Raw genomic sequence first — 54261 nt, forward strand, 5'->3', positions numbered from 1 at the left:
AGTGCTAATGTTTTATTTAATGTGTTCATAATTAATATTCCTTCAATGTACTATCAAAAAATTTGTCTCAATACTGGTTTTCAATGCGAGTAAAGTCTTCCTTGTTATCCTTTATCATGGGTTCCCTGCCCACTTAGGTTGTCTTTGGCAACTCAGGATAAACTCAGTATTAGGTTATTAAGCTTTTGAAAACTCTTCTTTTGATAACTCACCGTTTTGGTCAGTATCAAGCTCTGCAAATGTTGTAGATGTAATACCACCCATTGATGCTTCTTGCTGGCTCAGAGCGCCATTCCCATCAACATCTAGCGTATCAAAATCGGTAGCAGCAAACGCCGCTGATGAAGATGCCAGTGCAATAAGTGCTAATGTTTTATTTAATGTGTTCATAATTAATATTCCTTCAATGTACTATCAAAAAATTTGTCTCAATACTGGTTTTCAATGCGAGTAAAGTCTTCCTTGTTATCCTTTATCATGGGTTCCTTGCCCACTTAGGTTGTCTTTGGCAACTCAGGATAAACTCAGTATTAAATTATTAAGCTTTTGAAAACTCTTCTTTTGATAACTCACCGTTTTGGTCAGTATCACGCTCTGCAAATCTATTTAAAAGCTCAGCATCTTCTGCGGCTTCAACTTGACTGATCACACCATTATCATCAACATCAAGGGTATCGAAGTCTAACGCCTCAAAAGCAAATGCTGCTGATGAAGAGGTTAATGCAATAAGTACTATCGCTTTATTTAGTATGTTCATTGGTTATCTCCTTTCACCTGAGATGATGAATAGTGTGTTACGAAGTCCTTTTCATTTTTCCCTGTCAAAAAGCGACATTAAGCTTTTGAAAACTCTGCTTTTGAAAGTTCGCCGTTACCGTCGGTATCAAGCTCTGCAAATTGGCTCATAAGCTCAGCATCAACTGAAGCTTCACTTTGGCTAATTGCGCCATTACCATCAACATCTAATGTGTCAAAGTCTGTTGCAGCAAATGCGGCTGAAGAAGATGCTAGAGCAATAAGTGCCAACGTTTTATTTAATGTGTTCATAATAAATATTCCTTCAATGTTTATGGTTTCGAACGATGTGCTAATCACATTTTCGTTCTGTACAACTAGACTATTACAACTTCGGTGCCACATTTAAAAAAACGTTTAAAATCAAATTATTAAAAATAAAATTTACTTTTGACTGGCTATTTACGGTGTTTTTTGTTGCTTTTTAGCAACACGTAAACCACCTATAAAATATAGTTTATAAAAATCAATTAATTAGGTTTAATAGAAAAGACACAGATCCGTACTTCCAGTGTTCGTATTTATATTTTTATAGGCAAGAAGAGTGACAGGCGCTGAAATTAACCAGCTGAAAATTAGCAACTGAAATAAATAAAAAATCTATGTTGCTGATAATTAATAACAATAAAAATAAATTTAGAGTTCTTTAAGGTGGGTTACGGTATATCCGCTATTTTGTCGCAAAACAGCGAATATGCACAAATTTACACCAGTGGCTCAAGCACTGAAAGGTCAATAAAGTGGTCTTTCATGAAAGTTTTCATCTCGTCTTCACTTGCCGTTAGTTGAATACCAAACTGGGCGCTAGTGGCATGGCTTTTAACACTGCATATTTGTCCGCTAAACTCAGTAACACCTTTATTGTTTTTATCGAGCATAATATGACACTGAGTATTCTTTAATTCACTGAGATCAGCTTTACTTTTTACATCAAACATTACCCCAGTTACTGAGATATCTTTAATAACTCCTTGCATCTCGCGTTCGTCATTAAACTTTATTTTTGCAGCTAATAATGTGGGAATACGAGTTTGTGATCGCAAACTAAATAATTGCACTTCAGTTGGGAAATTTAAATAAATAAGCCGTGCCGGGTGCGACGACACTGACATAACCTGCTGACGAAATGCTATAACTTGCCCGCCACCGGTTTCAAGCACCGCTCTGACGATCACCACAACACCATCTTTTAAATATTCACCCGCGTTACTTAAGCGCTTGGCTGATGGATAATTTAAAATCACAAAACGCTCATGCAATAAACCAACAAATTCAGTTTTAATTCGCTTACTGGCTGTGGGTGTTAATATTTCGACATCAACAATGCTACCAGCACTAATGTAGGCAAGGTTTTCTAAGTTTAATTGTTGTCTTGTTTTTGCCATTTCCTTTCCAACTATAAATAACCTTGTACAAGTGCTCGCTTTTATACAAACTAACCACGCCAGAAGGTCGGTGTAAACAACACTAATAAGGTGAATATCTCTAATCGCCCGAACACCATCGCAATGGTTAATAGCCATTTAGCGCCATCACTAATAGCGCCATAATGCGACGCAACATCCCCCAAACCAGGGCCGAGGTTATTTAAGCAAGCTGCGGTGGCTGAGAACGCCGTTATGTTATCCATACCGGTCCCCATTAACGCTAACATAATAATGACAAATACCAACGCATAAGCAGAGAAAAATCCCCATACGGCTTCAACTACTTTATCTGGTAATGCCTTACGACCAAGTTTAATAGAGTAAATAGCACGAGGATGCACTAACCGATTAAGCTCACGTATTCCTTGCAGATAAAGTAAAAACACTCGGACTACTTTCATACCGCCGCCAGTGGAACCTGCACAACCACCAATAAAGCTCGAAAATATCAGTAAAATAGGCAAGAATAAGGGCCATGCTGAAAAATTATCGGTGGCAAAACCCGCAGTAGTACTAATTGATACCGCTTGAAATAATGCCTGATCGAGCGTTTCGTCACCGTTTGCATATATGTTATTGGACGACAGTACCGTAAAACACACTATCACCAGCGCTAGTTGAATAAACAAAAACACTTTAAACTCAGGGTCGCGGATATACACTCTGAGATTTCGACTCGAAACAGCTGCGTAATGCAAGGTGAAATTAACGGCAGCGATGATTAGAAATATCACGCAAATAAAGTTGATTAATGGACTGTCAAAATGTCCCATAGAAGCATCGTAAGTAGAGAATCCGCCTATTGCAACAGTAGAAAATGAATGACAAATAGCATCAAACCAATTCATTCCGGCAGCCCAGTACGCTAAAGTACACGCGATAGTTAACGACACATAAATATACCAAAGATGTTTTGCGGTATCGGCAATACGTGGCGTCATTTTGGAATCTTTTACAGGCCCTGGAGTTTCAGCTCGATACAACTGCATACCACCAACGCCAAGCATGGGTAGCACTGCAACCGCTAATACGATTATCCCCATACCGCCTAACCATTGCAGTTGTTGGCGATAAAACAATACCGATTTAGGGAGATATTCAATGCCTGTTAACACTGTAGCACCGGTTGTAGTTAGCCCTGAAAACGCTTCGAATACCGCATCCGCTAATGATAAATTAGGTTCTTGTAAAAAAATCAGCGGTAAAGATGCGAATGCCCCTAGAACTAACCAAAATAGCACCACAATTAAAAAACCTTCGCGAGCTTTTAAATCTCCCTGCTCGCGTCTATTTGGATAGTATGCAAGTAAACCAATAATGACACTGAATATAAATGCGAGAACAAATGGCACGCCACCACCATCTTTATAAATGAGCGATACAATTGCCGGCGGCACCATAGTGATACTGAACAGTACAACCAGTTGGCCGAGAATTTTTATGATGGTACGAAATTGCATTGAGCTATCGCTTTTTTATTAAGTAATGATTAGTGCGTGAATGCTATTGTCTTACTCTTTAATACTTAACTCAACCGCGCCATGGCTCAAATCATAAATATCTTTTATGGCTTGTGTGGCTTGGCGGCTATCTATAGTAATAACCCATTCTATATTAGCAGTAAATTGCTTTTCTATGTTAAGTACTTGAAATTGCGTTTTTAGTAACTGCTCTATCGCTCCTTGCGCGCTGTAATCACTACAGCCCACCAGCTCAACACTAGGAACTTTTAATGTAGTTGTTAAATGTGCCAAGGCATTATTTAGCGAGCCGCCATATGCTCTGACTAACCCGCCAGTACCCAGCTTTATACCGCCAAAATAACGAGTAACTACCGCGGTGACTTCTCCAAGCCCAGATCCCATTAATACATTAAGCATAGGTTTGCCTGCAGTACCATTTGGTTCACCATCATCAGAGAAACCATAAACATGACTACCACCAGGATTACCTGCAACATGCGCCCAACAGTTATGACGAGCATCGCTATATTTACTTTCAATCTCACGGATAAACGCTTTTGCCGAGGCTAAATCTGGCGTATGAGCAATATGCACAATAAAGGTGCTTTTTTTTATTTCTTCTTGATGAAAAACGGTTGCTGCTGGGTACTTATATTCTGACATTCTTTGATAAACCCAAATAATGAAGCAAAAAATGGGGCCATATGGCCCCAACTTTTAACACCGGATGATTAATCTAATGCTAAATCACGGGTCATATTTTCTAAGCTATCTTCATGAACAATAATGTTGTCCTCGATGCGAATACCGCCAAATGGTTTAAACGCTTCAACCTTTTCCCAGTTAATAAACTGCTTGTTGTCTGTTTGCGTTAAATCACCAAGTAATGAATCGATAAAGTACAAACCAGGTTCAATCGTGAATACTTGGTTTTTCTCAATCAAGCGCGTACAACGCAAGAATGGATGACCTTCTGGTGGCGCTTGATGTGTACCCTTTTCATCAGCCATAAAACCACCCATATCGTGCACTTGTAAACCAAGATGATGGCCAAGCCCATGCGGAAAGAAAGTCGACGTAATACCGCGCTCAACGATCTCAGTGGCTGGTAACTTAACAATATTAAAATCACTAAGCACCTGAGCAATACGTTGATGGCAATCTAAGTGCAGTTCACCGTATAACAAACCTGGTTTCAGTGCTTTACCCAATGCAATTTGATGCTGTGTCATTGCGGCAATTAATTCGGCAAACTCGCCCGACTTTTTAAAATCATAAGTACGAGTTATATCTGCAGCATAGCCATTAAAATTAGCGCCAGCATCAATTAAGAACGAATGATGTGCTTTTGGGGCTTGAGGCTCAAAATGAGTGTAGTGCAAAATAGCGCAATTTTCGTTAAGCGCAACAATATTGCCATACGGCATTTCGTTTTCGCTTTGGCGAGTGGCCATTAAATACGCTTGCTGAATATCAAATTCAGAGCCACCGTTAAAAAAGGTATCACGCGCAGCTTTGTGGCCATCAACCGCAATACGATTAGCTTGGCGTAAGCATTCAAGTTCGTATTGAGTTTTATAAGCACGGTGGTAATTAAAGTAATTGAGCACCGGCTCTGGGTTCATAATGCTAAAGCCTAGCGCTTGAGCTACTTCTAGGTATTCACCGATATAAGCGTACTTCGCCTTATCGTATGGTAATAGTTTTTCAACTTGATCAGGCTGTAATAATAGCTCGATATCAAAGTAATCAGCCCAAAAATCTCGTGGCTCATCTGGTACTTTGTGCCAAAAATCGACAGGGCGATAAAAAATCAGTTTTGGTTTATCACTGCCATTCACAACAATCCAACAGTGTGGATTATCGATGACCGGTAACCAAGCTTTGAAATGCGGGTTGACTTTAAACGGATAATACATATCGTCTAAAAACTGACGTTTAGCTTGTCCTGAATGGATCACTAAACCTTCTAATCCTTCACGCTCAATAATAGTACGAGTACGCTGCTGCAGTGTTGCAATATGTTCGGCGTATAAAACGGCTAATTTATCCATAGAAAACCCATCTGTTAAATTTAACTTATTTTAAGTCTAACATAGACCCTGTTTAACCCCAATGCAGATGCGCTAAAGCACTTGTGCCTTAGCCACCCATCTTCATATCCAATATTGGTGCCAGTATGTTTCCTTCGCGCCCTAAACGCGTGTGATAAACCTGACGATAAGCAAACACATTTTTTACGTACTCCCGAGTTTCACGGTACGGGATAAGCTCAATCCATAATTCAGCAGGCATAGCTTCATTTGGTAACCACTTTTTGATTCTATGGTAACCAGCGTTATACGAGGCAGTTGCTAGTATTTCGTTGCCATGGTTTTTGTTTTTTAAATATTCTAAATACTCTGTGCCTAAACGTATATTTGTTTTCGGCTGATTTAAGCGACTTCCTGAAACAGTACTTTTATTGACATACTTCGCTGTACTTGGTAATAACTGCATTAAACCACGCGCATTGGCGTGAGAACGCGCATCAGGTGCAAAAGAGCTTTCACGGCGCGAAATAGCAATGCTCCAAGTAACATCTATATGATTACGTTTACTATAACGCTCAAATAAATCTTGAAAAGCAAATGGGAAACGTAACTCTACATAATCCCATGCCTTAATTTGCGCTAAAGTATAAATAGTACTGTCGTACCAATCTAATTCTGCTGCGAGTTTTGAAGCCGCGAGCTTTTCTCCATCGCTAGAAGTGCTTGTTAAATAATTCCATTCGCGACGAGCCGAAGTAAACCGCTCAAGTTCATACATCGCTTTAGCACGTTTAAAACCTGGGGCATTAGCGACCTCATGCATTAATTTATCGCTCACTAACAATGGTTGATTATTGAGTTCAATAGGTAACCCCAACCGCGCGGCAGCCAAAAAGCCATAATAGTCACGCTCTTTTGCGACTATTTGCCAAATAGCTTTAGCACGCTGTGTATCACCTCGTTGAGCTAAACTGTAGGCTAACCAATATTGCTGACCCAGACTGAGATTTTCTTTACCTGTAAAAAACGCAACGATGCCCGACCAATCCTGAGTTTTCAGCATATTGCCTAACTGCCATTGCATTAATTTACGATCTTGACGATCTTTGGGCACTTTACTCAACCAGAAACGTGCCTCAGGATGACCTCTTGATGCCAACGCTAAAGCAAAACTATAATACACATCAGCCTTTTGCTCGTCAGAATAGTTAAACATTTTGTCTAACTTTTCCCACGCCTTGAGCGCTAAGGTTTTATCTCGCCAAATTAAGCGTTTAATTCCATAGTGTGCAATTTCGCTTTCCTTAACTGTTTTATGCTTGTAACGATACATTCCTGCAACTGCACTGGGATCGCTGCGAACTTTTCGATAAAAGTCAGCCAAGTATTGCTCATTTTTTGGTAATAAAGTTTTTAAGTATGGCAATAAACTTTGCGAACCACCTTGTGCTGATAACGTAATACGTTGCCATATTTGCTCTTGGCTCATATAACCTTTTTTACGCCAAGTACTAAATAATAGGTCACATTCTTCAGGCTGTGATTTCCCAACAGTCCATAAATTTGTTACTTGTCTCATTATCGCTTGTTCTGGTGCCCCTAAATCAAGCTGATACTGCAGGTAAGTGCAAGTCAGTTCAGTATTTGTAGTCTCACGATAATTATTAATAAAAGCGGCTTTGCGGTTTTGCTTTTGCAAATTCTGCAGCCATGCTTTGCGCACCGGCCACTCTAAAGGCGTACTTTGGTAAATAGTTAAATAACGCTCTATTTCAGATTGGTGCTCAATATCGGGATGGCGCTGCCAATAGACTTGTTCCACATAAGGCTTTAATGGATGGTCTAGCTGTGCTGTTATTTCTTTAAACTCCTGATAACTAGCATATTTAACTTTTCTTTCAGCATCTAAAAATGCGTCATGTTCAGTATTAGCGTAGGCAGAAAATAAAGGAAATAATAATGCTGCTGCCGTTACACTTAAAAATTGTTTTTTCATGATGACCTTAAATATTCAAAGGTAAATAAAAGACAAACACTTCGCCTACACCTTAGCACCAAACAAGCTATATTTTAACCAGTAGTAAGGCACCACAGTAAATTTTTCGTTGCATTTTTAATTTAAAGCAAGCACACTGATTGAAATGCAAACTCATCGTACCAGTCTTAGTTCACTAACTAGGGAGAATAATAATGTTATATAAAAGCGATTCCTTTGAAGTTGCTTTCATCAAGGATAATATCGCCGAGTTCAAATTTTGTGTTGCAGGTTCTGTAAACACTTTGTCTCAGCAAACCTTGAAAGATTGCGCCTCTGCATTAAAAGAATTAGCCGCAAACAGTGATATCAAAGGCATGATTTTTACCAGTGATAAAGAACACTTTATTATTGGCGCCGATATTTTCGAATTTTTACCTACCTTTACTAAACCAGAAGCTGAATTAGTAACGTGGATCAAAGATGCCACTGATGTTTTTGACGCGCTAGAAGATTTACCATTCCCAACTTTAAGCGCTATCAATGGCTTAGCACTTGGTGGTGGTTGTGAGTGGGTACTTGCTACCGATTATCGTGTTGCTAGCACTGATGCTAAAATTGGCCTACCAGAAGTAAAACTTGGCATCATGCCTGGATTTGGCGGCACAGTTCGCTTACCACGCATTGTTGGTGCTGATAATGCGATGCTTTGGATCACCTCTGGTGCCGAAAACCGCGCAGCTGATGCTTTAAAAGTAGGTGCAGTTGATGCGGTAGTTAGTACTGACAAACTTATAGAGTCAGGAATTTCAACGCTTGAATTAGCAATCTCTGGAAAACTAGATTGGCAAGCTAAGCGACAAGTAAAATTACAACCACTTAAATTGAACCGTGTTGAGCAAGGTATGAGCTTTGCAATGGCAGAAGGTATGGTAATGGGTAAAACCAAAGGCCACTATCCTGCTCCTATTATGGCAGTTCGTACTATTAAAGCAGCAGCAAACTGTACTCGTGATGAAGCAATGGCGATTGAAAATGCCAACTTTGCTAAATTAGCACGCACTCCAGAAGCCGCAGCCCAAACGGGTATTTTCTTAGCAGATCAATACATCAAGGGGAAAGCGCGCAAACAAGCTAAAACCAGTGATGTAGTAATTAAACAAGCTGCAGTACTTGGTGCTGGTATTATGGGTGGCGGTATCGCTTACCAGTCAGCTTATAAAGGAACACCTATTATAATGAAAGACATCCAACAGGATGCGCTTGATTTAGGTATGGGTGAAGCATCTAAGCTATTAGGTCAAAAAGTTCAACGCGGCCATATGGCGATGGACAAAATGGTAGCAACGTTAGGTAAAATCAAACCAACTCTTAATGATAGCGATTTACAAAGCGCTGATATCATTGTTGAAGCAGTTGTTGAAAACCCTAAAGTTAAACAAGCCGTTTTAGCAGGTCTTGAAAAAGACATGCCTGCAGGCACTATCTTAACGTCTAACACATCAACTATTCGTATTGATGAATTAGCCACAGCTCTTGAAAAACCTGAAAATTTCTGTGGTATGCACTTCTTTAACCCAGTGCCAAAAATGCCACTGGTAGAAATTATTCGCGGTGAGAAAACTTCAGAGCAAACGATTAACGCCGTTGTTGATTACGCCTTAAAGTTAGGTAAATCACCTATCGTTGTTAACGATTGCCCAGGATTCTTTGTAAACCGTGTATTATTCCCATACTTTGCCGGCTTTAGTAAGTTAGTTGTTGAAGGCGCTGATTTTGCCAAAGTAGATAAAGTAATGGAAAACGTATTTGGCTGGCCTATGGGTCCTGCATACTTACTTGATGTTGTCGGTATTGATACGGCTTACCACTGTACTGGCGTGATGGCAGATGGTTTCCCTGAGCGCATGTCACGTGCCGAAAAAGATCCGGTAACAATATTCGCTAACGAAAAGCGTTTTGGTCAAAAGAACAAAGCGGGTTTCTACCAGTATGCTCCGGATCGTCGCGGTCGCTTGAAAAAAGCTCAAGATCCACAAGCAGTTGAGCTACTTAGTGCAATCACTGATGCACCGAAAGAGTTTGATAAACAAGAAATTATCGACCGTTGTATGATACCTATGATCAACGAAGTGCTACTGTGTTTACAAGAAAACATTGTTGCTTCTCCACAAGAAGCTGATATGGCACTTATTTACGGTATTGGTTTCCCTCCATTTAGAGGCGGCGCGTTCCGTTACTTAGATCAAACTGGACTAGCTAACTTTGTTGCAACAGCTGACAAATACGCTCATCTAGGTGCGATTTACCAAGTATCTGAACAAACTCGCAAATGGGCTGAAGAAGGCCGTATTTTCTATAAGGTGGAAGGATAAGACCATGAATACTCCAGTAATTGTAGATTGTATCCGCACGCCAATGGGCCGTTCAAAAAACGGTGTATTTAAACATAAGCGTGCCGAAGATTTAAGCGCCCACCTAATGAAGGGCTTACTTGATCGCAACCCAGCCGTTGATCCAGCATCGATTGACGATATCTATTGGGGTTGTGTACAACAAACTTTAGAGCAAGGTTTTAACGTTGCTCGTAATGCCGCATTACTTGCCGGCATTCCTCACACAGTGCCAGCGGTAACAGTAAACCGCTTATGTGGATCATCAATGCAAGCATTACACGATGCTGCTCGCGCAATCATGACTGGCGCTGGTGATACCTACATCATTGGTGGTGTTGAGCACATGGGTCATGTGCCAATGACCCACGGTAACGACTTTCACCCAGGCTTAGCAACTTCAATTGCACAAGCATCTGGCTCAATGGGCTTAACCGCAGAGTACCTTGCAACTATTCACGGTATTACCCGTGAGCAGCAAGACCAATTTGCATACCGCTCACATCAACGAGCTCATGCAGCAACGGTTGAAGGACGTTTCCGCCGCGAAATCCTCGCAATGGAAGGTCATGACGCAGATGGTTCACTGATTTTAGTTGAAGATGACGAAGTAATTCGTCCAGAAACAACGGTAGAAGGCTTATCACAGCTTCGCCCAGTATTTAACCCTGCATCAGGCTCAGTCACTGCCGGTACGTCTTCAGCTCTTTCTGACGGCGCATCTGCTATGTTAGTAATGAGCGAAGAAAAAGCCAAAGCTTTAGGCTTACCAATTCGTGCACGTGTTAAAGCCATGGCGGTTGCAGGTTGCGATCCATCAATCATGGGTTACGGCCCAGTACCAGCAAGTAAAAAAGCATTAGCACAAGCCGGTATCACTATTGATGATATCGATGTTGCTGAGCTTAACGAAGCATTCGCAGCACAGTCACTACCAGTATTAAAAGACCTAGGTCTTGCTGATGTAGTTGATGAAAAAGTGAATTTAAACGGCGGTGCTATTGCTCTGGGTCATCCTTTAGGTTGTTCTGGTTCACGTATCAGCACCTCACTTATTCACTTAATGGAAGATAAAAACGCAAAATATGGTTTAGCAACTATGTGCATTGGTTTAGGCCAAGGCATCGCAACTGTATTTGAACGTGTGCAAGATTAATAAAATGTATTAAGTAATACCTTGGTGATAAAAAGCCGCGTTGATTAAATCAACGCGGCTTTTTTATAATTAATTTTTTGCAGCTAAGTTATGTCGCTTTATAAGCACAAGTGAAGTGACTTTATTTATCAGGCTGAGGTCGTTAAACTAGCAGCCTTAAATTAATCGTTAAGCGCTAAATAAACAGTAAAGGTTATGCAATGAGTTTTGAGAATCCCGATCACCAATTAGATGCCATTGGCCTACGCTGTCCGGAGCCTGTAATGATGATCAGAAGCGCGGTACGTAAAATGGAAAATGGCGAAACTTTATTAATTATTGCCGACGATCCATCAACCACCCGTGATATCCCCAGCTTTTGTATGTTTATGGATCATACACTGTTAGAAAAAGAAGTAGATGCCATACCGTATCGATATTTAGTTAAAAAAGGGCTATAAATCAATAATTAACCCTAATTAAAACATTCATTAATCCCAGTAAAAGTTTAATTTCAACTGCCACTGAAACTCTGTTGCATGTTTATAACCAAATCGTATGTCGAAATCTTGATTGATAGGCACTGATAGCTCGATGTTCGTTGCAATACCGCTTAACTGTTGGTGATAAAACTTCTCAATTGATGTTCTTAGTTTTAAATTAGAAGTTACAGTCGTTAAAAATCCTAGCTCTATTGAAGTATCCAGCCATTGTTGGGTGCTTTGTAATTCACCAGCATAACCATTAATCATACCGTACACTAGCGACTGATTAGCATTTAATAACCATGACTTTCCAACTCCTGCCATGGCAAATGTACTTGAGCAACTAAAGCACTGACTGCGATTTCTTTCATAACCTACATTTATCTGCCATGCCCAACCGCCTTCATTTGGCCACTGACTATAGGCTGGGTTAAATGATTCTAGATCTAAAAGATGTAATTTTTCTAGATATAACTGCGAATCAAATAAAGCAACCTCAACATCCAACATCTCTAAATTAGAGTAAGGAACTCTGGCAATATCAGAAGCTAATGAATCAAAATAACTCAATCTGAAACCTAAATTTAGGCTTTGTTCATTTTTATACACAGTCGAAGAGATAGATATATTTGAGGGTTTCTGAGCTGAATGCGGTGCATATTTATCATAATTAATAAAAGAGGTTTCTTTACCTGGAGGTAGGACTAAACGAGCTTTAATAAGAGCTTTTTTTAACTTTTCAATGTGTTCAACATCATATTTTTTTATTTGCTGCAACTGAACAAACTCAAAAAGAGTTTCAATAATTCGTTTTTTAGTTACCACATCTAGATTTGTAAATGTCGGCTCAAAAAGTATATTTTGCGAATGATAAATAGCTAAAGCCAGCTTAGAGTCTTTTACTGAAAGATTGTTTTCATATTGATGAAAAACACTACTTCTTGAAGCAGTAAACTCAATCTGCTTTACTAGCTTTTCGTTATTATATTGAGCACTATTTAAGCGAGAAAAAATAGTCGCAGGAATAACCCAAGGCGAAAGCTCATTCGTTAACTGCTCACCTATAATTAATTCAACAACCCTTGCGATATGAAATGCACAGTTTTCATCCGCAAAATAGTAAGAATACTTAGCCCCCATAATTTCCCATAAATGATTAGTTAAAAAGAGGACGTCTTCTTGGCTAAAGTTAAGCTTATATTCCCATATATCTCTCAGCTCTATTTCACCATAGTTATGTTGATGACGGTAAAATAGTTGATCAGAAAAACCAGCCTCGTAACCGCCAAATAACCCTTTCGTAATATAGACCAAACCGTTTTCATTATCAGGAACTAGTGCCCCATAATTTAAGCTGTAATCTAGTAACTTATTGTGCTCTGGCGTTGATCTATTTAGCTTTAAAAGCATATGGCCATAAAGCGAAGCCGGATTACTCATATACCCTGAAGCAAAGACTAAACTTACAGAGTGAATCGGTTGTTTATCTCTCCACTCTATAAGTTCGGTGCATTCAACCTTTGGCTCTGAGAATTCAAGCCCTTGTGATAGTAACCACTGATATCTAGCAGGATACTTGCATTGCATTTGTGCGTCTTTATTAAATGCATCAATCGTTGCTTTTAACTCGGATGAAGGGTTATTTTTGCCATTTTTTGAGATAAAAAATGAATCACTCTCAATATAACTTTGAGGAGATGATGCGTTTTTATAATGCCCTAATTTCAACCAGGTTGGATGCTCGGAAAGTGAGCTAGATGAATAAGATGAAAACGTAGCAAACAGTGCTAGTGCTGGTAAGTATTTGATTGTAGTCATAAGTATGAGTAGGTGCTGACACCTACTCTATTAACAGTTAAATAACTGGGCAAGTAGCTGCAAACTGTGTAGTCACTTTGCTTTCAACAATTGCATATAATGCTTGAGGATTTTGAGCAGGTTTAGTCGCAAAATCGTTACGGATAGCATTTACAATTTGACCATGAGAACTAGCGTCACAACCACGTACATTTAGCATTGCAGTAACATACTCACCTTCACCTTCAGCAATTTCTTGCTCAAGTACAGGGAATGTTTGTTGAATAAATAGAGCTGTTTTTGCACCTGCGCCTTCACAGCTACCAACAGATGATATATTTGAAGATACTGCTGTAGTACCTAAATCCCAAATAATATTTGAAATTGCTGCTGCGGTTCCATTCTCTGGAAATACCATTGCGCCGATACCACAATCCTGCCAAGGGTTAAGACCCTCTTTAGCCTGTAATGGAGCGGCTATAAAAGCCCCCGCTAAAACAACTGCTGTTACTGTAGTTTTTAACATCTGTAATCCTATTTTAATTTTTTTTATTCATATTAACGATCCAAGTATATTATGATTATATTTGGCGCTTTAGAGGTTTTAAATTATTTTTGATATAGTACTCAAAAATAATTGACTTCGATTATTACAAAAAATCTGTACCAATTTTAACAGGGTGTTATTACTTCTGTAAATATAATCAGACATTATAATGGCAATATTTACCCTGTAGCTCTATTTTTTAGTTATTGTTACTTTTGGCTGATCGTTATTATGATAATCGATGCTAACGATGTAGCTGCCTTTAATTGCAGGAGTGAAGCTAAAATAATTATAAGTAGTGTCACAATCGGCAACAACGCTTTGCCCTAACGTCAGAGATTGACCGGTTGGATCTTGTTCACTGAACCCACAGTTATAACCTGCGCTCCACTCCATATCAGCGATTTTAAACTCATACACTTTACCCGGTGTTGAAAACTTTACTTGTGCTTGATAAAGCGCAGGCGCGACTTGAGTAAATTCATATTGCGTTTCTGCATCCCATAAATTGAAGTCGCCGCGTAGGTACATTGTACGGTCAAGTTCTTGGCCTGGCAGTACATCGCTAAGATCTGGCATTTGTATTTGGCTCGAACAAGCACTCAGTAAAGCAACTAGAGCCACTGTTAATATACGTTTCATAGGTATTCCCTCTAATACTAAAAAGCCAGCATAGCTGCTGGCTTTTTAAGCGAAGCTGAATTTATTTCTGTAATACAGAAATATCAGCAATATCTAAAAATAGACCACTCAGTTGACTTAGTAATGCTAAACGGTTTTGCTTAACGGCTTCATCGTCTGCCATTACCATCACGTTGTCGAAGAAGTTATCAACACTTTCACGAATACCCGCAAGTTGGGCAAGCGCTTCTTGATAGTCGCCAGCCGCGTATAACGGCGCTAATTCAGTGGCAAACTTAGCAACTTGTGCCGCTAATGCCTTTTCGGCATCATCGCTTAATAAGCTCTCATCAACAGTGCCTTGCGTTGTAATGTCATTTTTAGCCAGAATATTACTTACCCGTTTATTAGCTGCTGCAAGCGCTTCTGCGGCGTCTAATGTACGGAAGTGACTTACCGCTTTAACACGACGGTCAAAATCAACAGGCTTAGTTGGGCGACGTACTAGTACAGCTTGAATAACGTCTACTTCAATACCTTCATCTTGATACCATGCACGAAAACGCCCTAGCATAAATTCAAACACATCGGCTGATACATTTAAGTTAGTTAGCTTGTCGCCAAACAGGGTTTGTGATTTTGCGACTAGATCTAAAATATCAAGTGGTAGTTCTTTTTCTACCATGATACGCAGCGCACCAATGGCTGCACGACGAAGCGCAAACGGATCTTTATCACCTTTTGGTGCTTGGCCAATACCAAAAATACCTACCAGTGTATCGAACTTATCGGCAATCGCTACCGCGCAGCTAATTAAGTTTGTAGGTAAATTATCACCGGCAAAACGCGGCATGTATTGCTCGTTTTGGGCAATGGCAACATCTTCGGCTTCACCGTCATGGCGTGCATAGTGCATCCCCATCACACCTTGTACGTCAGTAAACTCCATCACCATTTCGGTCATTAGATCGGTTTTACTTAATAAACCAGCACGCTTAGCAAGTGTTTTATCGGCACCTAATTGCTCAGCAATGTAACCAGCAAGTTCACTAATACGCTCTGACTTATCTTTAAGCGTACCCAATTGCTGTTGGAACAATACGCTATTAAGTGATTCTAAACGGCTTTCAAGAGTTTTCTTTTTATCTGTTTCAAAGAAGAACTGCGCATCAGCTAAACGCGGGCGCACTACTTTCTCGTTACCAGCAATAACTACGCTTGGGTTTTTACTTTCGATGTTTGAAACAAACAAAAACTTATTAAGTAGCTTGCCGTCTTGATCAAGTAATGGGAAGTATTTTTGATCGTCTTTCATAGTGTAGATCAGCGCTTCGGCTGGTACATCTAAAAACGCTTCTTCAAATGTTGCAGTAAGAGTTACTGGCCATTCAACCAATGAAGTTACTTCTTCAAGTAAATCTTCATCCATAGCTACTACTGCATTAACGGCTGTTGCTGCAGCTTCGATTTGGCTACGAATTTGTGCTTTACGCTGCTGGTAATCAGCAACAACATGTGCAGACTTAAGCACCTCAAAAACATCATCAGCGTGTTTGATTGTGATTTTTTCTGGATGATGAAAACGATGGCCTTGCAGTTGGTTACCCACTGCTTTACCAAGGACTTCGCCTTCAATTAGCTGTTCGCCAAACAAAATAGTTGCGGTATGAACAGGACGAATAAATTGTGTTTTATTCGCCCCCCAACGCATTGGTTTAGGAATAGGAAGTTTAGCTAACGCTTTATTTACCGCATCAGCCATCAAGGCTGTGGTTTCTTTGCCTGCTACTTTAGCAATGTGTAACAACCATGCACCTTTATCGGTCTCGAGTGTTTGCGCTTCACTTACTTCAATACCACAACCACGAGCCCAACCCATTGCAGCTTTGGTCGGCTTGCCATCGGCATCAAATGCAGCCTTCGTTGCTGGACCACGTTTTTCTACTTCTTTGTCTTGTTGCTGAGCTTCAAGTGCTGTTACTTGTAAACCTAAGCGACGAGGAGATGCATACCAGCTTACGCCTTGGTGATTAAGCTCTAGACTCTCAAGCTCTGCAGTCAGATTTGCAGCAAATGCTTCGGCAAGTTTACGCAATGATTTTGGTGGCAACTCTTCGGTGCCAATTTCTACTAATAAATTTTGTGCTGACATGCTTACTTATCCTTACACAACGGGAAACCAAGCGCTTCGCGTTTGTCATAATAACTTTGTGCACACGCTTTAGATAATGCACGAACGCGCAAGATATAACGCTGGCGCTCTGTTACCGAAATAGCGTGACGTGCATCCAATAAGTTAAATGCGTGTGATGCTTTCATTACTTGCTCATAAGCAGGTAATGGTAAGCTTGCTTCAATTAGCTTTTGGCTCTCAGCTTCGCATTTATCAAACTGGGCAAATAAATCGTCAACATTTGCATGCTCAAAGTTATAAGTTGATTGCTCAACTTCGTTCTGATGGAATACATCACCGTAAGTAACACGGCCCATTGGGCCATCAGCCCATACTAGATCGTAGATGCTATCTACGCCTTGAATGTACATAGCTAAACGCTCAAGACCATAAGTGATCTCACCAGTAACAGGAGAGCACTCTAAGCCCCCTACTTGTTGGAAGTAGGTAAACTGGGTTACTTCCATACCGTTTAACCAGATCTCCCAACCAAGACCCCATGCGCCTAGCGTAGGTGATTCCCAGTTGTCTTCAACGAAGCGTACTTCGTCAGTAAGGGTATCAATGCCAACAGCCGCTAATGAGCCTAAATATAGCTCCTGGATGTTATCTGGTGATGGTTTTAATACGACTTGGAACTGGTAGTAATGTTGCAGGCGATTTGGATTCTCACCATAACGGCCATCGGTAGGACGACGACATGGTTGCACATACGCGCTCGACATTGGTTCAGGACCAATAGACTTTAAAAATGTTTGCGGATGAAATGTGCCTGCACCAACTTCCATATCAAGTGGCTGAATAATGACACAGCCTTGCTGTGCCCAGTAATCCTGTAAAGCCAGGATCAAACCTTGAAAGGTTTTAACGTCATATTTTTGCATATTTGGCTTTTAGTATCTGCTGTGATGTAGCGTGAAAATTATCTTCAGTATACCTTGTGCGTAGTCATGTTTTAAGCAGTTTGTGCAATTGAGAAAATAAAAAAGGAGCCTAAGGCTCCTTTTTTGTAATTACTATAATTTAATTATACGTCTAAGTTAACTACACGTAGTGCATTCGTTTCTATGAACTCACGACGCGGCTCAACTTGGTCACCCATCAAGGTTGCGAATAATTGGTCTGCACCAACAGCATCTTCAATGGTTACTTGTAACATGCGACGCGCTGAAGGATCCATGGTAGTTTCCCACAGCTGACTTGGATTCATCTCACCTAGTCCTTTATAGCGCTGGATATATAGCCCACGCTTAGATTCTGCGATCAACCATTCCAATGCATCCACAAAGTTATCAACAGCTAGTGTTTTCTCTCCACGTTGAATATAAGCACCTTCACTTAAGATATTGGCAATGTTAGTACCAGTTACTGCGATGCGTTTATAATCACGTGAAGAGATAAAATCATGGCTCAGTACGTGTGCCTTATCAACACCGTGTTGGCGAATATTGATAACTGGGTAATATAAGTTACGCTCAGTATCATGCTCTGTTGCAGCAGCGAAGATAGTTGCATCTTCATCACGTGCGACTAAGTCATCGACTAACGTTTTGGTCCACTCGATTACTTTAGCTTCATCGGCTAAATCAGTTTCGTTTAGCTCTGTTTGATAGATCAAACGTTCCATAACCGTATTCGGGTATTTACGTTTTAAGCGCTCAATAACTTTAACTGTGTTTTGATAATCATGAACGATAGCCTCTAAAGCTTCACCTTCAAGTGCAGATGCATCAGCACCGGTATAAAGTGCGGCACCATTTAATGCTAATGAAGTTAGGTATTCGACAAGTGCTGGATCATCTTTAATATAGCGCTCTTGTTTACCTTTTTTCACTTTATAAAGTGGTGGTTGAGCAATATAGATATAACCACGTTCAACGATTTCTGGCATTTGACGGTAGAAAAAGGTCAACAGTAACGTACGAATGTGCGAACCATCGACGTCAGCATCGGTCATGATAATGATGCGGTGATAGCGTAATTTTTCAGGGTTATACTCATCGCGGCCAATACCACAACCAAGGGCTGTAATTAACGTGGCAACTTCTTGTGAAGATAACATCTTATCAAAACGCGCTTTCTCTACGTTTAGTATTTTACCTTTAAGCGGAAGAATCGCTTGATTCTTACGGTTACGACCCTGCTTGGCTGATCCGCCAGCAGAGTCCCCTTCCACTATATATAGTTCAGACAGGGCTGGATCTTTTTCTTGGCAATCCGCTAACTTACCAGGTAAACCTGCTAAGTCCATTGCGCCTTTACGACGAGTCATTTCACGGGCTTTACGCGCCGCTTCACGAGCACGAGAAGCATCAATGATTTTACCAACAACTATTTTTGCGTCTACTGGATTTTCTAATAAGAATTCAGTGAATTTCTCAGCCATTGCCTGTTCTACAGCTGATTTAACTTCGCTTGAAACTAGCTTATCTTTGGTTTGTGATGAGAACTTAGGATCAGGAACTTTAACACTAACAACTGCAGTTAAGCCTTCACGGGCATCATCGCCTGTTGCATTACTGGTTGTTTTAGCTTTTTTGTTAAAGCCTTCTTTTTCCATATAGTTGTTAAGTGTACGAGTTAGCGCAGATCTAAAACCGGCTAAGTGAGTACCACCATCACGTTGTGGAATGTTGTTTGTAAAACAGTAAATGTTTTCTTGGTAAGCATCATTCCACTGCATTGATACTTCAACGCTAATACCATCTTCTTCACGTTCATGAGTAAAGTGGAATACACCTTTATGAATAGGTGTCTTGTTACGGTTTAAATACTCAACGAAGGCACGAATACCCCCTTCATATTTAAAGTGGTCTGTTTTATTTTCTTCGCGTTCATCATTTAAAATAATACTCACACCTGAATTCAGGAATGACAACTCGCGTAAGCGCTTAGCTAAAATATCGTAATGGAAATCTAAGTTTGTGAAAGTCTCACCACTTGGCCAAAAACGAAGTTCAGTACCTGTGGTTTCTGATTCGCCAATTACAGCTAGTGGCGCATCAGGAACACCCATAGTGTAAAATTGCTCATGTAGCTTGCCTTCACGGCGAACTGTTAGCTTTAATTTTTCTGAAAGCGCATTTACTACTGAAACACCAACACCGTGTAAGCCGCCTGATACTTTATATGAGTTATCATCAAACTTACCACCAGCATGTAGTACAGTCATAATTACTTCAGCAGCTGACACGCCTTCTTCTTCATGAATTGAAGTTGGAATACCACGGCCGTTATCTCGAACAGAGACTGAACCATCTAAATGAATTGAGACAAAGATGTCATCACAATGACCTGCTAAGGCTTCATCGATAGAGTTATCAACGACTTCAAACACCATGTGGTGTAAGCCTGTGCCATCATCGGTGTCCCCTATATACATTCCAGGACGCTTTCTTACTGCGTCTAATCCTTTTAGTACTTTAATACTCGACGAATCGTAATTCTCAGACATGGTTAATCCCACTTATCTTGTTATTAGGTTGCCATGTTTCACGTGGAACATTTGTAGTTCTCGTTGCATGGGTTCCACCACAGCAGATATACTTTCAGATTGAATTGTAGAGATAAATATTTGAGAGCTACAGTGCGACAATAACTGTCCTACTTTCTCTTTCGTATCTTCCCCTAACTCTGAAGGTAGATCATCTATTAGCAATATTGATTGCTTTTCTGTCTCTGACTCAATCAAACTATTTTGCGTTACTTTTAACGCATAAAGCAATAGTTTCAATTGACCGCGTGAAAAGGTGTTTTCCACACTATTGCCAGCGACACTAAAACTGAAATCAGCTTTATGCGGCCCTTTATTTGTAAAACCTTGGCGACTATCACGCTCAAAGCTTTGTTCGAGAGCGTCGGCTAGAGATTCATTTTCTTTCCAACCAGCATAAAAACTTATTTCTAAATCGCGTATAAGCGTTAATTCTGCACACATTTTATCAAAAAATTGCTGCTTAAACCTACTTATATACGCAATTCGTAAATTATTTATTTGGTCTGCCAGTCTAACAAATTCTTTATCCCAAAACTTGATTTGATCAAAATAATTCTTAGGCTTACTTTTCAATAATGCATTACGTTGCTTTAATACTTTATTGAAAGATTGCCACAAATAAAAAAAGTCTTGTTCCACGTGGAACAATCCTAAATCTAAAAATTTTCGGCGTTCTTTTGGACCTCCAAAAAACAACGAATAGCTTTCAGGGGTGATCACTTGTACTGGCATTAACTGGGCAAGTTCAGACACTCGACGACTAGACTTACCCTGTATTTTTAATTCGGTCTCACCACTTAAAGTCTTACTAATACCGATTGGAATTGATAAGTTATAAAGTGATTTACGACCATGAATGGTGAATTTTTCTTTATGGTGCGTAATGATACTTTTGTGTTTTGGGGTGCGGAAAGACTTGCCATGAGAAAGGTAATAAATAGCCTCAAGAAGGCTGGTTTTGCCACTGCCATTTTCACCATAAATTATGTTAATACCATTCACTGGCTCTACAGTGAGTGCCTCAATATTCCGAAAATTATTGAGGCTCAAATGACTTAAACTCATAGTGCCTTATAAGCGCATTGGCATAACAACGTACATGGCTTCTTCATCGCCAGCACCTTCTATCAATGCACTACTATTTGAATCAGCAAGCGTAAATAAAACGTCTTCTGTTTTTAATGTATTTAATACATCTAAAACATACGATACGTTAAAGCCAATTTCTAAGTCATCACCTTGATAGCTCACTTCAACCACTTCCTCAGCTTGCTCTTGCTCTGGGTTGTTGGCGGTAATTTTTAATAGTCCGTTCGATAAGTTTAACCGTACACCTCTAAACTTCTCGTTCGATAAAATAGATACCCGTTGAAACGCACTGCGTAACCATTCACGATTTGCGGTAATCACTTTATCACCACCACGTGGCAATACTCGGCGGTAATCAGGAAAACGCCCATCAACTAATTTACTAGTAAAAGTAAACTCTGTATCTAAAATACGAATATGATTTGCACCAAATTGAATTGTCACCAACTCATCATCAGCAACCATTAGCCGCATAATTTCTTGTACGCCTTTACGCGGAATTATTAGCTGACGTTGAGTGTTTAACGATTGCGTTAATTGTTTTTGCGCAATTGCTAAACGGTGACCATCAGTAGCCACTGTTTTTATATCAGTATTATCTACTTCAAACGACATACCATTTAAGTAATAGCGTACGTCTTGATTGGCCATCGAAAAGTGAGTGCTTTCAAGTAACTTTCGCAGTTCTAAGCGCGTTAGTTGAAATTCAACTTCACCGTCCCACTGCTCAAGATTAGGAAAGTCTTCCGCAGCGAGTGTAGTTAATGAAAAGCGACTTTTTCCACTGGTCAGTAATAGTTGGTGATCTTGACTGCTCAACGTTAAATCTGAACCGTCTGGCAGACTTTTACAAATATCGAGTAATTTTTTAGCTGGCAAAGTCAATTTAGTATCAGCGGTATCATCGCCAACAAAAACCTTTGCAACAAGTTCAATCTCAAGGTCTGTACCTGTCATTGAAAGCTCGCCATTTTCAACCTCTAACAAAACGTTAGATAAAATTGGCAAGGTATGCTTGCGTTCAATTGCGCCGGATACTTGCACCAAAGGTTTTAAAAATTGTTCTCTTGATATAGTTATTTGCATAATAAAGTCAGCCCTAAGATGACAATGTTCTTATTAGGTTTTGGTAATCTTCTTTCACTTCGTGGCTTTCATCACGTAGTGATTTAATCTTTCTGCAAGCATGCAATACTGTAGTGTGGTCGCGGCCACCAAAGGCATCACCAATCTCAGGTAAGCTGTGATTGGTAAGTTCTTTAGACAGTGCCATAGCAACTTGACGAGGTCTTGCGATAGAGCGGCTGCGGCGCTTAGATAGCAGGTCTGAGACACGAATACGATAATATTCAGCAACCGTACGTTGAATATTGTCTATCGTGACCAGTTTGTCCTGCAAAGCGAGCAAGTCACGTAATGCTTCTTTTACAAAGTCGATCGAAATTGGTCGACCAGTAAAGTTTGCATTAGCAATCACACGATTAAGCGCGCCCTCTAACTCACGCACATTTGAACGTAATTTTTTAGCGATAAAAAAGGCCACTTCGTGAGGTAAATTTATTTTACTCTGCTGGGCTTTTTTCATCAAAATAGCCACTCGCGTTTCAAGCTCTGGCGGCTCAATCGCGATGGTTAAACCCCAACCAAAACGTGATTTAAGGCGATCTTCAACCCCTTCAATCTCTTTTGGATAACGATCTGAGGTTAAAATAATTTGTTGGTTACCTTCAAGTAATGCATTGAAAGTATGAAAGAATTCTTCTTGAGAGCGTTCTTTGTTAGCAAAAAACTGAATATCATCGATCATTAAAGCATCAACACTGCGGTAATAACGCTTAAATTCTTCAATAGCATTATTTTGCAGGGCTTTAACCATATCTTGCACAAAGCGTTCTGAGTGCATATAAACAATTTTTGCATCTGGCTTATTTGCCATAATGCCATTGCCAACCGCATGTAATAAATGCGTTTTACCTAAACCCGTTCCACCATATATAAATACCGGGTTAAAGGCAGCACCAGGATTATCCGCAACTTGCGTCGCAGCAGCTTTTGCTAACTGGTTAGATTTACCTTCAACAAAACTATCAAAGGTGTAGTTTTCTTTAATGTTTGATTTGTAACCAGACTTAGGAGCAGGCTCAACCACAGCTTTAGCTGCTTTTGGTTGCTGCTTTGCTGCCGGCTGATTCATCGGGGTCGCAGAGCCAGTTGTTGTAGGCGCGATCACTTGCGCATTGTGGATTGGCTTGCTACCTACATCAAAGCGTAACTCTGGCGCTTCATCCTTACAAATCTCAACAAGTAATTCATTAATTCGGTTTAAGTACTTTTCTCTTACCCAATCAAGCACAAAGCGATTAGGTGCATAAATCGTCAGGGTATCTTCGGTACTTTCTGCTTGTAGTGGTCTTACCCACATACTGAACTGCTGCGAAGGCAGTTCATCTTGCAATACATATAAACAACTTTGCCAAACCGACAGATACACAGTTAAACTCCCAAAGACTTAGTATTTATTCCCGGTCATCTTTAGTGGCCGGAAATCATACATTTATTACTATTATTTAGGCAATTTATTAACCCAAGACCGAGTATTATGAATGCACTTTATCCACAAGTACAAGATTGATTTTTTTGAAAAATATGATCTGGCTAAAAAAAACAAGCAAGACGTTGATTTTTAATAGCAATTATTTTTAACTTCAAAGTATGATCATAGCAAAAAAGGGCTTGGATCGCGATCAAATTATGTGATCTATTTTACTTACCCCAAGCTTTTATGCACTTTTTATACAGAGCCTGTGGAAAACTTCTTTAATATAAGGATCCTAGCAGATCCTGCCAACAGATCTATTATCGCCCCTCTATTATAAATGCGATTATGGTTGACTTTAAGGCACTTCATCGATAATATCTCGCGCTCGCAATGGCACCTGTGCCAGGATCGCGACCTGCATAGGATGTTTTAACCTTTAACCGATCGGATGGAATTGTTATGAAAAGAACTTTTCAACCTAGCGTTTTAAAACGCAAACGTGCACACGGTTTCCGTGCTCGCATGGCAACTGTAAATGGCCGTAAAGTATTAGCTCGTCGCCGCGCTAAAGGCCGCAAAGTTCTTTCTGCTTAATATATAAGTGGAAGACTTTAACTTTGGCAGGGAGTTACGTCTGTTAACTCCCTCGCATTACTCTCGCATCTTTAATGAACCCGCTCGGGCCGCAACTCCTTTCTTTACCTTATTAGCAAAACCCAATGACCAAGCAAAACCTCGCTTAGGACTCACTGTCGCTAAAAAACGGGTTAAAAAAGCTTGCCAACGAAACCGTATTAAACGTCTTGCTCGCGAAAGTTTTCGTTTAAACCAACACACTATTGATAATGTCGATATTGTGCTGATGGTTAAAAGTGGTATTGATGAACAGTCAAATGAAGAGCTAACTAAACAACTCACTAAATTATGGCGCAAGATTAACGAACGCTGTAAACCTGGTGCACCAAAACCACCGCCGTTTAAAAAACGCCCCAACAAATCGGCTAAATCCAATAAACAGAGCCAATAGCAATAGAATTACATGGTTAATTAAGGTATCTTTAGCTCACCTTTTAATCATGCATTTAAAATTCCATTTTGGGCGTTTAAATTCATGGTATCCATTCACTAAATATTACGCAGAGGCTTGAACATCATGAGGTTACTAAAACCACTTGTTGCTTTTCCTAAGCGCTGTTTAGTGTTATTAATTCGTGGTTATCAAAAGTGGATTAGTCCGCTGTTAGGTCCGCATTGTCGCTTTAATCCAACCTGCTCTAGTTATGCTATTCAAGCAATTAATTTGCATGGATCTGTAAAAGGGAGTTGGTTAGCGGTTAAACGCATATTAAAATGTCATCCTTTACATTCAGGTGGGGATGATCCCGTACCTGAAAAATTAACCCATATTAACCACCAACACGAGAAATAAGAGCTGTTATGGAATCGCAACGCACGTTTTTATTCATCGGCCTGATGCTTGTATCGTTTTTATTGTTCCAAGAGTGGAATAAAGACTACAACGCACCAAAAGTCGATCCTAGTGCCAACACACAAACACTACAAACTAATTCCCCTGACTCCGATGATTATGTTCCATCATCAACCGATGGTGAATTACCTACTGCAGCAACAACCGCGAAACGTTCAGTTATTGAAATTACGACTGACGTATTCAAAGTTAAAATTGACACCCGTGGTGGTGATATTGTTGAAGCTGACTTACTGCAATACGAAGAAACAAAAGGCAGCGAAACGCCTTATATGTTACTTGGTGAGTTTGATGGTAAACAATATTTCTCTCAAAGTGGTTTAATAGGCTTAAATGGCCCAGATGCATCTGCAGAAGGTCGCCCGGTTTATCACTCTGAGCAAAAAACATTTGCTTTAACAGGTGACGAACTTCGCGTACCACTTACATTTACTGATAGCAAAGGTGTTAGTTTTACTAAAACGTATGTATTCAAAAAAGGTCAATACGATGTTGCTTTAGAATACTCAGTAAATAACACCACCGCAGAGCCAATTCAAGTACAGCTGTATACGCAAGTAAAACGCACAGTACAAGATAAAGGCAGCTTAGTTGACCAAAACTACTTAGGTGCTGCCTATGGTTCTGCTGAGGAAAAGTACGAGAAATATAGCTTTTCTGATATGGCCGACAAAAACCTTAGCATTAATACGCAAGGTGGTTATATTGCTTTTATTCAGCACTACTTTGTAAGTGCGTGGGTTCCTTCGCAAGAACAGCAAAATACCCTTTACAGCTTAATTGCTAAAGGCAACGCAGCAATTATTGGTGCTAAAGGTGAGCCGATAAATGTACAAGCGAACCAACAAGCAACTCTTGGTGCAACTTACTATATGGGCCCTAAAGAGTCGGATATACTTGAAGCTATTCATCCGAACTTAGATTTAACTGTCGATTACGGTTGGTTATGGTTTATCTCACAGCCGTTATTTATACTATTAAAATGGCTACATAGCATACTAGGTAACTGGGGTGTGGCAATTATCGCCATTACTGTGATTGTTAAATCAGCAATGTACCCACTTACCAAAGCGCAATATACGTCAATGGCGAAGATGCGTGCCCTACAGCCTAAAATGGCTGCATTAAAAGAAAAGTTTGGTGATGACCGTCAAAAATTCGGCCAAGCAACCATGGAAATGTACCGCAAAGAGAAAGTAAACCCTATGGGTGGCTGTTTCCCTATTTTGCTGCAAATGCCAATTTTCTTAGCGCTATTTTATGTATTCTTAGAATCAACAGAACTGCGTCATGCTGAATTTATTTTTTGGTTAACTGACTTATCTGCGAAAGACCCATACTACGTACTACCAATCTTATTTGGTGCCAGTATGTTTATTACGCAAAAGCTACAACCAATGACGGTAACTGATCCGATGCAACAAAAGATGATGACCTTTATGCCGGTTATCTTCTCAGTGTTCTTCCTTTGGTTCCCATCTGGTCTAGTACTTTACTGGTTAGTATCAAACCTTATCTCTATCGCACAGATGCTGATCATCTATCGCGGTATGGAAAAGCAAGGAATAAAAGTCAGGGGCTAATTTGCTCAGTTACTTAAATTAAGGCGACCATTGGTCGCCTTTTTTATTGCCCGCTATTCGCCAGTCATAACTGCATAGGTTACAATACGCCCATACCATTACTCTTTAAGTTGGCAAACTATTAGCATGATCAATCAAGACACAATTGCAGCACAAGCAACCGCACCTGGTCGTGGTGGCGTTGGTATTATTCGCGTTTCTGGCAGTTTAGTAAAAACCGTCGCCGAACAGATTATTGGTCGTTGCCCTAAGGTGCGTTACGCCGATTACGTGCCATTTAACAGTCTTGCTGGCGAGCAACTTGATCAAGGTATTGCTATTTATTTTGCCGGGCCAAACTCTTTCACTGGCGAAGATGTACTTGAACTACAAGGCCATGGAGGTCCTGTAGTACTGGATATGCTACTTAAAGAAATTAGCCAAATTGAAGGTGTGCGATTAGCAAAGCCAGGCGAGTTTTCTGAGCGCGCCTTTATGAACGACAAAATGGACTTAACCCAAGCAGAAGCAATTGCTGACTTAATTAATGCCACTTCAGAACAAGCAGCCAAAAGCGCCTTACAATCACTCCAGGGCGAGTTCTCTAAGCACATTGATACCTTAGTTGAAAAAGTCATTCACTTGCGTATGTACGTTGAAGCGGCCATTGATTTTCCCGATGAGGAAATAGACTTTTTATCTGACGGTAAAGTCTCTGGTGATCTAAATGCCATTATCACCCAGCTAAGCAATGTGACCAATCAAGCAAAACAAGGCAGCATTATGCGTGAAGGTATGCGCGTGGTGATTGCTGGGCGCCCTAACGCAGGCAAATCTAGTTTACTAAATGCACTTGCAGGGCGTGAAGCCGCTATTGTTACTGAAATTGCCGGCACCACCCGTGACGTACTACGAGAACACATTCACATTGATGGCATGCCGCTACATATTATAGATACTGCAGGCCTGCGCGAAAGCCCAGACCGCGTTGAGCAAATAGGCATTGAACGCGCATGGGATGAAATAAAACAAGCCGACCGCGTGTTGTTTATGCTTGATGGCACTGATACCAAAGACACTGACCCACATGCTATTTGGCCAGAGTTTATGGCCAAACTACCTGCCGGTATGGGCGTAACCGTGATCAGAAATAAAGCCGATTTATCGGGTGACGAAGTCGGTATGAGCGAAAACCAGCAATATCCAGTGATCAGCTTAAGTGCTAAAAATGCTGATGGTATAGAGTTAGTTCGTACTCACTTAAAGGCATGTATAGGTTTTCAGGGAGCTACCGAAGGCGGCTTTATGGCCCGTCGTCGTCACTTAGATGCACTCGATAGCGCAGCTCATCATTTACAAACTGGCAAAGACCAATTAGAGATGCATATTGCCGGTGAGATCCTAGCTGAAGAACTACGTTTAACACAAAACTACTTAAACGAGATCACCGGTGAATTTACCTCTGACGATCTACTTGGCAAAATTTTCAGCTCGTTTTGTATCGGTAAATAATTAAAAACTAAGGGTGCTTATATAAGCACTCTTAATCCCCTTCAAAAACCAGTATATTATTATACCAATCGACTTAGATATTTAACCATTCTAGCGAGCTACATAAAGCGCTAACTGCGTTATAATTTTTTCAATTAGAACAACTACATGTCAAAATTTACGCCTTGTTATCACTGTATTTATCTGTCGCTATAAATGGTCAGTAACTTTACACGATTGGTATTAACTGTATTCAATAAAAAATACAAGTCGTTATTTAACCAACCGCTCTAAATTATCCGTCGCTATCACTGCCTTTTAGGTTTTTACAACGAGCTTAAAATTTACGTTCAGTGCCGAATTTGGCCAGCGTAGTCACCGTAATCTTTTTATAGTCATAATGAAATTCACTTTTGAGATCATTATGAATAAATACCAAACCTTTCATCAATTACATAAACAAGATCAATTATTTTTATTACCAAATGCGTGGGATCCATTAAGCGCTCGCATATTAGCTGATACTGGTTTTGCTGCTATCGCCACAACAAGTTGGGGGATGGCACAATCTCGAGGTCAAGAAGATGGCGAACAATGCTCATTTGAGGAGTTTATAAGTCAGCTAAAACCAATAATCGATGCTGTTAATATTGCTGTTTCTGTGGATATTGAATCAGGTTACAGTAATGACGTAAACACTATTTGTCAGCATGTTTTGGCCGTAGCCAAATTAGGTGCTGTCGGTATTAATATTGAGGATTCAGATAAAAAAACAGCTCAGTTACGCTCCCTAGAACACCAAGTAGAGATCCTTAAAGCGATTAAAAATACACTTAAAAAGTATGGTTTTTCACAGCTATTTATCAATGCTAGAACTGATTGCTACAGCCAAAATATGGCTTCTCTTGAACATGTAATAACTCGATCTTTGGCTTATCAAGACGCTGGCGTTGATGGTATTTTTATCCCTGGATTATCCGATTTAACAGCAATAAAGCAAATAACAACGACACTTAAGGTGCCACTTAACGTGATGGCACAGCCATTAAAAAGTGATTTTCTTTGCGATAATAGTAGTAATAGCAGCTCATTATTTGCACATGGCGTGCAAAGATATACGCTTGGTAATGCACTATTTGATGCCACAAAAGCCTATATTTTTACCGCTAGCAGTACTTTTAATAGCACAAAAAGTAGCGATCATTTATTCTAATCGGAGTTTTAAAAGCTATTTATACAAAATTAAAATCATAATTAGTGATAAAAATAGCAACTAATTTAGAAATTGATCAGCACAAGCTCAAATTGTTATCCACAATTTGGGCTTTTTTGATCATTTTTAACTTAGAGGCATATAAAAAGTACTCAATTTATTAGCTCAAACAGTATAAATCGAGCAATAAACCCACTAAATCAACTTTAATTGCCATTAATTACTTATTTAGCACCCTACTTGAAATATTTTTTGGCATTTCATAAATTAATTTATAGCCAAAACGATCGTTATCAACAGGCGATCTATCCACATTCTGATCACTCGTTTTAAAACTCTTAATGAAACGAAAATTCACCACTCATAAAACGTAAAATCAATAGCTTAGTAAAATAAAAATAAGATCTTATGTTTTTACTACCCAGCTTTCCCACTTTTTATCAACAGCTTGATCAGAAGATTACACATTGGAATACTTTATTTTATTTATATATATCAAACAATTACGAATTAAAAATAAAAACAATCAAAAATTGTACCTTAAATACTTATACAAACTTTCATTCAAGGCTTTACTGCTGAGTAAACTCAGTTATCATAAGCCTATAAGTAAGCAGTTGTGTGATCAAATAGAATTATGAACTCCGTTAATATCATTATAGGCAGCCAAATGGGATCTGCTGAGTATGTAGGTGAGCAACTAGCAGAGCAGTTAGTTACTCAAGGGATCACTACAGAAGTTCATGATCAACCTAACTTTTCACAGATAAACCAAGAAAATACTATCTGGTTATTGTGTACTTCTACTTATGGTGCTGGTGATTACCCTGAGAACCTTTTATCCTTTGTTGAAGATATTAATCAAGTTAATGATTTAAAAGGATTAAAGTTTAGTGTTATTGGTTTAGGTGACACCAGTTATGATACCTATAACCTCGCTGGCCGTAATCTAGAACAACTTTTAGTAAGTAAAGGCGCGCACTGTATAGCAGAGCGCTTAGAGTTGAATATTCTTGATGAAGAACTACCAGAAGACACCGCATTAGCTTGGTTACCAAGCTGGATCGAGCAAATAAACCGTATTTAATTAAGATCACAGTTTAGATCCAAATTTAAAGTTACCCACAATTTACTGAGCATTTAGATCAGATTGTGGATAAGCTATGATCTAACTGCGTTTTAAGACTATGTTATCCATTGGATAAGATCTGATCCAATACCCCCTGTGCATAAAGAGCCTTTTTGATCAGAGCTTATAATCAGTTAGATCCGATCATATTAACACCTTTAGATCCGATCTAACTTTATGTTTTAATAAGTAAACTAAACCTTATCAACAGAAATCATGCTCAGTAGTAGTAACAGTAATAAAAGATCTCTTTAAAAGATCCTTTATATTATTAGAGATCATTTACTTAGATCTTGGCCACAGTTTAATCATTTATCTTCTGTAAATTTATAGGTAGAATACGCTCCCCCTTGAAAGTTTGCTGGTTGATTAAGTAGGATCCCGAAATGATTTTTCACGAAAATTTTGATGTTATTGTTGTTGGTGGTGGACATGCAGGTACAGAAGCTGCGTTAGCTGCTGCACGTATGGGTATGAATACCCTACTGCTGACTCACAATATGGATACCCTTGGTCAGATGTCATGTAACCCAGCAATTGGTGGTATTGGCAAAGGTCATTTGGTTAAAGAAATTGATGCACTAGGTGGTGCAATGGCCCAAGCAATTGATAAAGGCGGTATTCAATTCCGTACTTTAAATTCTTCAAAGGGACCTGCAGTAAGAGCTACTCGTGCACAAGCAGATCGCGCTTTATATAAAGCTGCTATTCAAGATATTTTACAACACCAAGATAACCTGAAGATCTTTCAGCAATCATGTGATGATCTGATTGTTGAAAATAATAAAGTAACAGGTGTTGTTACTCAAATGGGACTGCGTTTTAGCGCACCTTCTGTGGTATTAACCGTAGGCACTTTCCTTGGTGGCCAAATTCACATTGGCTTAGAAAACTTCAAAGGTGGTCGCGCTGGTGATCCACCTTCAATTGCATTAGCAAATCGTTTACGTGAATTACCATTTCGTGTTGATCGCTTAAAAACTGGAACGCCACCACGTATTGATGCCCGTACAGTTGATTTTAGTAAAATGGAACAACAACCTGGTGATGCTATAACACCGGTGTTTTCATTTATGGGTAAGCAGTTAGATCATCCACAACAAATTTCTTGCTTCATCACATACACCAATGAAAAAACTCATGATGTGATCCGCAATAATTTACATCGCTCACCTATGTACTCAGGTGTTATTGAAGGGATTGGTCCACGTTACTGTCCTTCTATTGAAGATAAAATTGTTCGCTTTGCAGATAAAGACAAACATCAAATTTTTGTTGAGCCAGAAGGCCTAACATCTTATGAGCTTTATCCAAATGGTATTTCAACTAGTTTGCCATTTGATGTGCAATTAGAGATTGTGCAATCAATCACTGGTTTTGAAAATGCACATATTTGCCGTCCAGGCTATGCTATCGAGTACGACTTTTTTGATCCACGCGATTTAAAGAAATCATTAGAGACCAAATTTATTGATGGTTTGTTCTTTGCTGGACAGATCAATGGTACTACAGGCTATGAAGAAGCCGGTGCACAAGGCTTAATTGCCGGTATGAATGCAGCATTGCAAGTGCAGGGTAAAGAGCCTTGGACACCACGCCGTGATGAAGCTTATGTCGGTGTATTAATCGACGATTTAACTACACTAGGTACCAAAGAACCGTACCGTATGTTTACTAGCCGTGCTGAATACCGTTTGTTACTACGTGAAGACAACGCTGATATTCGTTTAACAGCAAAAGGTCGTGAACTTGGTTTAGTTAACGATGAGCGCTGGCAAGCATTTAATGAAAAAATGGATATCATTGCAAAAGAATCTCAACGGATCAAAGAAACTTGGATCCATAAAGATCACGCTGTAATTGATCAAGTTAATGGCTTACTTAAAACACCATTAACCCGAGAAGCAAGTTTAGAAGAATTATTACGTCGCCCTGAGATCCGTTATAACGATCTAATGGCGATCGAAGGATTAGGATCTGAGTTTGATCATGCAACAGCGTTAGAGCAAGTTGAGATCCACACTAAGTACGCAGGTTATATTGCTCGTCAGCAAGAAGAGATCAATAAGCAACTTCGTCATGAGTTAACTATTTTGCCTAAAGATTATGATTACTCGATCGTATCGGGTCTATCAAATGAAGTGGTTGCTAAATTAACTGAGGCGCGTCCTGATACAATCGGTCAAGCATCACGTATTTCAGGTATCACGCCTGCTGCTATTTCGCTATTATTAGTTTATCTGAAGAAGCAAGGCTTACTACGTAAAATTGCGTAGTCATTAAGGAATACTGTGTTACAGCAACAATTAACTACTTTGTTAGCGCAAACTGATATTGCGCTAACTGAAAAACAACAGCAACAATTGGTTCAATATGTTGAGTTACTCAATAAATGGAACAAAGCTTATAATTTAACCTCAGTGCGTTTACCTGAGGATATGATGATTAAGCATATTATGGATAGCTTAGTTGTTGCACCTCACCTACCCGGTCATCATTATATTGATGTTGGTACGGGTCCTGGCCTTCCGGGTATCGTATTAGCTATTGCATTACCTGAGACACAATTTATTTTATTAGATAGTTTAGGTAAACGCGTGCGTTTTTTAATGCAGGTAAAACATGAGCTAGGTCTGAAAAATGTAACCCCGGTGCAGTCTAGAGTTGAAGATTATCAACCAAGTGTTAAATTAGATGGTGTATTGAGTCGTGCTTTTGCATCTTTACAAGATATGGTTGACTGGTGTTCGCACTTGATTGATCATTCAGGTAAGTTTATTGCCTTAAAAGGCGTATTTCCAAGTGAAGAGCTAGAATCTTTACCTGCAGGTGTTAAGTTCGAGCAAAAAATCACCTTGGAAGTACCAAAATTAGATGCGCAAAGACATTTAATTATTCTTTCTAAAGACTAGGGATCAGAGATACTGTGGCAAAAGTCATCGCAATAGCAAACCAAAAAGGTGGTGTGGGTAAAACCACCACAGCAGTTAATCTCGCGGCATCAATGGCTGCAACTAAACGTAAAGTGTTGCTTATTGATCTCGATCCGCAAGGCAATGCAACCATGGGTAGCGGCGTAGACAAATACGGCGATGTGGCAACAATTTATGATTTATTAATCGAAGATAAACCAATTGAAGAAGTTGTTACTAAAGAAACCTCTGGTGAATATCATTTAATTGCTGCCAATGGTGATGTTACCGCCGCCGAAGTTAAACTGATGGAGCTTTATGCTCGAGAAGTACGACTACGCAATGCCCTTGAAAAAATATCTGATCAATATGAATTTATTTTTATCGACTGCCCACCATCACTGAACATGCTTACGGTGAATGCAATGGCGGCCGCGGATTCAATTTTAGTGCCTATGCAATGTGAATATTATGCGCTTGAAGGCTTAACCGCATTAATGGACACAATTACGCAATTAGCCAAGTTAGTTAATCCAAAACTACAGATTGAAGGGATTTTACGTACTATGTACGATCCGCGTAATCGTTTGGCCAATGATGTATCTGAGCAGCTTAAACAACATTTTGGCGATAAAGTATACCGCACCGTGATCCCACGTAATGTACGTTTAGCTGAAGCGCCGAGTTTTGGTGCACCCGCAATGTATTATGACCGGGCATCAAGTGGCGCTAAAGCGTATTTAGCACTTGCCGGTGAAATGTTACGCAGAAAAGAAAAAATATCCCCAATCGTCGCCTAACTTGAGGTAAAAAGAACATGTCTGCTAAAAAACGCGGTTTAGGCCGAGGACTCGATGCTTTATTAAGCTCGTCAAAACCAGCACCGAGTGCCCGCACTGAACAACCCAACGTGAGTGAGCAGGATGTAATTATTCAGCCAACCAGTAGTGAACTGCAAAAGCTACCGATTGAGTTTTTACACTCAGGTAAATATCAGCCACGTAAAGACATGTCCGAAGAAGCGCTTGAAGAGCTAGCAAGCTCAATTCGATCGCAAGGGATTATTCAGCCAATTGTAGTTCGTCCAGTAGCAGAAAACAGTTATGAGATAATTGCTGGTGAACGTCGCTGGCGTGCTGCACAAATAGCTAAGCTAGACGTAGTACCATGTATCATTAAAGATGTGCCTGATGAAGCTGCGGTGGCCATCGCATTGATTGAAAATATTCAACGCGAAGATCTAAATGCCATGGAAGAAGCGGTTGCATTGCACCGTTTGTTAACTGAGTTTGAATTAACTCACCAACAAGTGGCAGATGCCGTAGGCAAATCACGCACGACGGTAACTAATTTATTACGACTAAATAACCTTAATGATGATGTTAAAATATTGTTGGAACATGGCGATATTGAAATGGGTCATGCGCGTTGTTTATTAGCCCTTGAAGGTGAAGCACAATCTGATGCTGCTCGACTGGCTGTAGCAAAGGCTTTAACTGTACGCGAAACAGAAAAATTAGTTCGTTCAATTATTGAACCTGCCCCTAAAAAAGAAACTTTCGAAAAAGATCCAGATGTCAAACAGTTAGAACAACAATTAGCCGAAAACTTGGGTGCTAAAGTTGAAATTAACTACAACAAAAAAGGCAAAGGAAACTTAGTTATTTCGTATACTAACTTAGAAGAGTTAGATGGAATTTTAAGCCGTATAAATGCAGAGAATTCCGAGCATTAATAAATATCATGTCCAAAAAGAGACATTCGTCGCAAATTTGCACCACAATACACCGACTCAAGTTGCAAAACTGGTAGGAATCAGTATAATTTCGCCAGTTTTCATGCCCTGACAATTAGATTGCCACTAAGGTTAACTAAACGTGACAAATAAGTTAGCGAGGCCATATCGGCTTGCCGCATTAAAATTAATATGTCTTCAGGGTGTTGTAGCATTAGTTGCTGCTGTAATCATTTTTGTTGGTTGGGGAGTAGATGCCGGCCTTTCAGCTATCGCTGGAGGCACTGTAGCGGTGCTCCCTAATTTTGTATTTGTTATCTATGCATTCCGTTATATGGGTGCTAGTAAAGCAAAACAAGTGTTTGCCTCGTTTAAACGCGGCAACGGATTAAAATTTTTGCTAACAATCTTTTTGTTTGCGCTGATATTTAAACTGTATCCGGTAATCTTTTTGCCATTTTTTTGTAGTTTTATATTAGTGATGTTCGTTGGATTGTTCGCGCCAGTTTTTTTTAATCATTAACTTTTGGGATATAACATGGCTGCAGGTGAAGAGCTAACTCTAACGGGTTACATCAAGCACCACCTAACCAACGGTCAGGTGCGTCTATCCGACGACCCTAACAATTGGTGGATGGTACTTAATGTCGATACCCTCGCATGGTCTATCGGTTTAGGATTGATCTTTCTATGGATCTTCAAGCGCGCTGCGAATAAAGCAACGCTTGGTGTTCCTGGTAAATTTCAGTGCTTTATCGAGATGGTCGTAGAATTCGTTGACTCTAACGTGAAAGATACCTTTCACGGTAAAAGTAAACTAATTGCCCCTCTTGCTCTGACAATTTTTGTCTGGGTATTCTTGATGAACTTAATGGATTTAATACCTGTTGACTTCCTACCAACTGCTGCGGCATTGATTAGTGGTGAGTCTTGGGATGTTATTTCAAGCGGTCAATCGCATACTTATATGAAAGTGGTACCTACAACCGATCTTAACTTAACGTTAGCAATGGGTTTAGGTGTATTCGCACTTATCATCTTTTATTCGATTCGCGTTAAAGGCGTTATGGGTTTTGTTAAAGAACTTACATTACAACCGTTTAACGTTAAGAACCCAGTGGTTCAAGCACTATTTATTCCAGTAAACTTGTTACTAGAGCTAGTAACCTTGTTTGCTAAGCCAATCTCATTGGCACTACGTTTATTTGGTAACTTATACGCAGGTGAATTGATCTTCATTCTGATTGCAGCGATTGGCTTATTCCAATTACCACTGCACTTCGTATGGGCTGTGTTCCACATTCTCGTAATCGTATTGCAAGCATTCATCTTCATGATGCTAACAATTGTATACCTGAGCATGGCGTCAACTGATCATTAATCAGACGTCAGTTCAATAAAGATTTTTTTACTTAAACTTTAAACTTTGAAAATTAATCGGAGAAAACAATGGAAATCGTACTAGGTCTTAAATATATCGCTGTAGCGTTACTTATCGGTTTTGGTGCTTTAGGTACTGCTATCGGTTTTGGTAACTTAGGTGGTAAATTCCTTGAGTCTGCTGCTCGTCAACCTGAGCTTGCACCACAACTACAAGTTAAAATGTTCATCGTAGCGGGTCTTATCGATGCTATCGCGATGATCGGTGTAGGTATTGGTCTATACATGTTGTTCGCACTTTAATATTGAAAAAATACTTTATCCGCGATCAACTATTGACTAAGGAGGAGTGGTTGTGAGTTTAAACCTTACTCTACTCGGCGAATTAATAGCATTTATCGTTTTTGTTTGGTTCTGCATGAAGTTTGTGTGGCCACCACTTAACGGTGCTATTGAAGCTCGCCAGAAAAAAATTGAAGATGGTTTAGCGGCCTCTGATAAAGCTGAAAAAGATCTTGAACTTGCTCGTAAAAAAGCAACTGCAGAACTTAAAGAAGCTAAATCACAAGCTGCTGAAATCATCGAGCAAGCTAAGAAGCGTGCAACGCAAATCGTAGACGAAGAGACATCTCGTGGTCACGACGAGCGCGAAAACATCATTGCTCAAGGTCATTCTGAAATTGAAGCCGAGCGTAACCGTGTTAAAGAAGAACTGCGTAAGCAAGTTGCTACTTTAGCGGTTATCGGCGCACAGAAGATTCTAGAGCGCGAAATCAATGAAGCCGCGCACAGCGACATTGTTGAAAAACTTGTAGCTGAGCTTTAATAGGAGGGTCTGAGCATGTCTGAATTGACTACAATCGCTCGCCCATACGCTAAAGCGGCCTTTGAATTTGCCGTTGAAAAAGGCGTAGTTGAGAGTTGGAATGATATGTTGTTTTTTGCTTCAGAAGTGGCGAAAAATGAACAAGTCGCTCAATTCCTAACTGGAAGCGCCTCTGCTGATAAGCAATCAGAAATTGTTATTTCTGTTTGTGCAGAGCAACTCAACGAATACGGTCAAAACCTTGTAAAGGTTATGGCTGAAAATGGACGTTTGACCGCCCTACCAGCTGTTGCACAATTGTTCTCTGCTTTTAAAGCAGATTACGATAAAGAGATTGATGTTGACATCACCTCTGCAACAACCCTTGCTGCAACGCAGCAAGAAACACTGGTAGCGGCACTTGAAAAACGTTTCGCACGCAAAGTTAAGCTGAATTGTAGTGTTGACGAATCACTTGTTGGTGGCCTTATGATTAAGGCTGGAGACACAGTAATCGACGGCACTGTTCGCGGTAAATTAAACCGTTTAGCCACTACACTACAATCGTAATTGGGAAGAAGAGCATGCAACTTAATTCCACTGAAATTTCTGATCTGATCAAACAACGTATTGAGAAGTTCGAAGTTGTAAGTGAAGCTCGTAACGAAGGTACAATTGTATCTGTTACTGACGGTATCATTCGCATCCACGGTCTTGCTGACTGTATGCAAGGTGAAATGATTGAGCTTCCAGGCAACCGTTATGCTATCGCACTAAACCTTGAGCGTGACTCAATTGGTGCAGTAGTAATGGGTCCATACGCTGACCTTACAGAAGGCGTAAAAGTATACACAACTGGTCGTATCTTAGAAGTTCCTGTTGGTGCTGGTTTACTTGGTCGTGTTGTAAACACACTAGGTGCACCTATCGACGGTAAAGGCGCTTTAGATAACGACGGTTTTGAACCTGTAGAAAAAATTGCACCGGGTGTAATCGAACGTAAATCAGTAGATGAGCCAGTACAAACTGGTTATAAATCTATCGATGCGATGATCCCAGTGGGTCGTGGTCAACGTGAACTTGTGATCGGTGACCGCCAAACAGGTAAAACTGCACTAGCAATCGATGCAATCATCAATCAAAAAGACACAGGCGTTAAGTGTGTGTACGTAGCGATTGGTCAAAAAGCATCTACTATTGCTAACGTAGTACGTAAATTAGAAGAGCACGGTGCATTAGCAAATACTATCGTAGTTGTTGCATCTGCTTCTGAGTCTGCGGCACTTCAGTACTTAGCACCGTTCGCGGGCTGTACTATGGGTGAATACTTCCGTGACCGTGGTGAAAACGCATTAATCGTATATGATGATTTATCAAAGCAAGCAGTTGCTTACCGTCAAATCTCATTGCTACTTAAGCGTCCACCAGGTCGTGAAGCATACCCAGGTGACGTATTCTATCTTCACTCTCGTCTTCTTGAGCGTGCATCGCGTGTAAACGCTGAGTACGTTGAAAAGTTCACCAATGGTGAAGTGAAAGGTAAAACAGGTTCATTGACGGCATTGCCAATCATTGAAACTCAAGGCGGCGACGTTTCTGCGTTCGTACCGACTAACGTTATCTCTATCACCGATGGTCAGATCTTCTTAGAAACTGACTTATTCAACTCAGGTATCCGTCCGGCAGTAAATGCTGGTATCTCGGTATCGCGTGTTGGTGGTGCTGCACAAACTAAAATCGTTAAGAAACTAGGTGGCGGTATTCGTCTAGCCCTAGCTCAGTATCGTGAATTAGCTGCGTTCTCGCAGTTCGCGTCTGACCTTGATGATGCAACTCGTGCTCAACTTGAGCATGGTGAGCGTGTAACAGAGCTAATGAAGCAGAAACAGTACGCTCCAATGTCTGTTGCTGAAATGTCTTTGTCGTTATTTGCAGCAGAGAAAGGTTACCTTCAAGATATCGAAATCGTTAAAATCATGGATTTCGAAGCTGGGTTACTTTCTTATGCAAACAGCACATACGCAGAGCTTATGGCTCAAATCAATGAAACTGGTAACTACAATGCCGAGATCGAAGCGCAGCTTAAAGAACTTCTAGAGAAGTTTAAATCTACGCAAACTTGGTAATTTAGTTATAAATGGTGCGCTTTAGTTCGCTAAAGCACACCTTGATTCGGAGAAAGAGTCATGGCCAGCGGAAAAGAGATTAAAAGCAAGATCGGTAGTATTAAAAATACTCAAAAGATCACTAGCGCTATGGAAATGGTTGCTGCGTCTAAAATGAAAAAGGCACAGGAACGAGTGGCTTCAAGCCGTCCGTACGCTGAAAATTTACGCAAAGTGATCGGTCATGTTGCTAATGCTAACCTTGAATATCGCCATCCATATATGGAAGAGCGTGAGGTCAAGCGCGTTGGTTATATCGTCATTTCTACCGACCGTGGTTTATGTGGTGGCTTAAACTCTAATGAGTTTAAGAAAGTATCTTTAGATATCAAAGCGTGGAAAGAAAAAGGTGTTTCTGCTGATTTCGCAGTTATGGGCTCAAAAGCCGGCACTTTCTTTAACCGTTTTGGTGGAACAGTACTTGCCAAAAAATCAGGGTTAGGCGATGCGCCTTCTATTACCGACGTAATTGGTCCGGTAAAAGTAATGCTTGAAGCATTCAATGAAGGCAAATTAGACCGCTTGTATGTGGTTTACAACAAGTTTGTAAATACCATGAAGCAAGAGCCAACAATCGATCAGTTGTTGCCTTTGCCAAAAGACGAAAGCAAAGAACTTGCACACCGTTGGGATTACATTTACGAACCAGATCCAAAAGCAATTTTGGATACATTAATGGTTCGTTTTGTGGAATCTCAAGTATACCAAGGTGTAGTTGAAAATGCTGCCTCTGAACAGGCCGCCCGTATGGTTGCAATGAAAGCTGCAACTGATAACGCAGGCGACCTTATGGATGAGTTACAGCTTGTTTATAACAAGGCTCGCCAAGCGGCAATCACACAAGAAATTAGTGAGATTTGTTCTGGTTCAGCAGCAGTTTAATGCTTCGGGCAAAGATTAACGAGAGGAATAGACATGAGTTTAGGTAAGGTCGTCCAAATTATCGGCGCCGTTGTGGATATTGAATTTTCACAAGACAGCGTGCCAGCCGTATATGACGCGTTAAAAATAACAGATGGCGATTTAGCTGGTTTGACTCTAGAAGTTCAACAACAGCTAGGTGGCGGTGTGGTACGTACTATCGCACTAGGTACTACTGACGGTTTACGCCGTGGTGCATTAGTATCAAACACAGGTGAAGCGATTCAAGTTCCAGTTGGTAAAGCAACGCTTGGTCGTATCATGAACGTACTTGGTGAGCCAATCGATGAAGCTGGTCCAATCGGCGAAGAAGACCGTATGTCTATTCACCGTGCAGCGCCTTCATACGAAGAGCAATCAAGTTCAGTAGAACTTTTAGAAACTGGTATCAAGGTAATCGACCTTGTATGTCCATTCGCTAAAGGTGGTAAAGTTGGTTTATTCGGTGGTGCCGGTGTTGGTAAAACCGTAAACATGATGGAACTTATTCGTAACATCGCAATCGAGCACAGCGGCTACTCAGTATTCGCCGGTGTTGGTGAGCGTACTCGTGAGGGTAACGATTTCTACCATGAAATGAACGATTCAAACGTACTTGATAAAGTATCGCTTGTATACGGTCAGATGAACGAGCCTCCAGGTAACCGTTTACGCGTAGCGTTAACAGGTCTTACTATGGCTGAAAAGTTCCGTGACGAAGGTCGCGACGTACTTTTCTTCGTAGATAACATCTACCGTTACACACTTGCTGGTACTGAAGTATCTGCACTTCTTGGTCGTATGCCATCAGCGGTAGGTTACCAGCCTACACTTGCTGAAGAAATGGGTGTACTGCAAGAGCGTATCGCATCTACTAAGACGGGTTCAATCACTTCAATCCAAGCGGTATACGTACCTGCGGATGATTTAACGGATCCATCTCCAGCAACAACGTTTGCTCACTTAGATGCAACAGTAGTACTTTCGCGTGATATCGCGTCACTTGGTATCTACCCAGCGGTAGACCCACTTGATTCATCTTCACGTCAACTTGATCCATTAGTAATTGGTCAAGAGCACTACGATACAGCACGTGGCGTTCAGACAGTTCTTCAGCGTTATAAAGAACTTAAAGACATCATTGCAATCCTAGGTATGGACGAGCTTTCTGACGAAGATAAGCAACTTGTATCTCGTGCACGTAAAATCCAACGTTTCCTATCTCAGCCATTCTTCGTGGCAGAGGTTTTCACAGGATCACCGGGTAAATACGTGTCACTTAAAGACACAATTGCTGGCTTCAAAGGCATCTTAAACGGTGAATTTGATGATATGCCAGAGCAAGCGTTCTACATGGTTGGCTCTATCGAAGAAGCTCAAGAAAAAGCCAAAAACATGTAATTAGGAGGGTAGTATGGCAGCTATGACTGTACATCTTGACGTAGTAAGCGCAGAGCGGAAGTTATTCTCTGGTCTGGTTGAATCGATTCAAGTAAGCGGTAGTGAAGGTGAACTAGGTGTAAACCCAGGACATGCGCCACTATTGACTGCCCTTAAACCTGGTATGGTACGTTTAGTAAAGCAATTTGGTCACGAAGAAGTAATGTATGTTGCTGGTGGTACTCTAGAAGTGCAACCGAACATAGTGACTATTTTGGCTGATGTGGCGGTTCGTGGTGAAGACCTTGACGAACAAGCAACAGAAGCAGCTAAACGTGAAGCTGAAGCGCAAATGGCGAATTCTTCAGCCGCTGAATTAGATTACCAACAAGCAGCAGTACAACTTGCAGAAGCAATTGCACAGCTACGCGTTATTCAGCAATTACGTAAAAAGTAAGCCTATCTGGTTTTCAAAAAGCCCACTTTATGTGGGCTTTTTTGTGCTTGAAATATAATGCATTATTATTTTATTGGAACGCTATCATTTCTCTAAACTCTACTTTTACAGCTCTTTATCATTATTTTTACTTATATCCTTCATCGATCCCCGTTACAATATAACTAATACAAAGCAAGTTGTGATTTCAGCTTAGATTCAGTGGCTACTGCTAGATTGCCATTGAGTAAGTGCACATGATGTGACTTACGTAATCTTTTTGAATTTACACGCGCTTATTCATTTCAATAAAACAAAGAAAGAAGGAAATTGTTTTAATGTCACTTACTACTGTAATTCTTGCTGCGGGTAAAGGTACTCGTATGCGTTCTGCTCTACCTAAGGTGTTGCACAAAGTTGCCGGTAAACCTATGGTGCAACACGTTATCGATAATGCTAAAGCACTCGGTGCGACATCTACTAACTTAGTTTTTGGTCATGGCGGCGAATTATTACAACAACAACTTGCTGACAACGATGTAAACTGGGTACTTCAAGCTGAGCAGCTTGGTACTGGCCATGCGGTGGCACAAGCAAACCCACATATTAATGATGAAGACACTGTATTGGTTTTATACGGTGACGTACCACTGACAAAGCAATCAACCCTTGAGCGTTTATTGGCTGCAACACCTAAAAACGGCTTAGCCGTGCTTACTGTTAATTTAGCTAACCCTAATGGTTATGGCCGTATGTTACGTGTTGATGGCAAGCTAGTGGGTATTGTTGAGCAAAAAGATGCAAGCGCAGAGCAATTACTTATTAACGAAGTAAACACTGGCATCATGGCTGTAAATGGTAAACTGCTGAAAAGCTGGTTAGGCAACTTATCTAACAATAACGCGCAAGGTGAATACTACCTCACAGATATAGTCGCCATGGCGCACAGTGAAGGTGTAGAGATAAGCTCAGCACAACCAGATCACCCAATGGAAGTTGAGGGCGCAAATAACCGCGTACAACTTGCAGGTCTTGAGCGTGCTTATCAAGCATGGCAAGCCGAACAGTTAATGCTTAATGGTGCAACGCTTGCCGATCCTGCTCGCATTGATGTACGCGGCGAAGTGACAACGGGTGAAGATGTACTAATTGATGTAAACGTTATTTTTGAAGGTAAAGTTACTCTTGGTAATAACGTTGAAATTGGCCCTAACTGCGTACTTAAAAATTGTACTATTGGCGATAACGTGATTATTAAAGCTAATACCTTAATTGAGGATGCTAGCGTAGCCGACAAGTGTACTTTGGGGCCTTATGCACGTCTACGCCCAGGTGCGATTATGGAAGAAGACTCGCATATTGGTAACTTTGTTGAGATGAAAAAAACCCGTTTAGGCAAAGGCTCTAAAGCAAATCATCTTTCTTACTTAGGCGATGCTGAAATTGGCGAAAAAGTAAATATTGGTGCCGGTACTATTACCTGTAACTACGATGGCGTAAATAAAGCCAAAACCATTATTGGTGATAATGCCTTTATTGGCTCTAACTCATCGCTTGTTGCACCGGTAAACATTGGCGCAACAGCAACTGTTGGTGCAGGTTCTGTGATCACTAGCACGGTTGAAGATGAACAGCTAGCAATCGCACGTTCAAAACAGCGCAACTTAACTGGTTGGAAACGCCCAGTTAAAAAGTAAGCGCAGTAGTGTTTACCTTAGCTAGAAAAGCGAGTTTATACTCGCTTTTTGCTTTTTATTTAGCTGTAACATACTGCTATTAACTCCTGTTGCATCCGTTGAACTTTAATTTGCTGAGGTTGTTTTGGGCAATTAGCGCACTTTGCAACATTACCTATTTGGTAATGCAAACAACATGTTTTTCGCGTTAATGCTAATGAGTCTGAGCAAGCTGTAAGCATAATAAACTCCCCCGCCTCTGAGATATCGAGAGCATGCAACCAGTGCGCTGCCATTACATGAATATTAAACTGCGGCTTTCGCTTTGCATGAAGTAGTAGTATTGCTAATAGCGTGTCAGCTAATAAGGACATCGCCAAACGCTCATTAAGCCTTGCAACGAGGTTTAAATCTGTGAGTAACTTAACAACATAGCGTTTCAAGTGGGCAGCCATATCCGTTACTGCCTGTTGCTGGTTTTGATGGTACTGCGCTTTTATAGTGGATAGTTGCAGCCCTGCAATAACACCTTGCTGATAGTGTTGCTTAAAGTTTTGCAAAGAAAAACTCATATTAAGTTCATGAACGCTGATAAGCGCTAAATAGACAGGTTGCCAATACAGCATTCCCCAGCTTTTGATTGCCCAATAACTGCGCCCAGCAGCGGGGTATTGCTGCTGCCAATACTGGTGTAACCTTGCAACCAGCAATGAACTGGATTGTATATCGAGCCAATCTGTTGATTTTTCTGGTACATTTAAAGCACTGTGGTAGCCCTTAGCAAGCTTTAACAGCTTACTAAGGGCGAGTTGTTCAGCGTTCATAACGAGTTTAAATACTTAAAATGAGGCGTTTAAACTAAGCTCAACACTGCGCTCAGCGCCCATCCAACAGCCATTTATATCAAAACAAGCACCCACATAACGTTTGTCTGTTAAGTTACTCACGGCTAAACCGATTTTATAGCTGTCGTTAAAACGATAGCTAGCGGCAGCATCAAGCAAGGTATAACCCGGTACTGTATCGGAATTTAAGGCATCTAACTGACTTTCACCGACATAACGTACACCGCCATTAAATTCCAGTGCATCGTTAAAGAAGTAATTTAACCACATTGAGGCTTGTTGCTCTGCTACCCAAATTGGTGTTTTACCTTCCAATGCCGGGTTTTGTGGATTATCTATTAGCTCAACATCCATATCTGTTAGATTTACAGTAACATCAAGAGTGTCAGTGAGTTGCTGATAAACACTGATCTCAAAACCCTTAGATTGTACTTCACCATTTTGTGTGTATTTCATAAAGTCTGGAGTGTTAACCACCACATCTTGTTTGCGCAAATCAAAAAAGGCCGCGGTTACTTTAGTTGTTGCATCATTGTTGTGATATTTCATCCCGACTTCAATTTGCTCTGCGGTCGTTGGTTTAAATGCTTTGCCAGTTAAGGTATCTACCCCCGAAGTGGGCTCGAATGATTCTGAGTAACTGGCATAAGGAGCAATGTTATTATCAAAGGTATAAATTGCTGCCATACGAAAAGTGGTATCGCTTTGATCGATTTCTTGACTACTAGATATACCGCTTTTCGTATCATCTGTAACACTGTAGTAATTATCATAACGAAGGCCAGCAATCACTGTCAGCGCATCGAGCTTTATCTCATCTTGAAGATAAAAACCGCGTTGAGATTGCTCTAAACGGCTAAATTGACGATAGCTATCTAAAGCGGCTGTAGTAGCTGCATTAAACTGGCTGTGATCTGGATTTGATAAATCAAGTGTTGGCGTATTTGCACCAAAAGTATCGGCATAGTCAAATGTAGAATCAAGGGTTTGATATTCAAAGCCAAATAATAGCTGATGATTAGTCTTCGCTAAACCAAATTGCACAGCGAGTTGGTTATCAACCACGAAGCCTTCAGCGTCTTCAATGGTTTTATAGGCAGTACGAGTTAAAATTTTATCTGCATCCGCTAAGCCGAAGTCATAGCTATTTTGTTGCGTGGCATCGGCATTGGTATAACGAAAGTTTTGCAAAAACGAAATTGAATCTGAAAATTCATGATTTAATTTATACCCGATCATAGTGACTTCACGAGCAAACTCAGCCCAGTTTTCATCGCCAGCATACGCATCAGCATCTAACTTACCGTAACTGGCTTCGTAAAGTGTGCCTTTCGCGGGTAATGGCGTTGATGGCACCATTTTAGGATCGTCTTGATAATATAAGTTAAGGTTTAAGCTTGTTTGCTCACTTATCTCAAAAGTTACTGAGGGCGCAATGGTGACTCTTTCTTCTTCGGTTGTTTGCTGTTGGCCGTCGCGGCTACGGGCAAGTGCAATAAAGCGATAATTAACGCCGTCGGTAATAGCGCCTGTGCTATCTAAAGCTAATTCAGCCAAGCTATTGCTACCAATTCGGGCTCTAATATTGTGCTCAGAGGATGCTTGTGGCGTTTTTGCTGTTTGGTTAACCATGCCACCTGGAGGTGCCGATCCGTATAAAACCGATGCTGGGCCTTTTAAAATCTCTACACTTTGTGTTGCATACGCATCTACTTGTGGAGCTAAGTTATAAGCTAGGTTGTATTGCAGCGGTAAACCATCGTAAAAATTACGGTAACTTTCAAAACCACGAATCGTATATTGGTCAAAAATCGTTACTGTACTGCGATTTTCAGGTGTGATCCCAGAAACATAGCGCAATGCTTCATTAACGGTATCTACTTGGCGTAACTCTAGTAATTTATTGTCGTAAACCTCAAAACTCATAGGCGATTCAATCGGCGTCAAACTCGATTTGGTCCCTGTTGAACGATAACTTTTTCCATATACTTCAATACTTTCTATGTCGTCTGCGGCTGGCTTTTCTGCAGCAAACCCATAGTTACTCATTAAACATAATGATATTGCAGATAGTCCAAATATTGATTTTTTTAACACAATCACTCCTTAAATTTTACTAGAATTAAACCATTGACACTTTATTGGAAACGCGATTAGTATACATTCTCATTTAGATTTATCAATTGTTTTCAATTAAAGGTGATCGTGCTCATGGTTCAGTTAAATGTGTTACTGGCGGATTCACAGCAGCAAGCTTCAACTAATGAAGTAAGTTCAATGCTTAATTCAATGTTTAATAAGGAAAATATAGATAATTTTAAAATAGGTCTTGAGCAGGTTATGCAATTGTTGGAGCAAACAATCGCAACACAACAAAAACCATTTAGCGGTATATTACCGCAGGAGCTAGCTAAAAAATTTATTGGTATTGACCTTAATCAACCGCTGTTTGATATACCGGACGCACTAAAAGAAGTTGCTCAGCTTTATCTTAAAGATGCTGTTTATTTTAATAATCCACGCTATCTCGCGCATTTAAATTGTCCGATTGTTTATCAAAGTATCCTTGCTGAATTGCTCGCTACTTCGATTAATACTGCTGTAGAGACCTGGGATCAAAGTGGTGGTGCCACTTTTATTGAACAAAGTATCGTAGATTGGACACTCTCAAAACTGGCGCTTGGTGAGCAGGCTGATGGCGTATTTACCAGTGGTGGTACGCAATCTAATTTGATGGCGATGTTGTTAGCTCGTGATTTTCAGTGCCATTTATATGCAGGGCATACTAATAAACAGCAAGGTTTACCACACGACTTTAGGCGACTAAAAATTTTCACCTCAAAAGTTAGCCATTTTAGTATTCAAAAAGCCGCCGCAATTTTAGGACTTGGTTACGATGCTGTTGTAAGCGTTCCGTGTGATGAATATTTTAGAATGGATATGACCGCTTTAAATCAGGCGATCGAACACTGTCAGCAACAAGGCGATATCGTTATGGCCATCGTTGCAACAGCTGGAACAACTGATTTTGGTAGTATCGATCCATTAACGCAGATAGCTGAAATAGCTAAGCGCTGTGGTGCGTGGCTTCATGTTGATGCTGCTTATGGCGGGGGCTTATTAATCACGCCCAATAATAAACACAAGTTAGCGGGTATTGAATGCGCAGATTCGGTCACTATTGATTACCATAAGTCATTTTTTCAGCCTGTTAGCTGCAGTGCTTTTTTTGTAAAAGATAAGCAACATCTATCAGTTGTTACTTATCATGCCGAATATTTAAACCCATTAAGTCAGCAACAAGCGGGAACGCCAGATCTATGCAATAAGAGCATTCAAACCACACGACGTTTTGATGCGTTAAAGTTGTGGTTTTCACTGCGTACGGTAGGAGCTCAAAACTTAGGTGTAGCATTTGAACAAATGATGCATTTAGCACGACAAGGTTATTTGTTATTAGCCTCTGAAGCAGATATTGAAATTATTCATCAGCCGCAGTTAAGTACACTGGTATTTCGTTTTGTTGGCGATAGCGGTGCTACAGATAGTGAATTGGACGCCGTAAATAAATATATTCGTAAACAGTTATCTCGCCAAGGTGAGGCGTTGATCGCGGCAACTAAGGTAGCAGATAAACAATATTTAAAGTTCACCTTACTGAACTGTGCCACCACTATCAATGATATCCAGCAAGTTGTAAGGCTTATAAAGCAATATGGTTATCAATACTTAGCAAGTGATTTAGCGAACGAACATGCTCCTTTAAGTCTTGCACTGGAGGAAGTTAGCTATGGATAAGTCCATTTATGATGTTATTGGTATTGGTTTAGGGCCATTTAATTTAAGTCTGGCATGTTTAACTGCGCCACTTGATGGAGTCAGCAGTCTCTTTTTAGATAAAAAAGCTGAGTTTAATTGGCATCCAGGCATGATGCTTCCTGAGGTAAGTTTACAAACCCCCTTTATGTCTGACTTGGTAACGCTTGCTGACCCAACTAGCCCTTATAGCTTTTTAAACTATATAAAGCAGCAAGGTCGACTGTATTCTTTTTATATTAGAGAAAACTTTTTCTTACTTCGCCAAGAATATAATCAGTATTGCCAGTGGGCAACAAAGCAGCTGCCTAATATACGTTTTAATTCAGAGGTTCAGCATGTTGAGTACAGCCAAGACGAAGATATTTATATAGTACAAACAGCAGAACAAGTGTATCTAGCTAAACATTTAGTGTTAGGCACCGGGCCGGTGCCACGTCATCCTCAATGTGCTCAAGCATTTAAGTTGCAAGAGGGGGTTATTCATTCTAGCAACTACTTAGCCAATAAAAGTCAATTACAGCAAAAACAGTCGATCAGCATTATTGGTAGCGGGCAAAGTGCCGCTGAGATTTTTTATGATTTATTACAAGAGATTGATCAGCATAATTATCAACTAAATTGGCTTACTCGTTCTTCACGGTTTTACCCGCTCGAATACACTAAATTAACGTTAGAAATGACCTCACCAGAATACGTTGATTATTTTTATCAATTACCAGAACAAAAACGCCAGCAGTTAAATCGTCGTCAGCATAATCTCTATAAAGGTATTAATAGCGAATTGATCAACAATATTTTTGATTTGCTTTATAGCAAACGGCTAACAGCTAAATTGCCAGTAAGCTTGCACACAAACTCGGCATTGATTGATATGACCTACCTGAGCCACCAGCAGGGTTTTGAACTTAGCTTAGAGCAAACTGAACAGCAGCAAGGTTATTCACTAAACACCCAAAGCGTTATTTTTGCAACGGGTTATCAGTCTTACCAACCGAGCTTTTTAGCAGGGATCAGTCATTGCATTGATAGTGACGACGCGGGGCTTTATCAAGTTGCTCGTAATTACTCAATAGACAAGCAGCATCAACGTATTTTTGTACAAAATACAGAGCAACACACCCATGGTTTTGTGACTCCTGATTTAGGCATGGCATGTTATCGCAACTCTTGTATTATTCGTGCGATCACCGGACATGAATATTATCCAATAGAACGTAAAATAGCTTTTCAGGAGTTTGCTGCGCCCAATTATGAGTTAAGCGACGAAGTAGAGCAGTTTCGCGCATGAGTAAGCAGTTTAAAGTTTTGTTGATCGCGGTAACGGTATTTGCAGTGCTCAGTGATTCAATGTTATTGCCGTTTTATCCTACTTTCTTTAGTGCGGTATTTAATATAAGTGACCCTGCCTATGTTGGCACTTACATTGCTGCCAGCTGCTTTGTTGTCATGGTCTGTTTTCCTATTTGGGCCTTCATTAGTAAATACATTAATGTGCTACCTTTATTGGTTTATAGCCAAATTGCTGCGGGTGTATTTAGTGTCAGTAGCTTTTTTGCTAGCGACTTAAATTGGTTTTGGTTTTCCTCCATGGCTATGTTTGCTTTTAAAGCTAGCTATTTACTGGTTTATCCATACTTAATGAGCTTGGAAGCGAAAACAAATCACGTTACGACGATTGCAATGCTTAGTGTTGTGGTGCACTTTGGCGCCATACTTGGCGCACTTGCTGGTGGCTTTGTGTTATCGGCTCTTCCTGGCAAAGCCGCATTTTTAATAATGGCTCTAAGCGATTTTACTCAGGTTTTTGTGTGCGCCTATCTCATAAGATTAGCGCCTAGTAAAAATCAGTCGCCTCCAGTAGCAAAAACATCAATCACTTCATCAAGTCGTTGGCCTGTATATCAACTTGGCATTGTTATGTTGTGCTTTTACTTTAGTGCTTTTTTGATCCGGCCTTTTTTTGCGGCATATTGGCAAAGTATTAGCGACACCACCAGTATCGTCCTCGCGAGTATGGTGTTTTCTATCCCTGCTTTTATGGCATTGCTTGCGCTGTGCTTTAATCAGTGGCGGCAGCAAACAAATCGCAACCCCATCAACTTATTAGTTGTCTTTATGTTGATCATTACAGGCGTTGCATTACAAGCCAGCCCTCTTTACTTAGTAGTGATCGCAGGACGCTGCCTGTTCGGTCTATCGCTATTCATTATTATTGTGCGTCTTGATCTGCTGCTTTACCAAGTGAGTACGCCAGACAAGTACGCTGAAGATTTTAGTAAAGTCAGTTTTTGCCAAAGCTTAGGTGTACTTTTAGCTTCTTACTGCGCGGGTTTGCTGGTTAAAAGCTCTGGTTTAGTAATACCTTTTTGGGTCGCCGCTGGTGGGCTCGCTATATCAGCTTGTTGTTTATGGCTACTGAGCAAGCAAAGTCGACGCCATACTCCTTGCGCCAATCTGGCATCGACCACGAGGGCTCAATAATGTCCATTACAACAGCTGTTTTTTGTCAGCAGTTTACTAATATCGCAGAGCTTAGCTTAAGGCCATTTAGCCTAGCACAAGATCTCGCGTTAATTCACCAGTGGGTTACTCAGCCTCATGCGCAGTTTTGGGGCATGCAGGAATTTACTATTGAGCAGTTACAGCAAGAATATCAAAGCCTGTTAGCACATAGTGATATTTATATCGGCTACGCAAACAATAGCGCGTGTTTTTTAGTTGAGTTATATGACCCTCTATTAGATGAAATAGGTAATCATTACCCCGTCAAAGCAGGTGATATTGGCATGCACATTCTGATTGCCCAAAGCAATAACAAGGTGCATGGCTTTACTTGGTCGGTGTTTCAACTGGTGATGAATTTCATTTTTGCTAATGACAAAAATCAGCGCGTTATTGTTGAACCCGATATTCGTAATAACAAAATTCATTGTTTGAATACTAAAGCCGGCTTTCGTTATCAATCTGCGGTTAGGTTAACTCATAAAACCGCACATCTCGCATTTTGCACGCGTGATAACTTTTATCACGCATTAAATAAGGATAATACTATGAAGCACATTCCGCTGAGTCCAGAGCAAGCCGTCAGTCATTTAACGCCACAGCTATGGCGGCATGTAAATAGGTTACATGTTCGCAAAGCTTTGAGTGAGTTTGCTCATGAGCGGCTGATAAAACCGCAATTGACCAATGAAGATGCAGATTGGCAATATTTTGAGCTCAGTACAGACAAAGAAACCATTGTTTATCGCTTTAAAGCCAAGCTGGGGTATTTGAATCACTGGCATATAGCAGCAGACTCAATTGAAAAACAAATAGATAACCAAGTAGCCGAGCTCGATTCAATCGCCTTTATTTGTGAGTTACAACATAGTTTAGGTATCAGCCAAGCTATGCTGCCTACTTATTTAGAAGAAATAGCCAGTACTTTATATGGCAGTGCTTATAAGCATCAGCTGCCAGCATTGACTGCTGAGCAGCTCACCACTGCGGATTTTCAACAGGTAGAGAGTGCGATGACGGAAGGTCATCCTTGCTTTATAGCAAACAATGGTCGAATAGGGTTTGATACCAATGATTATCGCCAATACGCACCAGAGACTGGCGCGCACTTACAGCTGGTTTGGCTAGGTGCGCATAAAGAGAGAGTGGTGTTTTCGACCACCGATGATTTAGATTATCAAACACTCATAACGCAAGAGCTATCGACGCACACCATAGAGTCATTTAAGCAAAAGCTATTAGCGCGTGGAGTAAATAGTGACGATTACTTTTTTTTCCCCGTTCATCCTTGGCAGTGGTTTAATAAACTCGCGTCGTTATTCTCTAACGATATTGCTGATCAGCATTTGGTTTGCTTAGGATACAGTGAAGATGAATATCAGCCGCAGCAGTCTATTCGTACTTTTTTCAATAAAACACATCCGCATAAACGCTATGTAAAGACCGCACTGTCAATTTTGAATATGGGATTCATGCGTGGTTTATCGCCTTATTATATGAGTGCAACTCCCGCAATTAACGATTGGGTAGCACAAGTAGTATCACAGGATCCGTACTTAGCTGAATCCGGTTTTACAATTCTGCGTGAGGTTGCAGCAATTGGTTATTATAATCACGCTCTAGAAGCCGCAACCGATCAATACAGCCCATATCGAAAAATGCTTTCTGCACTTTGGCGTGAAAGCCCAATGCCAAAGATAAAGAGTAATCAGCGCTTAATGACCATGGCGTCGCTGCTGCATATAGATAATCAAGGACAAGCGTTATTACCTGCTTTGATAAAATCAGCCAAGATAGGTACTCATATATGGATTGCTAAATATCTAAAAGCATACTTAGATCCACTCCTTCATTGTTTCTACTCCCATGACTTAGTATTTATGCCTCATGGTGAAAACTTGATCCTGTTACTTGAGAACAACATTCCAGCCAAAGCAATAATGAAAGATATTGCCGAGGAGATAGCTATTCTTAATAAAGATTTAGTACTGGCGGATAATATTCAACGCTTAACTGTGGATGTGCCCGATGAATTAAAAGTGCTGTCAATTTTTACAGATGTGTTTGATTGTTTCTTTAGGTTCGTGGCTGATATCCTTGATCAGCAAAACGACTATTCAGAACGAGACTTTTGGCAACAAGTTGCAGAGTGTGTAATTAGCTATCAACAATCACACCCAGAACTAAAAGATAAGTTTATCAAGTACGATCTATTTAGTGCTGATTTCACCTTGTCGTGTTTAAACCGATTACAGTTAAGTAATAATCAGCAAATGATAGATTTGGCAGATCCGGCAAAAAATCTTAAATTTGAAGGAAAATTAATCAATCCGATAGCCGCATTTAATCCAATTAAAAAAGATAACAGTGCAACAGTTTAATAATTGCTATTTAGCTATGAGATGGATCAGGTCTGTATGCGCAGCTTGGTTGCTCTCATAGCTGAAAATTTAAGCGAAAATAACGCTGTAACGCCTTGTTTGTATGCCTTTTGAGCAAATAGTTAATTAATTTAATAAAACTGAAATAAAGCGTTGACGGCCTCAAGAATATCCCTATAATGCGCATCCACTGACCCGGCAGGCAGCAATGAAAAGCGCTGAACAAACGGTAAGTAAGTCGAGTAAAACTTAGCTTTGAAATCTTTTATTAAGAAACTAAAAATTAAGTGTTGACAAAAAAATAGGAAAGCGTAAGATTCGCTTCCCTTGAGTCGCTAAGGCAACTCAAACGTTCTTTAACAATATAAAGCAATCATCTGTGTGGGCACTCGTACAGATTGAGTTCTAACAGCCGAGCTTAGTTCGCTAAGCAAGGCAAAAAATTTAGAGTCTCAATTGAAACTGAGTGACCA

47 protein-coding genes are annotated in these 54261 nt (G+C 40.3%); 28 read left to right on the top strand and 19 right to left on the bottom strand.

What is annotated here, in order from left to right:
* Window positions 1-177: 177 nt before the first annotated feature.
* The 8 genes from H5203_RS11490 to H5203_RS11525 form a co-directional block, all read right to left on the bottom strand.
* A complete protein-coding gene (locus tag H5203_RS11490) occupies window positions 178-390 on the bottom strand; it encodes a calmodulin (protein ID WP_145241752.1) in 213 nt (70 codons plus the stop codon).
* 148 nt (window positions 391-538) lie between these two features.
* Window positions 539-757: a calmodulin gene (locus tag H5203_RS11495; RefSeq protein WP_182819745.1), complete on the bottom strand. Its 219-nt coding sequence runs from the start codon at window positions 755-757 to the stop codon at window positions 539-541.
* A gap of 77 nt (window positions 758-834) precedes the next feature.
* Window positions 835-1047, bottom strand: coding sequence for a calmodulin (locus H5203_RS11500; protein WP_145241748.1), 213 nt, complete (start codon window positions 1045-1047; stop codon window positions 835-837).
* Between the two features lie 452 nt (window positions 1048-1499).
* The gene (locus H5203_RS11505) at window positions 1500-2180 is read right to left on the bottom strand and encodes a flagellar brake protein (protein WP_149983181.1); all 681 of its coding nucleotides are present in this window, start codon (window positions 2178-2180) and stop codon (window positions 1500-1502) included.
* Window positions 2181-2230: 50 nt separating this feature from the next.
* Window positions 2231-3682, bottom strand: a complete 1452-nt coding sequence (locus tag H5203_RS11510) for a TrkH family potassium uptake protein (protein WP_145241744.1) — start codon at window positions 3680-3682, stop codon at window positions 2231-2233.
* Window positions 3683-3733: 51 nt separating this feature from the next.
* Window positions 3734-4348 carry a YigZ family protein gene (locus tag H5203_RS11515; RefSeq protein ID WP_149983180.1) on the bottom strand — a complete coding sequence of 205 codons (615 nt, stop codon included), beginning with the start codon at window positions 4346-4348 and terminating at the stop codon, window positions 3734-3736.
* Window positions 4349-4416: 68 nt separating this feature from the next.
* Window positions 4417-5739, bottom strand: a complete 1323-nt coding sequence (pepQ, locus tag H5203_RS11520) for a Xaa-Pro dipeptidase (RefSeq protein ID WP_145241740.1) — start codon at window positions 5737-5739, stop codon at window positions 4417-4419.
* 88 nt (window positions 5740-5827) lie between these two features.
* A complete protein-coding gene (locus H5203_RS11525) occupies window positions 5828-7714 on the bottom strand; it encodes a transglycosylase SLT domain-containing protein (RefSeq protein ID WP_182735378.1) in 1887 nt (628 codons plus the stop codon).
* Window positions 7715-7908: 194 nt separating this feature from the next.
* Here H5203_RS11525 and fadB point away from each other — a divergent pair, with 194 nt between their 5' ends.
* From fadB to tusA, 3 genes are all read left to right on the top strand, one after another.
* Window positions 7909-10068: a fatty acid oxidation complex subunit alpha FadB gene (fadB, locus tag H5203_RS11530; protein WP_145241736.1), complete on the top strand. Its 2160-nt coding sequence runs from the start codon at window positions 7909-7911 to the stop codon at window positions 10066-10068.
* A gap of 4 nt (window positions 10069-10072) precedes the next feature.
* Entirely contained in the window at window positions 10073-11242 is a 1170-nt protein-coding gene (gene fadA / locus H5203_RS11535; RefSeq protein WP_145241734.1) for an acetyl-CoA C-acyltransferase FadA, read from the top strand.
* Between the two features lie 200 nt (window positions 11243-11442).
* Window positions 11443-11682, top strand: a complete 240-nt coding sequence (gene tusA, locus H5203_RS11540) for a sulfurtransferase TusA (RefSeq protein WP_182731931.1) — start codon at window positions 11443-11445, stop codon at window positions 11680-11682.
* A gap of 30 nt (window positions 11683-11712) precedes the next feature.
* Here tusA and H5203_RS11545 read toward each other — a convergent pair whose 3' ends face one another.
* The 9 genes from H5203_RS11545 to dnaA all read right to left on the bottom strand — a co-directional run bounded on the left by H5203_RS11545 (window position 11713) and on the right by dnaA (window position 23920).
* Entirely contained in the window at window positions 11713-13524 is a 1812-nt protein-coding gene (locus H5203_RS11545) for a DUF4105 domain-containing protein (RefSeq protein WP_145241730.1), read from the bottom strand.
* A gap of 37 nt (window positions 13525-13561) precedes the next feature.
* A complete protein-coding gene (locus H5203_RS11550; protein ID WP_182731929.1) occupies window positions 13562-14029 on the bottom strand; it encodes a DUF3015 family protein in 468 nt (155 codons plus the stop codon).
* 213 nt (window positions 14030-14242) lie between these two features.
* Entirely contained in the window at window positions 14243-14692 is a 450-nt protein-coding gene (locus H5203_RS11555) for a hypothetical protein (RefSeq protein ID WP_182735381.1), read from the bottom strand.
* Between the two features lie 61 nt (window positions 14693-14753).
* The gene (gene glyS / locus H5203_RS11560) at window positions 14754-16823 is read right to left on the bottom strand and encodes a glycine--tRNA ligase subunit beta (RefSeq protein ID WP_182758891.1); all 2070 of its coding nucleotides are present in this window, start codon (window positions 16821-16823) and stop codon (window positions 14754-14756) included.
* Between the two features lie 2 nt (window positions 16824-16825).
* Complete coding sequence (gene glyQ / locus H5203_RS11565) at window positions 16826-17728, bottom strand: glycine--tRNA ligase subunit alpha (protein WP_145241722.1); 903 nt, start codon at window positions 17726-17728, stop codon at window positions 16826-16828.
* Window positions 17729-17871: 143 nt separating this feature from the next.
* Complete coding sequence (gene gyrB / locus H5203_RS11570; RefSeq protein ID WP_145241719.1) at window positions 17872-20298, bottom strand: DNA topoisomerase (ATP-hydrolyzing) subunit B; 2427 nt, start codon at window positions 20296-20298, stop codon at window positions 17872-17874.
* A 12-nt stretch (window positions 20299-20310) separates the two neighbouring features.
* On the bottom strand, window positions 20311-21405 hold the full coding sequence (gene recF, locus H5203_RS11575; RefSeq protein WP_145241717.1) for a DNA replication/repair protein RecF: 1095 nt from the start codon (window positions 21403-21405) through the stop codon (window positions 20311-20313).
* A 6-nt stretch (window positions 21406-21411) separates the two neighbouring features.
* Complete coding sequence (gene dnaN, locus H5203_RS11580; RefSeq protein WP_145241715.1) at window positions 21412-22515, bottom strand: DNA polymerase III subunit beta; 1104 nt, start codon at window positions 22513-22515, stop codon at window positions 21412-21414.
* 13 nt (window positions 22516-22528) lie between these two features.
* Window positions 22529-23920, bottom strand: coding sequence for a chromosomal replication initiator protein DnaA (gene dnaA / locus H5203_RS11585; protein WP_182819746.1), 1392 nt, complete (start codon window positions 23918-23920; stop codon window positions 22529-22531).
* A gap of 507 nt (window positions 23921-24427) precedes the next feature.
* On the opposite strand from dnaA, the gene rpmH reads away from it, so the two are divergent.
* From rpmH to glmU, 21 genes are all read left to right on the top strand, one after another.
* Complete coding sequence (gene rpmH, locus H5203_RS11590) at window positions 24428-24562, top strand: 50S ribosomal protein L34 (protein WP_004335215.1); 135 nt, start codon at window positions 24428-24430, stop codon at window positions 24560-24562.
* Between the two features lie 7 nt (window positions 24563-24569).
* Window positions 24570-24995 (top strand): ribonuclease P protein component, encoded by a 426-nt coding sequence (gene rnpA / locus H5203_RS11595; RefSeq protein WP_145241711.1) that lies wholly within the window; start codon window positions 24570-24572, stop codon window positions 24993-24995.
* A gap of 126 nt (window positions 24996-25121) precedes the next feature.
* Window positions 25122-25397 (top strand): membrane protein insertion efficiency factor YidD, encoded by a 276-nt coding sequence (gene yidD / locus H5203_RS11600; RefSeq protein ID WP_064668255.1) that lies wholly within the window; start codon window positions 25122-25124, stop codon window positions 25395-25397.
* An 8-nt stretch (window positions 25398-25405) separates the two neighbouring features.
* Window positions 25406-27040, top strand: coding sequence for a membrane protein insertase YidC (gene yidC / locus H5203_RS11605; protein WP_145241709.1), 1635 nt, complete (start codon window positions 25406-25408; stop codon window positions 27038-27040).
* Between the two features lie 126 nt (window positions 27041-27166).
* Window positions 27167-28531 (top strand): tRNA uridine-5-carboxymethylaminomethyl(34) synthesis GTPase MnmE, encoded by a 1365-nt coding sequence (mnmE, locus tag H5203_RS11610; protein ID WP_145241707.1) that lies wholly within the window; start codon window positions 27167-27169, stop codon window positions 28529-28531.
* 403 nt (window positions 28532-28934) lie between these two features.
* Window positions 28935-29723, top strand: a complete 789-nt coding sequence (locus tag H5203_RS11615) for an isocitrate lyase/phosphoenolpyruvate mutase family protein (protein ID WP_182759106.1) — start codon at window positions 28935-28937, stop codon at window positions 29721-29723.
* Window positions 29724-30360: 637 nt separating this feature from the next.
* Window positions 30361-30810, top strand: a complete 450-nt coding sequence (locus H5203_RS11620; protein ID WP_145241703.1) for a flavodoxin domain-containing protein — start codon at window positions 30361-30363, stop codon at window positions 30808-30810.
* Between the two features lie 428 nt (window positions 30811-31238).
* Complete coding sequence (mnmG, locus tag H5203_RS11625) at window positions 31239-33128, top strand: tRNA uridine-5-carboxymethylaminomethyl(34) synthesis enzyme MnmG (protein WP_145241701.1); 1890 nt, start codon at window positions 31239-31241, stop codon at window positions 33126-33128.
* A gap of 15 nt (window positions 33129-33143) precedes the next feature.
* A complete protein-coding gene (gene rsmG / locus H5203_RS11630) occupies window positions 33144-33764 on the top strand; it encodes a 16S rRNA (guanine(527)-N(7))-methyltransferase RsmG (RefSeq protein WP_149983167.1) in 621 nt (206 codons plus the stop codon).
* A gap of 14 nt (window positions 33765-33778) precedes the next feature.
* Entirely contained in the window at window positions 33779-34564 is a 786-nt protein-coding gene (locus tag H5203_RS11635) for a ParA family protein (RefSeq protein WP_145241697.1), read from the top strand.
* 17 nt (window positions 34565-34581) lie between these two features.
* Window positions 34582-35499, top strand: coding sequence for a ParB/RepB/Spo0J family partition protein (locus tag H5203_RS11640; protein ID WP_182731923.1), 918 nt, complete (start codon window positions 34582-34584; stop codon window positions 35497-35499).
* Between the two features lie 142 nt (window positions 35500-35641).
* Window positions 35642-36022 carry an ATP synthase subunit I gene (locus tag H5203_RS11645; protein ID WP_145241693.1) on the top strand — a complete coding sequence of 127 codons (381 nt, stop codon included), beginning with the start codon at window positions 35642-35644 and terminating at the stop codon, window positions 36020-36022.
* Between the two features lie 15 nt (window positions 36023-36037).
* The gene (gene atpB / locus H5203_RS11650; RefSeq protein ID WP_145241691.1) at window positions 36038-36880 is read left to right on the top strand and encodes a F0F1 ATP synthase subunit A; all 843 of its coding nucleotides are present in this window, start codon (window positions 36038-36040) and stop codon (window positions 36878-36880) included.
* A gap of 68 nt (window positions 36881-36948) precedes the next feature.
* Window positions 36949-37182, top strand: coding sequence for a F0F1 ATP synthase subunit C (gene atpE, locus H5203_RS11655; RefSeq protein ID WP_009838908.1), 234 nt, complete (start codon window positions 36949-36951; stop codon window positions 37180-37182).
* 52 nt (window positions 37183-37234) lie between these two features.
* Window positions 37235-37705 (top strand): F0F1 ATP synthase subunit B, encoded by a 471-nt coding sequence (atpF, locus tag H5203_RS11660; protein WP_145241689.1) that lies wholly within the window; start codon window positions 37235-37237, stop codon window positions 37703-37705.
* Between the two features lie 15 nt (window positions 37706-37720).
* Entirely contained in the window at window positions 37721-38254 is a 534-nt protein-coding gene (atpH, locus tag H5203_RS11665) for a F0F1 ATP synthase subunit delta (RefSeq protein WP_145241687.1), read from the top strand.
* Between the two features lie 14 nt (window positions 38255-38268).
* Entirely contained in the window at window positions 38269-39810 is a 1542-nt protein-coding gene (atpA, locus tag H5203_RS11670; protein WP_145241685.1) for a F0F1 ATP synthase subunit alpha, read from the top strand.
* A gap of 60 nt (window positions 39811-39870) precedes the next feature.
* Entirely contained in the window at window positions 39871-40731 is an 861-nt protein-coding gene (gene atpG, locus H5203_RS11675; protein ID WP_145241683.1) for a F0F1 ATP synthase subunit gamma, read from the top strand.
* A gap of 33 nt (window positions 40732-40764) precedes the next feature.
* The gene (gene atpD, locus H5203_RS11680; protein WP_145241681.1) at window positions 40765-42150 is read left to right on the top strand and encodes a F0F1 ATP synthase subunit beta; all 1386 of its coding nucleotides are present in this window, start codon (window positions 40765-40767) and stop codon (window positions 42148-42150) included.
* Between the two features lie 13 nt (window positions 42151-42163).
* Window positions 42164-42586 carry a F0F1 ATP synthase subunit epsilon gene (locus H5203_RS11685; protein ID WP_145241679.1) on the top strand — a complete coding sequence of 141 codons (423 nt, stop codon included), beginning with the start codon at window positions 42164-42166 and terminating at the stop codon, window positions 42584-42586.
* 317 nt (window positions 42587-42903) lie between these two features.
* Complete coding sequence (glmU, locus tag H5203_RS11690) at window positions 42904-44262, top strand: bifunctional UDP-N-acetylglucosamine diphosphorylase/glucosamine-1-phosphate N-acetyltransferase GlmU (RefSeq protein WP_182819747.1); 1359 nt, start codon at window positions 42904-42906, stop codon at window positions 44260-44262.
* 59 nt (window positions 44263-44321) lie between these two features.
* Here the strand turns inward: glmU and H5203_RS11695 are convergent, their stop codons facing one another.
* Both H5203_RS11695 and H5203_RS11700 read right to left on the bottom strand, forming a co-directional pair.
* Window positions 44322-45065: a siderophore ferric iron reductase gene (locus tag H5203_RS11695; RefSeq protein WP_182819748.1), complete on the bottom strand. Its 744-nt coding sequence runs from the start codon at window positions 45063-45065 to the stop codon at window positions 44322-44324.
* 15 nt (window positions 45066-45080) lie between these two features.
* Window positions 45081-47183 (bottom strand): TonB-dependent siderophore receptor, encoded by a 2103-nt coding sequence (locus H5203_RS11700; protein WP_310736560.1) that lies wholly within the window; start codon window positions 47181-47183, stop codon window positions 45081-45083.
* A gap of 114 nt (window positions 47184-47297) precedes the next feature.
* Here H5203_RS11700 and H5203_RS11705 point away from each other — a divergent pair, with 114 nt between their 5' ends.
* Genes H5203_RS11705 through H5203_RS11720 form a run of 4 tightly spaced genes read left to right on the top strand, consistent with a single transcriptional unit; the run spans window position 47298 to window position 53788 of the window.
* A complete protein-coding gene (locus H5203_RS11705) occupies window positions 47298-48884 on the top strand; it encodes an aspartate aminotransferase family protein (protein WP_259401942.1) in 1587 nt (528 codons plus the stop codon).
* Window positions 48877-50193 (top strand): lysine N(6)-hydroxylase/L-ornithine N(5)-oxygenase family protein, encoded by a 1317-nt coding sequence (locus tag H5203_RS11710; protein WP_182759104.1) that lies wholly within the window; start codon window positions 48877-48879, stop codon window positions 50191-50193. The genes H5203_RS11705 and H5203_RS11710 overlap by 8 nt, the downstream gene beginning before the upstream one ends.
* A complete protein-coding gene (locus H5203_RS11715; RefSeq protein ID WP_182819749.1) occupies window positions 50190-51386 on the top strand; it encodes an MFS transporter in 1197 nt (398 codons plus the stop codon). Before H5203_RS11710 ends, H5203_RS11715 begins: the two co-directional genes overlap by 4 nt.
* A complete protein-coding gene (locus H5203_RS11720) occupies window positions 51386-53788 on the top strand; it encodes a GNAT family N-acetyltransferase (RefSeq protein ID WP_182819750.1) in 2403 nt (800 codons plus the stop codon). Before H5203_RS11715 ends, H5203_RS11720 begins: the two co-directional genes overlap by 1 nt.
* Window positions 53789-54261 lie beyond the last annotated feature (473 nt).

The sequence above is a fragment of the Pseudoalteromonas sp. SG41-1 genome, from assembly GCF_014164575.1.
Classification (GTDB): Bacteria; Pseudomonadota; Gammaproteobacteria; order Enterobacterales; family Alteromonadaceae; genus Pseudoalteromonas; species Pseudoalteromonas rhizosphaerae.

Excerpts from the sequence above, each read along its gene's own strand:
- H5203_RS11490 (WP_145241752.1), bottom strand. The coding sequence starts at position 390 with ATGAACACATTAAATAAAACATTAGCACTTATTGCACTGGCATCTTCA.
- H5203_RS11495 (WP_182819745.1), bottom strand. The coding sequence starts at position 757 with ATGAACATACTAAATAAAGCGATAGTACTTATTGCATTAACCTCTTCA.
- H5203_RS11500 (WP_145241748.1), bottom strand. The coding sequence starts at position 1,047 with ATGAACACATTAAATAAAACGTTGGCACTTATTGCTCTAGCATCTTCT.
- H5203_RS11505 (WP_149983181.1), bottom strand. The coding sequence starts at position 2,180 with ATGGCAAAAACAAGACAACAATTAAACTTAGAAAACCTTGCCTACATT.
- H5203_RS11510 (WP_145241744.1), bottom strand. The coding sequence starts at position 3,682 with ATGCAATTTCGTACCATCATAAAAATTCTCGGCCAACTGGTTGTACTG.
- H5203_RS11515 (WP_149983180.1), bottom strand. The coding sequence starts at position 4,348 with ATGTCAGAATATAAGTACCCAGCAGCAACCGTTTTTCATCAAGAAGAA.
- pepQ (WP_145241740.1), bottom strand. The coding sequence starts at position 5,739 with ATGGATAAATTAGCCGTTTTATACGCCGAACATATTGCAACACTGCAG.
- H5203_RS11525 (WP_182735378.1), bottom strand. The coding sequence starts at position 7,714 with ATGAAAAAACAATTTTTAAGTGTAACGGCAGCAGCATTATTATTTCCT.
- fadB (WP_145241736.1), top strand. The coding sequence starts at position 7,909 with ATGTTATATAAAAGCGATTCCTTTGAAGTTGCTTTCATCAAGGATAAT.
- fadA (WP_145241734.1), top strand. The coding sequence starts at position 10,073 with ATGAATACTCCAGTAATTGTAGATTGTATCCGCACGCCAATGGGCCGT.
- tusA (WP_182731931.1), top strand. The coding sequence starts at position 11,443 with ATGAGTTTTGAGAATCCCGATCACCAATTAGATGCCATTGGCCTACGC.
- H5203_RS11545 (WP_145241730.1), bottom strand. The coding sequence starts at position 13,524 with ATGACTACAATCAAATACTTACCAGCACTAGCACTGTTTGCTACGTTT.
- H5203_RS11550 (WP_182731929.1), bottom strand. The coding sequence starts at position 14,029 with ATGTTAAAAACTACAGTAACAGCAGTTGTTTTAGCGGGGGCTTTTATA.
- H5203_RS11555 (WP_182735381.1), bottom strand. The coding sequence starts at position 14,692 with ATGAAACGTATATTAACAGTGGCTCTAGTTGCTTTACTGAGTGCTTGT.
- glyS (WP_182758891.1), bottom strand. The coding sequence starts at position 16,823 with ATGTCAGCACAAAATTTATTAGTAGAAATTGGCACCGAAGAGTTGCCA.
- glyQ (WP_145241722.1), bottom strand. The coding sequence starts at position 17,728 with ATGCAAAAATATGACGTTAAAACCTTTCAAGGTTTGATCCTGGCTTTA.
- gyrB (WP_145241719.1), bottom strand. The coding sequence starts at position 20,298 with ATGTCTGAGAATTACGATTCGTCGAGTATTAAAGTACTAAAAGGATTA.
- recF (WP_145241717.1), bottom strand. The coding sequence starts at position 21,405 with ATGAGTTTAAGTCATTTGAGCCTCAATAATTTTCGGAATATTGAGGCA.
- dnaN (WP_145241715.1), bottom strand. The coding sequence starts at position 22,515 with ATGCAAATAACTATATCAAGAGAACAATTTTTAAAACCTTTGGTGCAA.
- rpmH (WP_004335215.1), top strand. The coding sequence starts at position 24,428 with ATGAAAAGAACTTTTCAACCTAGCGTTTTAAAACGCAAACGTGCACAC.
- yidD (WP_064668255.1), top strand. The coding sequence starts at position 25,122 with ATGAGGTTACTAAAACCACTTGTTGCTTTTCCTAAGCGCTGTTTAGTG.
- yidC (WP_145241709.1), top strand. The coding sequence starts at position 25,406 with ATGGAATCGCAACGCACGTTTTTATTCATCGGCCTGATGCTTGTATCG.
- mnmE (WP_145241707.1), top strand. The coding sequence starts at position 27,167 with ATGATCAATCAAGACACAATTGCAGCACAAGCAACCGCACCTGGTCGT.
- H5203_RS11615 (WP_182759106.1), top strand. The coding sequence starts at position 28,935 with ATGAATAAATACCAAACCTTTCATCAATTACATAAACAAGATCAATTA.
- H5203_RS11620 (WP_145241703.1), top strand. The coding sequence starts at position 30,361 with ATGAACTCCGTTAATATCATTATAGGCAGCCAAATGGGATCTGCTGAG.
- mnmG (WP_145241701.1), top strand. The coding sequence starts at position 31,239 with ATGATTTTTCACGAAAATTTTGATGTTATTGTTGTTGGTGGTGGACAT.
- H5203_RS11640 (WP_182731923.1), top strand. The coding sequence starts at position 34,582 with ATGTCTGCTAAAAAACGCGGTTTAGGCCGAGGACTCGATGCTTTATTA.
- atpB (WP_145241691.1), top strand. The coding sequence starts at position 36,038 with ATGGCTGCAGGTGAAGAGCTAACTCTAACGGGTTACATCAAGCACCAC.
- atpE (WP_009838908.1), top strand. The coding sequence starts at position 36,949 with ATGGAAATCGTACTAGGTCTTAAATATATCGCTGTAGCGTTACTTATC.
- atpH (WP_145241687.1), top strand. The coding sequence starts at position 37,721 with ATGTCTGAATTGACTACAATCGCTCGCCCATACGCTAAAGCGGCCTTT.
- atpA (WP_145241685.1), top strand. The coding sequence starts at position 38,269 with ATGCAACTTAATTCCACTGAAATTTCTGATCTGATCAAACAACGTATT.
- atpG (WP_145241683.1), top strand. The coding sequence starts at position 39,871 with ATGGCCAGCGGAAAAGAGATTAAAAGCAAGATCGGTAGTATTAAAAAT.
- atpD (WP_145241681.1), top strand. The coding sequence starts at position 40,765 with ATGAGTTTAGGTAAGGTCGTCCAAATTATCGGCGCCGTTGTGGATATT.
- H5203_RS11685 (WP_145241679.1), top strand. The coding sequence starts at position 42,164 with ATGGCAGCTATGACTGTACATCTTGACGTAGTAAGCGCAGAGCGGAAG.
- glmU (WP_182819747.1), top strand. The coding sequence starts at position 42,904 with ATGTCACTTACTACTGTAATTCTTGCTGCGGGTAAAGGTACTCGTATG.
- H5203_RS11695 (WP_182819748.1), bottom strand. The coding sequence starts at position 45,065 with ATGAACGCTGAACAACTCGCCCTTAGTAAGCTGTTAAAGCTTGCTAAG.
- H5203_RS11705 (WP_259401942.1), top strand. The coding sequence starts at position 47,298 with ATGGTTCAGTTAAATGTGTTACTGGCGGATTCACAGCAGCAAGCTTCA.
- H5203_RS11710 (WP_182759104.1), top strand. The coding sequence starts at position 48,877 with ATGGATAAGTCCATTTATGATGTTATTGGTATTGGTTTAGGGCCATTT.
- H5203_RS11715 (WP_182819749.1), top strand. The coding sequence starts at position 50,190 with ATGAGTAAGCAGTTTAAAGTTTTGTTGATCGCGGTAACGGTATTTGCA.
- H5203_RS11720 (WP_182819750.1), top strand. The coding sequence starts at position 51,386 with ATGTCCATTACAACAGCTGTTTTTTGTCAGCAGTTTACTAATATCGCA.